We start from the raw sequence: 55,625 nt of genomic DNA on the forward strand, positions 1-55,625 counted from the left end.
CACGTCGCCTGAAGCACGAAGCACCTGGGCGGCCAGCCTGGCTGGCAGCAAAAAACCCCGGCACCGGAAGGTGGCGGGGTTTTTTTGTCGGGCGCGCGGCCTGGCCGGCGGATGCCGGCGCTCCTAGCGGCCCGTATGCAGTTCCAGCATGGCGCGTTCGCTCTCGCCCCTGGCCAGCAGCGACAGCGGCGCGATGCAGCGGTCGATGGCTTCGTCGATGGCCTGCTGCTCCTCGCGGCGCGGCGGCTTGAGCACATAGTTGATCACGTCCTCGCGCCCGCCCGCGCCGCCCGGCGCGTTGCGCGGATGCCCCACGCCCAGGCGCAGCCGCCAGTAATCCTGGGTGGTGAGGTGAGCGGCGATGTCCTTGAGGCCGTTGTGGCCGCCGGCGCCGCCGCCGCGCTTGAGCTTGACGGCGCCCGGCGGCAGGTCCATCTCGTCGTGGGCGACCAGGATCTCGTCGGGCAGGATCTTGTAGAAGCGCGCCAGCGACACCACCGACAGCCCCGAGCGGTTCATGAAGGTGGACGGCTTGAGCAGCCAGATCTCCTGGTCCCACAGGCGCGCGCGCGCGGCCAGGCCGTGGAAGCGGCCTTCCACGCGCAGCGTGGCGCCGCCCATGCGGGCGAGCTGGTCGACCAGCCAGAAGCCGGCGTTGTGGCGGGTGGCTTCGTATTCCGCCCCGGGGTTGCCGAGGCCGGCGATGAGTTTGATCATGCGTGCACTACGTGAGTGAGGGCGGCCAGAGGCCAAGCATACGCGAAACGATATATGGACCGGCAAGCGAAAAAAAGCCGCCGGACACGCCGGCGGCTTTTTCTTGCCATTCGCTGGTGCGCGGCCCGGGGGCCGCGCTCAGGCAACTCAGGCAGCGGGCGTTTCGCCGCCTTCGGCGGCTTCCGACACGCCACCGGCCGGCAGCGAGATGCTGGCGACGGCGGGGTTTTCGTCGCCGTGGGTGATGGCGCTCACGCCCTTCGGCAGCTTCAGGTCCGACAGGTGCAGGGTCTGGCCCAGTTCCGCGGCGCCCAGGTCCACTTCGATGAACTCAGGCAGGTCGGCCGGCAGGCACGACACTTCCAGTTCGTTCAGGATGTGGTTGACGATGCCATGGCCCAGCTTCACGCCGGGGGCGTTTTCCTGGTTCATGAAGTGCAGCGGCACCTTGACGTGGATCTTGTCCGAGGCCGACACGCGCTGGAAGTCGACGTGCAGCACCAGCGGCTTGAACGGGTGCATCTGGAACGCGCGCAGCAGGGCCTTTTCAGCCTTGCCTTCCACTTCGAGGTCGAGGATCGACGAGTGGAACGCTTCCTTCTTCAGGGCGTGGAACAGCGCGTTGTGATCGAGTTCGATCATCTTGGGTTCGGCGGCGCCGCCATAGATGATGCCCGGGGTTTTGCCGGCGTTGCGCAGGCGGCGGCTCGCACCCGTTCCCTGTACGCTACGCTCGAAAGCTACGACTTTCATGATGACTCCAAATGTAAGAGGGCTGTCCGCGACCAGACAGCCCGATGAAGCGGCACGCAGGGGCTTTGCCCGCACCTGCCGCAGTAAAGCCTTGAATTCTATCAGGAATCGGCAAACAGCGACATGATCGAGTCGCCCTTGACGATCCGGGTGAAGGTTTCGGCCAGCAGCGGAGCGGTCGAGAGCTGGCGGATCTTGCCGGACTGGACGGCGTCGTCGCGCAGCGGGATGGTGTCGCACACCACCACTTCGTCCAGCTCGGAATCCGCGATGCGGGCAGCCGCGCCGCCCGACAGCACCGGATGGGTGCAATAGGCGAAGACCTTCAGCGCGCCGCGCTCCTTGAGCACCTGGGCCGCCTTGCACAGCGTGCCGCCGGTGTCGATCATGTCGTCCATGATCACGCAATTGCGGCCGTCGACTTCACCGATGATGTTCATCACCTCGGCCACGTTGGCCTTAGGGCGGCGCTTGTCGATGATGGCCAGGTCGCAGTTCAGCTGCTTGGCCAGCGCGCGGGCGCGCACCACGCCGCCGACGTCCGGCGAGACCACCAGCAGGTCGCCGTAGTTCTTCTCGCGCAGGTCGCCCAGCAGGACCGGGGAAGCGTAGATGTTGTCGACGGGGATATCGAAGAAGCCCTGGATCTGGTCGGCGTGCAGGTCCATGGTCAGGATGCGGTCGACGCCGGCGACTTCCAGCATGTTGGCCACCACCTTGGCCGAGATCGCGACGCGCGCCGAGCGCGGGCGGCGGTCCTGGCGGGCATAGCCGAAGTAGGGCATGGCCGCGGTGATGCTGCGTGCCGAAGCGCGCTTGAGCGCGTCGACCATCACCATCAGTTCCATCAGGTTGTCGTTGGTCGGCGCGCAGGTGGACTGCAGCACGATGACGTGCTTGCCGCGAACGTTTTCCTGGATTTCGACTTGGACTTCGCCGTCGGAGAACCGGCCCACCTGTGCCTTCCCAAGGGGAATGCCGAGGTGCTGCACGACAGCCTCCGCGAGTTTGGGGTTGGCGTTGCCGGTAAAAACCATCAAGCCTTCGCTGCTCATTCGGTGCACCTGTCTTGCTGCTGGGGGGACGACCGTCACCGGCTAGTGCCGGTGACGTATTCTGCGGATCTGCGAGGAATGTAATGGCAGGGGAAGAAGGATTCGAACCTTCGAATGCCGGAATCAAAATCCGGTGCCTTGACCAACTTGGCGACTCCCCTACACAACCGGGTCCGTCCATCGTCACGTACAACCGGCGTGACGCCGAACGAAAAACTTTTCAAGCGAGCGCTGCGAGCGGGTGGCGGGACAAACTCCTCGCACACTTGCCATCCCATCCGGGTGGCAACCGGTCTAGTACCTGCTGCGCCGTCTGCTCGTCATCAAACCGTGCAAACACGCAGGCTCCGGAACCGGTCATCCTTGCATGGGGACTGTACTGTCTCAGCCATTCAAGGGCTCGGGCAACTTCGCCGAACTTCGCCGTTGCTATCGTTTCCAGATCGTTGCGACCGAAAGCGAATTTGTTTGTGCAAGCAGCGAAGACCGCAACTATAGAGATGGGCGTATCCCTTGTCAAGCGTTCGTCCGAAAAAATTTCTGGAGTAGGGACGTGCTGGCGCGGATGGACGATCACGAACCAGCTTTCGGGCAGCTCGACCGTGGTCAGCTCCTCGCCGATGCCCTGCGCGAAGGCGTTCTCGCCGTGCAGGAAGAACGGCACGTCGGCGCCCAGCGACAGGCCGATGCGCTTGAGTTCCTCGCGCGGCAGGCCGAGTCCCCACAGGTGGTTCAGCGCCATCAGCGTGGTGGCCGCGTCGGACGAGCCGCCGCCGATGCCGCCGCCCATCGGCAAGCGCTTGTCGATGGCGATGTCGGCGCCGAACGCGGTGCCGCCGGCCTGCTGCAGCGCGCGCGCCGCGCGCACGATCAGGTCGGAGGCAGCCGGCACGCCGGGTACCTCGGTCACGCGCTCGATGCGGCCGTCGTCGCGGCGGCGGAAGTCCAGCGTGTCGCTCCAGTCCACCAGCTGGAACACGGTCTGCAGCGTGTGGTAGCCGTCGGGGCGGCGCCCGGTCACGTGCAGGAAAAGGTTGAGCTTGGCGGGCGCGGGGCAGTTGCGCAGCTCGGGCGGGGGCAGGGGGAGGGCAGTATTCATTGGTCCTGTTCGGGGTCGATCACGAGGCGCACCGACAAGGGGTTGCTGTCGCCGTCGCGCGTGAGGTCGATGCGGCGCGGCCGTTGCGCGGCGGACTCCTGCCACGCGACGTAGCGCACGGTCCAGCCGTTCTGCGCCAGCGTGGCCAGGCGGCCGCTGTCGTCGCGCGTGGTGCGCGCCGGGCTGCCCGGCGCGGGCCTGGCGTACAGCCAGTCGCGCATGCCGGCCACCGGCAGCGAGAAGCCGAGGGCATCCTCGAGCAGCGTGTTCACTTCGGGGGCGTTGCGCGGCGGCTGGTTGGGCAGGTCCAGCGTGGCGCCCGACGGCGTCGAGGTCACCACGGCCAGGGTCTGGCCGAGCGGCGAGATCAGGTCGAGCCGCACGTTGCGGCCCTGTTCGTGCCACTGGAAGCTGCCCTGCACGCCTTCGTCGCGGCCGTAGCGCACGTAGTTGGCGGCAAAGCGGCCTTTGAGGTCGCGCACCTGCGCGGTCTCGCCGGCGTCGAACTGGCGCGTGGGCGTGATGCTGGCGCAGGCCGCGAGCCAGAGGGGCGCGGTCAGGCACAGCAGGGCTAGGCGTCGGGATGTGGGCATCGGCATCTTGCGCCCGCGGCGGGGCCGCGGGCGGCGGGCCCTCCTCCGGGCGCGGGCCGGGAGGAGGGGGGCGGATTATGGAAAGCTGGACAGAGCAGAGCGGGAAGGCGGGCGCGGCCTACTTGGAGAGCGCCGACAGCGGTACGTTGTAGCGGCGCAGGGTGTCGATCAGGATCACGTTGTCCGGCTCGATCTTGGCGGCTTCGGTCCAGGTCTTGCGCGCTTCGTCCTGCTGGCCGAGCTGCCAGAGGACTTCGCCCAGGTGGGCCCCGATCTCCGCCTCGGGCGCCCTGGCGTAGGCGTTGCGCAGCAGCTCGGCGGCCGGCTGGAGCTGGCCCAGGCGGAATTTGACCCAGGCCAGGCTATCCATGATGTAGGGATCGTCCGGGCCCAGCGCCGAAGCCTTTTCCAGCAGCTGCAGCGCCTCGGGCAGGCGCACGTTGCGGTCCGCCAGCGAGTAGCCCAGCGCGTTGTAGCCCTGCTTCTGCTCCGGCTGCATGGCGATCACCCGGCGCAGCAGCCGCTCCATGTTGTCGTAGCGCTTCTCGCGCTCGTCGAGCATGGCCAGCTCATAGACCCAGTCGGAGTTGTCGGGCTCGGCCGCGGTGCGCTCTTCCAGCACCTTGCGGGCGCGGTCGTAGGCCTTGGCGTCGATCAGCATGCCGATCTCGGCCTGGCGTATCGCGGTCATGCGCTGGGCGCGCTGGTCGGGCTCGGCGATGTCCTCGCTATCGGCCAGCATGTCGTTGAAGACGGCCTGGGCGTCGTCGAGCTTGCCCATGCGGCCCAGCAGCTGCGCGCGCTTCACGGCGGCGGCGGGCGCCAGGCGGCTGTCGTCGATGCGGTCGAGCCAGGCCACGGCGGCGGGGTAGTCCTTCTTTTCCTCGGCGATCTGGGCCAGGTACTGGTAGGCGATGTCGGGGCTCGCCGACGGCACCTGCTCGGCCAGCTGCAGGTATTCCTTCAGGTACTGCTCGGCCTCGTCGTAGCGCTTGGACTGCAGGCTGGTCAGGCCGAGCGCGAGCGGCACGCGCGGGTCCTTCGGCGCGATCTTGCGCAGGGTCTCGAACTCGGCGCGCGCGGCCTGCAGGTTGTTCTGCTGGAGGTACAGGCGGGCCAGCGTGATGTGCCCGTTGACCGAGGCCGGTGCCTTGTCGACGAAGGTCTTCAGCCCGGCGATGGCCTGGTCGGGCGCGCTGTCCGCGCGCAGTTCGGCGGCCATCAGCGCGGCGGCTTCGTAGTCGGGCCGGATGCGCTGCGCCTCGTCGAGCTCGGCCAGCGCGCCGGGGATGTCGTTGGCGGCTTCCTTGGCGCGCGCCAGCGCCAGGTGGGTCTCGGCCGCGCGCATGTCGTTGGCGACCAGGCGCTGCAGCAGGGCAGCGGCGCCGGCGGGGTCGCTGGTGCGCGAAAGCTGCTGCTGCATCTGCACGATCGCCTCGGGGCGGTGGCTCGGCGGCACGCCGTTGAGCTGCAGCACCAGCAGCGGCTCGGCCTCGTCCCACTTGGCGCTCAACACCAGCAGGGTGGACAGCACCTGGCGCGCGCCCGCCGAGGTGGGCGCGAGTTCGGTCCACAGGCGCGCGGCGTCCAGCGCCTGCGGGGCGCTGCGCGCGTTGAACGCGATCTCGGTGGCGCGCTGCGCGAAGCGCGGGTCGCGCGTATTGCGGGCCAGCTCCAGGTAGGTCTGGTAGGCCGGGCCGATCACCCCGCGCTGCACGGAAATCTCCGCGGCCAGCACCCGGTACAGGATGTCGCCGGTCAGCGGCACCGCCGGCAGGGGCATCCTCGGCGGCAGGGGCGTGGAACTGGCCGGCGCTGGCATGGCCTCCGCGGCCAGCTTGAGCGGCTGCCTGGCGTCGGCGGGCGCGGCACGGGCGGCGAGCGGGGCCAGGGCACAGACCGCCAGCGCGGCCGCGGCGGTGGCCGCGAGCCTGTGACGCAGGGGCCGCCGGGCCGGCCGGGTAAGGATGGAGTCAGCGGTGGTCATCGAGGTACGGTCCAGGCGGTCCGACATGTGGGTGGGTGCTCCAGCACGCAAAAGCGCAGATGCGATGGGATAGTTAAAGGCATTGTAGCCTGCCGCTACAATGCCTTGCTTGTCCGCGTGGCGCCAGCCGGCATTGGGCTTCTGGCGGTTTGAGTGGCTTGGAAGGGAGAGGTTCGATGCCTGAGTTGCCGGAGGTCGAAGTGACCCGGCGCGGCTTGCTGCCGCATGTGGTGGGACGGCGTATCGCCGGGGTGGTGGTGCGCCACCGCGGCTTGCGCTGGCCGGTGGAAAGCGGGCTCGAGGCGCAACTGGCCGGGCGGCTGGTCGCGCGCATCGAGCGGCGCGGCAAATACCTGCTGCTGGAGTGCGTGCGGGACACCGCCGAGGGCATTCCGGCGCAGGACGCGGCGGCGCCGCCACCCGGCGGCGAGCGCGGCTGGCTGCTGATCCACCTCGGCATGACCGGCACCCTGCGGGTGTTGCCGCAGGCGCCGCCGCCGGGCGCGCACGATCACCTCGACCTGGTCCTGGCCGGCCCGGCCGCGCCGCACGGCCATGACGCCGAGGCGCCCATCGTGCTGCGTTTTCGCGATCCGCGCCGTTTCGGCGCGGTGCTGTGGAGCCCGCTCGCCGAGGCCGAGCTGAATACCCATCCGCTGTTGCGCGGGCTCGGCATCGAGCCGTTCGACGAGCGCTTCGACGGCGCCTGGCTCCATCGCCACGGCCGCGGCCGCAGCGCGGCCATCAAGACGGTGCTGCTGGCCGGCGACATCGTGGTCGGGGTGGGCAACATCTACGCCTCCGAAAGCCTGTTCGCCGCCGGCATCCGCCCGACCACGCCGGCCGGCCGGCTCTCGCTGGCGCGCTGCGAGCGGCTGGCCGCCGCCGTGCGGGACACCCTGGCGCGCGCCATCGAGCGCGGCGGCAGCACCTTGCGCGATTTCGTCGGCAGCGACGGCAGCAGCGGCTATTTCCAGCTCGACTGCGCCGTGTACGACCGCGCCGGCCATCCGTGCCGGGTGTGCGGCACCCCCATCCGGCAGATCGTCCAGGGCCAGCGTTCCACCTTCTATTGCCCCACCTGCCAGCGCTGAGCGGCGCGCCGGGAAGTGCTGCCCGGGCGTCTTCGGAACCGGGCCGCGCCCACCCGATGGGCCGGCGCAACACCCCGCTCCGGAGGCGCTTCTAATTTCACAAAAGTGCGCCGGAAACCTGTATCTTCGACAACGTAAAAAAGTGTTACAGAATACACAGCCCCTGCGCCGGCGCGAGCCGGCGTAGATGCCTGCGCCAGGTCCGGGACGCCGCCGCGGGGGCTTATCGCCCAAGAGCCAAGTACCAATGACAACCCTCGCCCTTCAATTCGAACAATACGGCGCCTGGAGAACCGGGGTACTCGATTCCCTGGCCGAATTCCGTGGCTGGCTGCAGCAGCACGACCTCTACGACGCCCAGGCCGACGAGCGCGTGCAACGCATCCAGAGCGTGCTCAAGAGCGACCGGCTCAAGGTCGCGTTCATCGCCGAGTTCTCGCGCGGCAAGAGCGAGCTGATCAACGCGATCTTCTTTGCCGACTACGGCCGGCGCATCCTGCCCTCGTCGGCCGGGCGCACCACCATGTGCCCGACCGAGCTGCGCTACGACGAGAACGAAGCCCCCTGCATCCGCCTGCTGCCGATCGAGACGCGCCTGCAGGAAGCTTCCACCGCCGACTTCCTCGACGTCGATTCGCACTGGCACACCGTGCCGCTCGACCCGTCCTCGCCCGAGGGCATGCTCGACGCCTTCCGCCACGTGATCGAGACCAGCCGCGTCACGCGCGAGATGGCCGAGTCGCTGGGCCTGTACAACGACAAGGACCCGGACGCCGCCTACGCGCTCGACGCCGACGGCATGGTGGAGATCTCGCGCTGGCGCCATGCCGTGATCAACTTCCCGCATCCGCTGCTGCGCCAGGGCCTGGTGATCCTCGACACGCCGGGCCTCAACGCCATCGGCACCGAGCCGGAGCTGACGCTGCGCCTGATCCCCGATGCGCACGTGGTGGTGTTCATGCTGGCCGCCGATGCCGGCGTGACCAAGAGCGACCTCGATCTCTGGCGCAGCCACGTCAGCGCGGGGCACCGCAAGGGCTGCCTGGCCGTGCTCAACAAGATCGACGGCCTGTGGGACCCGCTCAAGTCGCCGGACGAAACCGCGGCGGAGATCGCGCGGCAGGTCACCTCCAGCGCGCAGGTGCTGGGCATCGACGAAGCGCGCGTGTACCCGGTATCGGCGCAGAAGGGCCTGGTCGCCAAGGTGACGCACGACCATGACCTGCTCGCGCGCAGCGGCCTGCCGCAGTTCGAGCACGTGCTGTCTGAGCAGTTGATTCCGCAGCGGCGCGAGATCGTCGCCGACCAGGTGCAGCGCTCGGTCGGGGAGATGGCGCGCGGCGCGCAGCAGTTGCTGCAAAGCCGCCGCCGCAGCATCGTCGAGCAGCTGTTCGAGCTGCGCGGCCTGCGCGGCAAGAACCACGCGATGGTCAAGCACATGCTCTCGCGCGTGCAGTCGGAGAAGGAAGAGTTCGAGCAGAGCATCGCCAAGTTCCAGGCCCTGCGGCTGGTATTCGGGCGCCATAGCGCCGACATCATCAAGAGCCTGCAGCTGCGCGACGTGCGCCGCACCATGCGCGAGCGCCGCGAGCAGATGAAGGAGCGCTTCTTCTCGCGCGGCCTGCGCGAGGACATGGACGGCCTGTTCGCGCGCCTGGTCGAGCTGGTCAGCGAGGCCGACCAGAAGATCGCCCAGCTCCACCAGCTCACCGACAGCATGTACCGCCGCTTCAACGCCGAGCACGGCTTCACGCTGCCGGCGCCGATCCAGTTCGTCACCGCGCGCTATGTCAGCGAATTGCAGGCCACGCTGGCGCTGGCCAACACGCATTTCGGCGCCATGAGCATGCTCACGCGCTCGCGTCCGCAACTGGTGCAGAGCGCGTTCTCGACCATCGCCAGCCGCGTGCTGGAGACCTTCCGCGATCTCAACCGCGATATCGAGATCTGGCTCAAGTCGGTGATGACGCCGCTCGAGGCGCAGGTGCGCGAGCACCAGAAGCAATTGCGCCGCCGCGTCGATTCGATCGAGCGCATCCACGAAGCCACCGACACGCTCGAGAGCCGCATCGCGCAGCTCGAGGAAGTGCTCAACGGGCTGGACGACCGCAGCGGACGCATCGAGTCGTTCGCGCGGCAGCTCCTGCAGCCCGAAGCCGGCGGCGCCGGAGCGCGGGCGGTGGCGGCCTGACGCCGGGCTCCGGCGGGAGCCGGCGGCGCGGGAGGCGGTATCATGGCGCGCCGCCGCTTCCGGCGCCGCCTTCCTCGCCACGTTCCCGATGCCCCGCAAGTCCGCCGCCCTTCCTGTCGATACTCTCGCTACCGTAGCCGTGCCGGAGGCCGGCGTGCCAGCCGACTTCGCCGCCCGCGTGGTGGCGTGGCAGCGCCTGCACGGGCGCCATGACCTGCCGTGGCAGAACACGCGCGATCCGTATCGCATCTGGCTGTCCGAGATCATGCTGCAGCAGACCCAGGTCAGCGCGGTGATCGAATATTTCCAGCGTTTCATCGGCCGCCTGCCCACCGTGGCGGCGCTGGCCGCCGCCAGCGCGGACGAGGTGATGGCGCTGTGGGCCGGGCTCGGCTACTACTCGCGCGCGCGCAACCTGCATCGCTGCGCCAAGGCCGTGATGAGCGAGCACGGCGGCATCTTCCCGACCGATCCCGAGGTACTGGTGACGCTGCCCGGCATCGGCCGCTCGACCGCGGCGGCGGTGGCGGCATTCAGCGCCGGCGTGCGTTCGCCGATTCTCGACGGCAACGTCAAGCGCGTGTTCGCCAGGTTCTTCGGCATCCATGGCCACCCCGGCGTCAAGGCGGTCGAGACCCGCATGTGGCAACTCGCCGGCGAGGTGCTGCCAGCCAAAGGCCCCGCGCAATCCGAGGACATGGTGTCCTACACCCAGGGCCTGATGGACCTCGGCGCCACCATCTGCTCGCGCGGCAAGCCCGCGTGCCTGGGCAACGCCGCGGCCTGTCCGCTGTCCGCCGACTGCGTGGCGCGCCGCGACGGCCTCACCGCCGTGCTGCCCACCCCCAAGCCGCGCGCCGCCATTCCCGAGCGCAGCACCGTGATGCTGCTGGTGCGGCGCGGGCGCGAAGTCCTGCTCGCGCTGCGCCCCGACAGCGGCATCTGGGGCGGCCTCTGGAGCCTGCCCGAAATGCCCGTCGACACCGTGCCCTTCGACGCCGAGCACGCCGAAGACGCCGCGCTCGAACGCGCGCGCGCCTTCGGCACCCCGGACCGCGCCGCGCTGGTCGGCGAACTCACCCACGTCTTCACCCACTTCCGCCTGCTGATCCGCGCCATCCGCGTGGACATGGCCGCGCTGGCCCTGCGCGACAGCGGCGACGGCCCTGCGCTGCGCTGGATCTCGCTGGACGACCTGGACGAAGTCGGCACTCCCGCCCCCGTGCGCAAGCTGCTGGAAACGCAAGCGCAAAGCGGGCTGTTCTGATGGTTTGATACAGCGCCCGGAAGGTGCGAAGAAATCGTGGTGAGCGGGCCGTGGCAGGTGCGAGAAGCACAGCCGTACACGCGTACGGCGCGCATCGCAGCGCCTGCCACGGCCCGCGCAGCAGATTTATGCGCGCCTTCGCTACAGGATGTGGTGTTGGTGCATGTACTTGTGGACGATCTCGATCCGCATCCCCGCGTCCGGCAGCGCCATCAGCATCTGCTTGGCCTTGAGCGGCACCGGCAGCAGTTCGCACAGGCGGTTCGCCACCCAGCTCGGGTCGTCCCACAGGAAGGGCTCGCAGAAAGGCAGCTTGCCCGGATGCTCGGCATGCAGGGAGCCGACGATGCGGCGTAGCACGGCCAGGCATTCGCCCAGCAGTTCGAGCTTGCAGTCGATGATGTCCGGCGGCAGCAGCCTGGCCTGGCCGACCAGCAGGCCGTTGTCGCGCACGGTGTAGCTGAGCAGCTCGAAGCGCTGCCGGCCGCGCGTGCTGATCAGCAGCACGCCGAGCTGCTCCATGTTGCAGTCGACGATATCGGCCAGGCAGCCGATGGTTTCCGGCACGGTGGGCTCGTCGGGGCGGGCCACCTCGCTGCCGCTGGCGATCAGGCACACGCCGAACGGCGCGCGGGCGCGCATGCAGGCGCGCACCATGTCCACGTAGCGCGCCTCGAACACGCGCAGCGGCAGCAGGCCGTCGGGGAACAGCACGGTGTTCAGCGGGAACAGCGGCAGGCTATCCAGCGTGGGCGGCGCCGGCGTGGCGGAGGGGGAAGGCGAGGCGGATGAGCCGGGTGCGGCAGGCGTGGCGCGTGAGGACATGCTGAGCCAGCAAAGGTTGCGGGCGGGCAGCGGTGCCGAACACCGGCTGCCGGGGCCGGGCCGCGAAGGCGGGCGCGGCGGCGTGCATCAGCCGCCCGGCGCGAGCTCGCGGTGTCTCACCAGCACATTACCATGGGCGCGGAAATAGTTGGCAAGTCTTTCGGCGATGTAGACCGAACGATGCTGGCCGCCGGTGCAGCCGATCGCCACGGTCAGGTAGCTGCGGTTGTCCGCGATGAAACTCGGCAGCCACTTTTCGACGTAGGCGCGGATGTCCTCGGCCATCGCCAGCACCATCGGCTGGCTCTGCAGGAAATCGATCACCGGCTCGTCGCGCCCGGTCAGCGGGCGCAGGGCCAGGTCGTAATACGGGTTGGGCAGCGAGCGCACGTCGAACACCATGTCCGCGTCGCTGGGCACGCCGTGCTTGAAGCCGAACGATTCGAACAGCAGCGTGAGCTGCAGGCCGTCGTCGCGCACGAATTCCTTGATCCAGGCGCGCAGCGTGTTGGTGCGCACGTTGCTGGTGTCGATGCGGTGGGCGGCCTCGGCCAGCGGGCTGAGCAGCTCGCGCTCCATCTCGATCGCCTCGATCAGCGAGGTGTCGTTGTACGGGGCGACGGGCGTGCCGGGCGCATTGTCCGCATTGTCCTCGCCGGCGGGCAGGCCGAGCTTGTCGGTGCGCATCGACAGCGGGTGGCGCCGCCGCGTCTCCGAGTAGCGCTGCACCAGCGCGTCGGTATTGGCGGTCAGGAAGACCACGCGGACCTGGTGCTCGGCCGCGAGGTCGCGCAGCGTGCCGGGCAGCTGGTCCAGCGATTCGCTGCTGCGGATGTCGGTGGCCACGCCGAGATGCGTATAGCCCTGGGATGCGAGGTATCGCGCCAGTTCCGGGATGAACTGGGCCGGCAGGTTGTCGACGCAGTAATAGCCTGCGTCTTCCAGTACGTTCAGGGCAACGGACTTGCCGGAGCCGGATATTCCGGTGATAAGTATGATGCGCATAACGTCACAAGCATAACATCAGGGAATGACGCCGTCATGACGGCGCGGCGCCATGAAAAATGGCGAACCGGGGTTCGCCATCCGCATGCGCGCCTCGCGGCAGGGGCGGCCGGCTTACTTGGACAGGCAATCCTTCATGAATGCCTTGCGCTCGTCGCCCTTCTTGCCGGTGGCGTCCTTGTTGCAGGCCTTCATCTTTTCCTGCTGGCTGTTGCCGGCCGCCGCCGCGGGCTTATTGGACAGGCAGTCCTTCATGAACGCCTTGCGGTCGTCGCCTTTCTTGCCGGAGGCCTGCGTGTTGCAGGCCTTCATCTTGTCCTGCTGGGTGTTGCCGGCCGCGGGCGCTGCGGGGGCCGGGGCGTTCTGGGCAAACGCCACGCTGGCGAACAGCGGGGCTACCAGCGCGCACATCGCGATCATCTTTTTCATGCTTGCTCTCCTGGCTGTGGAAAACTTCATGGCTGCCCGCCTGTCGGCGCGGCAACTCTCGGTGGGCTCGATGCCCATTACAGCACAAACGGCCCATGTTCCCAAGGCGTTGACGGCCCGGGCGTGCAAGCAATGTAAGCAAATGAAAAGCGGCGCCGGCGCGTGCCGTCAGAGCAGCCGGCCCTGCCCGCGCGAGGCGACGTCGGCCTGCATCGCGGCGCGCTGCCGGTCCATGAAGTCGCGCAGCGTGTCGATGCCGCGCAGGCGCAGGATGGTGTTGCGCACGGCGGCCTCGACCAGTACGGCGAGGTTGCGGCCGGCCGCCACCTGGATCTTGACCATGTGGATCGGCAGGCCGAGCACGTCGAGGTACTGGGAGTCGAGTGGCAGGCGCTCGAATTCGCCGTCGTTGCGGCGCACGAGCTGCACCACCAGCTTCATCTTCATTTTCCGGCGCACCGCGGTTTCGCCGAAGATGGTCTTGATGTCGAGCAGGCCAAGCCCGCGCACCTCGAGCAGGTTCTGCAGCAGCGGCGGGCAGCGGCCCTCGATGAAGTCCGGTCCCAGGCGCACGAAGTCCACCGCGTCGTCGGCCACCAGGCCATGGCCGCGCGAGATCAGCTCCAGGCCGAGCTCGCTCTTGCCCAGGCCGGACTCGCCCATGATCAGCACGCCCATGCCGAGGATGTCGAGGAACACGCCGTGCATGGTCACGCGCGGCGCGGAAATGCGCGAGAGATAGAGCCGCAGGTGGTCGATCACCGCGGCCGAGGACACCGGCGTGGTGAACAGCGGCGTGGACGAGCGGGTGCAGCGCAGTTCGAGATCGGGCGGCGGCTCCATGCCGTCGGCGATCACCAGGAACGGCGGCTCGAGCAGGATCAGCTCGCCCATCTGGCGTTTGCGCATCTCGTCGTCGAGGCGCTGGTAGTAGGTGATCTCGGGTTTGCCGAGTACCTGGATCCGGTTCGGGTGGATCAGGTTCAAGTGCCCGACGAGGTCGGCGGCGGAGGTGGCTTCGCGCGCGAAATCGACGTCGAAGGCCCGGTCTGCGCCTTCCAGCCCCGCAACCCAGGAGAGCTTGATATCGGCTGCGTTGTCGTCGAAGATCGACTGCGAGGTGACGCCAGTGAGTTCCATGCGGCTACTTTCGGGGGGACGGCTTTCAGGCCGGGGAGGCGGCCGCCCTGTGTGCCGGGCGGCGGCTCCCCCGGCGGGTCAGGGATGCCATTGCGTCAGCAACTGGTGCACGGCATCGGAAGTGGGCAGGGTGGAGAGTCCTTCGCGCATTTCGCGGTCGGACAGCAGCTGGGCGATTTCGGAGAGGATCTCCAGGTGTTGCTGGGTGGCCTGCTCGGGGACCAGCAGGAAGATCAGCAGCGAAACCGGCTTGCCGTCGGGCGACTCGAACGGGATCGGCTCGGCCAGGCGCATGAAGCCGGCCAGCGGCTGCTTCAGGCCCTTGATGCGGCCGTGCGGGATGGCCACGCCGGCACCGAGGCCGGTCGAGCCCAGCGATTCGCGGGCGAACAGGTTGTCGGTCACGATGGCGCGCGCTACGCCATGGTTGTTCTCGAAGAGGAGCCCGGCCTGTTCGAACACCCGCTTCTTGCTGGTGACGCTGACGTCGAGGGTGATGTTGCCGGGTGGCAGCAATTTAGCCAAACGATTCATGTGGAATGCGCAGGTTTTTCTAGTAAGCAGGCCCGGGGCCAGGAGAGGGCCGCACCAGGCAAAAGGGGATGGAAAGGCTTGTGCCGGCATGTATCGGCCGGTGCCCGCAATGTCACCGGTTGTCCCATGCCGGTGTCGGGCGTCTGGCCATTATAGAGCAGGCCTGCCCCCGCCTTGTGCATCGCAATAGCCCGTGCGCGGAAGCGGTGCCGCGCGCATGCCAAGAATAACCGCGCTGTCGTTCATGTATTGCACAGCATACACCGGCTGCAGGGCGTTGCGGAATCCCCCTGCATCATTCCGCCCGGGCCGCCGCGGCGCAAAAGCGGGCAGGAACGCGGACGCAAAAACGGGCGCAAAAAAGCCGCGCAACGGGCGCGGCTTGTTCCGGTTTCAAGGGACTGACTCCGGCGACCCCCTTGGCGGGCCGCCAGGCACGGTCATTGCTGCATCTGCGATGCCGCCATCTGGTACTTGACCGCCTCGCGGTCGTGGCTCTGCACGCGATCCTTGTGGCGAATCACCTGCCGGTCGAGCTTGTCGACCAGTGCGTCGATTGCGGCATACAGGTCTTCGTGATGCGCTTCGACAAAGATGTCCTTGCCCTTGAGATGTAGATTGATTTCCGCATACTGCCGCCGGTCCTTTTCTTTTGTATTGTCGACAGAGAGCAGCACACTTACGCCAATGACTTGATCGAAATGCCTGACGATACGCTCCAGTTTCGTTTCCACGTACTCACGCAGTGCAGGCGTGATGTCCAAGTGGTGTCCACTGATCTTGAAGTTCATAGCGTTTCTCCTTCTGAAAGAGCCACACCAGGCAGGCGGTGCGGCTCGGCTACAAAGTCTTGCGGAGATTGACGGCAGGGATTTTCAGCGCTTCGCGGTACTTGGCCACGGTTCGTCGGGCCACCACGAAGCCTTGCTCGCCGAGCAGTTCGGCGATCCTGCTGTCCGACAGGGGGTTCCTGGGGTCTTCGGCTCCTATGAGTTGCTTGATCAACGCCCTGATTGCCGTTGACGAGGCCGCGCCGCCGGTTTCCGTGGATACGTGACTGCCGAAGAAGTACTTCAGCTCGAAAGTCCCCATCGGCGTTGCCATGTATTTATTGGTTGTCACCCGGGAGATGGTGGACTCGTGTAAACCCAGTGTATCGGCAATCTCCCGCAAAACCAAGGGGCGCATCGCAATTTCCCCGTGGGTGAAGAAGTTCTTTTGACGTTCGACAATCGCTTGTGCGACGCGCAATATGGTGTCGAAGCGCTGCTGGATATTCTTGATCAGCCAGCGCGCTTCCTGCAGCTTTTGCTGCAGTCCGGCCGCGCCGGAGTCGCCTTTTGCGCCGCGCAAGATCTGCGCGTACATGTCGTTGATGCGTAGCCGCGGCATCACATCCGGGTTGAGCTGCGCGATCCAGCCGCCGCCTATTTTCCGCACGAATACATCGGGCACCACGAAGTCCGCTTCCGGGCGGCTGTAGGCGTGCCCGGGATAGGGCGCGAGCGAGCGGATCAGTTCGTGGGCGGCCTTGAGATCGGCCTCGTCCACCTGCAGTGCCTTCTTCAGGCGCGTGTAGTCGCGCACCGCCAGCAGTTCGAGGTGGCTGGTGACGATGGTCAGGGCCAGTTCGCGCTGGGGATGCTTGAGCCGGCGCAACTGCAGCGCGAGGCACTCGGCAGCGTTGCGCGCGCCCACGCCGGCGGGGTCGAAGCTCTGCAGCAGGGTGAGGATGGCCTGCACCTCGTCGATCTCGAACTCGAGTTCCTCGGGCAGTTCGCTGCAGATTTCCTCGAGCGATGCGCTCAGGTAGCCGTCGTCGTCCAGCGACTCGACCAGGAAGATCGCCAGGCCCTTGTCGCGCATGGAGATCTTCAGCGGGGCGAGCTGCTCCATCAGGTGCTCGCGCAGCGTGGGCTCGGCGTCGCGCAACTGCATCGGGGTCTTCTCGTCCTCGTCGCCCTGCGGGCGGCGCGCGAAGTCGTCCAGGCTCCAGTCGTTGCCGTAGTCCTCGCCGCTGTCGGAATAGCTGTCGTCGCCCTCCGGGGCGCCGTCGGCGCGGTTCTCGCTGGTGCCCTGGCCGTCGGCGGGCGCCGGTGCGGGCGCGCTCTGCAGGTTCACCGAGCCGTCGGCGGCCACGCGCAGCGGGCTTTCGATCCAGTCGTTCTCGCGTTCGAGCAGGGGATTCTCGGTCAGGGCCTGTTCCACTTCCTGCTGCAGTTCGAGCGTGGACAGTTGCAGCAGCCGGATCGACTGCTGGAGTTGCGGCGTAAGCGCGAGATGTTGCGAGAGGCGGAGCTGTAGCGACGGTTTCATGCGACCATTTTATGCCCAACTTCCGTGCCGGTGGAACGGAAATTGCTATCGCTGGCGCCGCCGTGATCGTCTGCAGGACGACAGGCGGCATAAAAGCCGCTCCGGGGGACGCCCCCGCACCGCTTACATGCGGAAGTTCTCGCCCAGGTAGACCTTGCGCACCGATTCGTTGGCGATGATGTCCTCCGGCTGGCCGGACGCCAGCACGGTGCCTTCGCTGATGATATACGCGTGGTCGCAGATGCCCAGTGTCTCGCGCACGTTGTGATCGGTGATCAGCACGCCGATGTTGCGCGCCTTGAGGAAGCTGACGATGCGCTGGATCTCGCCCACCGCGATCGGGTCCACGCCGGCGAACGGTTCGTCGAGCAGGATGAAGCGCGGCGCCGACGCCAGCGCGCGCGCGATTTCCACGCGGCGGCGCTCGCCGCCCGACAGCGACAGCGCCGGGTTGTCGCGCAGGTGGGCGATCTGCAGGTCGTCCAGCAAGGTGTCCAGGCGCCGCTCGATCTCGGCCTTGGCGAGCGGCTTGCCGTCGTGGATCTGCAGTTCGAGCACGGCGCGGATGTTCTCCTGCACGTTGAGCTTGCGGAACACCGACGCTTCCTGCGGCAGGTAGGACAGGCCCATGCGGGCGCGCTCGTGGATGGCCAGCCCGCTGATGTGCTTGTCGTCGAGCACGATGTCGCCCTCGTCCAGCGCCACCAGCCCGACGATCATGTAGAACGAAGTGGTCTTGCCCGCGCCGTTGGGGCCCAGCAGCCCCACCACCTCGCCGCTCTTCACGTCGAGCGACACGTCCTTGACCACCGTGCGCGAGCCGTAGCGTTTCTTCAGGTGGCGCACGACGAGCGTGCTGCTTTCGGTCAGGACGTTGGTCTGGGACGACGGTTCGGTCAGGGTAGCGGTCATGAAGGCGGGAGAATCCGTGGGTCGGGGGGCGCGGCGGCGGCCCGCGTCAGGGGGCGGCGGGGGCCGACGCCGGCTTGAGCGGCAGCGGGCTGGCGGCGGCGGCGCCGCTGGCGGGCTGCTCCTGGCGCGGCGACAGCACCGCGCGCACGCGTCCGGACGGGCTGCCCGCGGTGGCGTTGTCGGTGCCGCCGGTGGCCGTGTAGAACTCGTTGCGGCTGTCGTAGGTGATCACCGCGCCGCGGATCTCGTCGATCAGCTTGGCGCCGGCCAGGCGCGCCATGCGGGCGTGGCCGATCAGCTTGGACAGGTCCTGCTTGCCGTCGGACTCGATGCGGTCGCCCCAGCCGTCGATGTATTCGTCGACGTTGTCGCGCTTCTGGCGGATATAGGCCTGCTTGCCGCTCTTGGAGGTGGCCACCGCGTACTGGTAGCCCTCGGGGTCGGTGCGCACTTCCGCCGCATCCGACTTCAGCACCATGGTGCCCTTGGTCAGCACCACGTTGCCGGTCAGTACGTACACCTGCTTGACGTCGTCGTAGCTGGCATTGTCGGCCTCCAGCACCAGCGGCTTGTCGCGGTCGGCCTTCTCGGCGCTGGCCGGCGCGGCCAGCGCCAGGCCGAGGACGGCCGCGGCCGTCATCAGGGCAGCCGTGCTGCTGCGGCGACAGGACGATGTCGTCAGGAATGGATTCATATTGGCGTGGTGGCGGTTGGCGCGGACGGCTAGGGCCCGCGGGCGGCTTCGTTTCTCTGGCGGTTTCCGGATGGGGCCCACGTCAGGCTTCGTTCAGGGCTTCGCCGCGGGGCTGGCCGGCGGCGGTACCGTGATGATGGTGCCGTGTACGTTACCCAGCAATTGTACTTCGCGGGTGACGTTGTTGAAGACGAGGCCGTTGGCGGTCATCACGGAGGGGCCGCGCGTGAGCTTGACGGGCTTGTCGGTCTTGACGATATCGTCGTTGACCAGCACCTGGAAATATTCGGAGGCGGCCGTCATGGGCGGGTCCTTGGCCGGATCGGGTCCCTGCGCGCGCACGATCAGGGCGTGGCCGAACAGGTCCACCACCGAGCCTTCGGCGTTCATGGTGCCGCGGTCGGCGTGGCCGGTCACCGGCGGGCGGTCGATCTCATAGGCGCGCATGGCCGGCTTCGTCACTTCGTAGGTCTGGTCGTCCGCGAAGTGGATCATCTTGTCGCCGGTGAAGCGCATCTTGGTGTTTCCGTCCTCGGCGAGTTCCGTGGCGGAAAAGCGGATCATGTAGTAATCCGGCTCGTGCTTGGTGCCGACCGGCCCGGCGGGGGCTTCGTGCGGCGAATTGACCTGCACCAGCCAGAACGTGCTGCCCGCCACCAGCGCCATCAGCAGCAGGGGCAGCAGCCGCATTCCGAGCCGGCTAAGGGAGGACAGGAAATCCCGCATGTGTCGTGGCCGGCCTCAGATGACCTTGGCGCGGGTCAGGTCGTGGATGTGGAGCGCGCCCACCAGGCGGCGGTCGGCGTCGACCACCAGCATCTGGTTGATGCGGTTGGCTTCCATCACCTGCACCGCCTCGACGGCCAGCTGGTCCGGGCCCACGGCGTGCGGCGCGCGGTGCATGACCTCGCTGATCGGCACGGTCTTCCAGTCGCGCGGCGTCTCCAGCAGGCGGCGCAGGTCGCCGTCGGTGAACACGCCGATCAGGCGGTCATCCGGGTCCACCACGGCGGTCATGGCCATGCCCTTGCGGGTGATTTCCATCAGCGCCTGCGCCAGCGGGGTGCTTTCGCGCACCTTGGGCACGGCGTTGCCGCTGCGCATGACGTCGCGCACGTGGGTGAGCAGCTTGCGCCCGAGCGCGCCGCCCGGGTGCGAGCGGGCGAAGTCTTCCTCGCCGAAGCCGCGCGCGTCCAGCACCGCCACCGCCAGCGCGTCGCCCATCGCCAGCGCGGCGGTGGTGCTGGCGGTCGGCGCCAGGTTGAGCGGGCAGGCCTCTTTCTCGACGCCGGCATTGAGGTGGGCGTCGGCCAGCTTGGCCAGGGTCGACTCCGGATTGCCGGTGACCGAGATCAGCTTGGCGCCGATGCGCTTGACGATCGGGATGATCGACAGCAGCTCGGAGGTCTCGCCGGAATTGGAAAAGGCGATCAGCACATCGTCGCGCGTGACCATGCCGAGGTCGCCATGGCTGGCCTCGGCGGGGTGCACGAAGAACGAGGGAGTGCCGGTCGAGGCCAGCGTGGCCGCCACCTTGCGGCCGATGTGCCCGGACTTGCCGATGCCCGACACCACCACCCGGCCGGTGCACTCGAGCGTGAGCCGGACGGCGCGCGCAAACTCCCCGTCGAGGCGGCCCGCGAGGGCGGCCACGGCTTCCGCTTCGATCTGGAGGGTGTGTCGGGCGAGCCGAAGTGCTCGATCCGCATTGAAATTAGCTATCATGGCGACGAAGTATACCAACGAATGCGATGGCGCTTTGGCTGTTCCGGGGATCGGGCGGCTGTTGCGGCTGCCGCGCCTGCCGCGACCTGCCGGCAGGGCCGCCCGCGCCGGGCCTGGCCCTGCCGCGGACGCGGCGCACCCAGACCCCTTCCAATGCATTCTCCGCTGGACCTGACTCTCGTGCTGCTGGCCGCCGCCGTGTTCGGCGTGGTCGCCTTCCGCATGCTGCAACTGCCGCCGATGCTGGGCTACCTGGCGGTCGGCATATTGATCGGCCCGCACGCGCTCGGACTGGCCAGCGATACCGCGCAGACCAAGTACCTGGCCGAATTCGGCGTGGTCTTCCTGATGTTCTCGATCGGGCTGGAGTTCAGCCTGGGCAAGCTCAAGGCCATGAAGCGCCAGGTGTTCGGCCTGGGCGGCTCGCAGGTGGCGCTGTCGATGCTGGCGGTGGTGCCGGCCAGCTGGCTGTTCAACTGGGCGTTCCCGCTGTCCTGGCAGGCCTCGGTGGCGCTCGGCGGGGCGCTGGCGATGTCGTCCACGGCCATCGTCTCCAAGATGCTGTCCGAGCGCCTGGAGCTGGAGAGCGAGCACGGGCGCAACATCATCAGCATCCTGCTGTTCCAGGACCTGGCGGTGGTGCCGCTGCTGATCGTGATCCCGGCGCTGTCGCGCGACCCCGGCGACCTGGTCATGGCGCTGGTGCTCGCCACGCTGAAGATCGCGGTGGCCCTGAGCGTGATCTTCTTCCTCGGGCAGAAGGTGATGAGCCGGTGGTTCCACGTGGTGGCCGCGCGCCGCTCGCAGGAGCTGTTCATGCTCAACCTGCTGCTGGTCACGCTCGGCATGGCGGCGCTGACCGAGCGGCTCGGCCTGTCGATGGCGCTGGGCGCGTTCATGGCCGGCATGCTGATCTCCGAGACACCCTACCGCCACCAGGTGGAGGAAGACATCAAGCCGTTCCGCGACGTGCTGCTGGGGCTGTTCTTCGTCACCATCGGCATGCTGCTCAACATCCACGTGGTGCTGGACCACCTGTGGCTGGTGCTGGCGCTGCTGGTGGTGCCGATCCTCTTCAAGCTGGTGCTGATCGCCGGGCTGGCGCGCGCGTTCGGCTCGCGCCAGGGGGTGGCGATCCGCACCGGGCTGGGGCTGGCGCAGGCCGGCGAGTTCGGCTTCGTGCTGCTCAACCAGATCGACGGGCTGAACCTGGTCGACCCGGTGCTGATCCAGGTCATCCTGGCCTCGATGCTGCTGTCCATGCTGGCCGCGCCGTTCCTGATCCAGTACAGCGACGCCATCGTGCTGCGCTTCGCCGCCAACGAATGGCTGATGCAGTCCCTGAACATGACGCGCATCGCCGCGCAGAGCCTGCAGACGGAAAAGCACGCCATCATCTGCGGCTTCGGCCGCAGCGGACAGAACCTCGCGCACATGCTGGAGCGCGAAGGCATCACCTACGTGGCGCTCGACCTCGATCCCGACCGCGTGCGCGAGGCCGCCGGCGCCGGCGACACCGTGGTGTACGGCGACGCCGGCCGGCGCGAGGCGCTGATCGCCGCCGGCCTGCACCGCGCGGCCGCCGTCATCATCACCTACGCCAACACGCCGTCCGCGCTCAAGGTGCTGCACCACGTGCAGGAGCTCGCCCCGGCGCTGCCGGTGATCGTGCGCACCGTGGACGACTCGGAACTCGACGTGCTGCAGAAGGCCGGCGCCACCGAGGTGGTGCCGGAGATCATCGAAGGCAGCCTGATGCTGGCCTCGCACGCGCTGGTGCTGCTGGGCGTGCCGATGCGGCGCGTGGTGCGCGGCGTGCAGGAGGCGCGCGACGCGCGCTACGCGCTGCTGCGCGGCTATTTCCACGGCCGCGACGACGAGGAAGACATGGTCGAGCGGGATTCGGTGCGGCTGCATTCGGTGTCGCTCGGGCCGGAGGCCACGGCGCTCGGGCGCAACCTCGGCACGCTGGGGCTGGAGCGCATCGGCGTGGAGGTGACGGCCGTGCGCCGGCGCGGCATCCGCGCCTTCGACCCGCAGCCGGAAACCGTGCTGGAGCCCGGCGACGTCGTCGTCCTGCGCGGCCAGCCCGAAGCGCTGGAAGCGGCGGAAAAGCGCATGCTGACCGGCTGAGGCCGGCAAGCGCCCGATACGGCACGCGGATACGGTACGCGGTGCGGAGGGCGCGGCCCGGGCCTAGGCTGCGGCGCGGCGGGCGGTCTTCGCGTCCGCGCCGCTGTCGGCCCACGAAGGCGGCAGGCCGTCGAGGACCGAGCGCGCGTCGAGCGAGCGGATCGGCACCAGCGGATCGGCCGGGATGCGGCCTTCGCCCTGCAGCATCAGGTAACGCAGGCAGCACACGCGCAGGAAGGAGGTGAAGTTCGCCGCCTCGCCCCGGTAGGCCACCAGCTCGTCATGCAGGCGCGTGATCAGCTGGCCCACGCTCATGGCATCGCGCCGGGCCAGCGTTTCCAGCACTTCCCAGAACAGGCTTTCCAGGCGGATGCTGGTGGCCACGCCGTGCAGCCGCAACGAGCGCGACTGGCACAGGTAGGACTCCGGATTCGCCCGGATGAAGATTTCGCACATGGGAGACTCCCGTTCGGCGCGGCCCGGCGGGCAGCGCAAGCACGCGGGGCCGCCTTCGGAAGCCTCTAATGTACGATCCGGGTGCCCAGCACCGCAAGGAACTGCGCCAGCCAGGCCGGATGCGCCGGCCATGCCGGGGCCGTCACCAGGTTGCCGTCGGTATGGGCCTGGTCCACCGGGATGTCGGCGTACTTGCCGCCGGCCAGGCGCACTTCCGGCGCGCAGGCGGGATAGGCCGAGCAGGTGCGGCCTTCCAGCACGCCCGCGGCGGCCAGCAGCTGCGCGCCGTGGCAGACCGCGGCGATCGGCTTGCTGGCGCCGGCGAAGTGACGCACGATCTCCAGCACGCGCTCGTTCAGGCGCAGGTATTCGGGGGCGCGCCCGCCCGGGATCACCAGCGCATCGTAGGCGGCGGGATCGACCTCGGCGAAGGTCGCGTTGAGCGCGAAGTTGTGGCCGCGCTTCTCGCTGTAGGTCTGGTCGCCCTCGAAATCATGGATGGCGGTCGGGCAGCTGGCGCCGGCCTTCTTGTCCGGGCACACCGCGTGGACCGTGTGGCCCACCATCTGGAGCGCCTGGAAAGGCACCATGGTTTCGTAGTCCTCGGCGTAGTCGCCGACCAGCATCAAGATCTTTTTTGCCATCGCGGTCTCCTGTATGGTTACGGGTGCCCGGCGGGAGGGGCGCGCATGCCTGCGCGCCCGGGCCGCCCGGCGCCAGCCCATTGTGTTGCCGTTCGCGGCTGCCCGGGTAGTAACCCATTACCGCATCCCCATTACCGCATCCGGCCTGCCGGGCCGGCAGGCCGCATCGAACGAGTCCCCATGCCCAATACCACCATCCAGTCGTCCGCCCTCGGCCACGTCACCGAGTACCTGCGTGAGCGGATCCGCACGGTGCCCGACTGGCCGCAGCCCGGCGTGATGTTCCGCGACATCACGCCGCTGCTGCAGGATCCCAAGACCCTGCGCGTGCTGATCGACGTCTTCGTCCACCGCTACATGGACGCCCGCCTGGACCTGGTCGCCGGCATCGACGCGCGCGGCTTCATCCTCGGCGCCATCGTGGCCTACGAGCTCAACCTCGGCTTCGTGCCGATCCGCAAGAAGGGCAAGCTGCCGTTCCAGACGGTGTCCGAGGAGTACGAGCTGGAATACGGCAGCGCCACCGTCGAGATCCACGCCGACGCCTGCAAGCCCGGCGACCGCGTGCTGCTGATCGACGACCTGATCGCCACCGGCGGCACCATGATGGCCGGGCGCAAGCTGCTCGAGCGCCTGGGCGCCACGGTGGTGGAGGGCGCGGCCATCGTCGACCTGCCGGAGCTGGGCGGCTCGCGCCACCTGCTCGACAGCGGGCTGCCGCTGTTCACCGTGTGCCGCTTCGACGGGCACTGAAGCGCGGCGCGCGCCTGGACCTGTCACCGGAGCCTCCATGCCCGATATCCTGCTGTTCCTCGTCACCTCGGTAGCCATCACCCTGGCGCCCGGGCCCGACAATCTCCAGGTGCTGGCGCGCGGCATGGCGCAGGGGCGCCGCGCCGGCGTGGTGGCGGCGCTGGGCTTTGCCTCGGGCTGCCTGTTCCACACCGTGGTGGCCGCGGTCGGGCTGGCGGCCGTGCTGCGTTCCTCGCCGCTGGCGTTCCAGTGCATCAAGCTGGCCGGCGCCGCCTACCTGATCTGGATCGGCATCCAGGCGCTGCGCTCGCGCGGCGCGCTCGGCCAGGCCGCCGATGCGCCGGCGGTGCCGCTGGCGCGGGTGTTCCGCCAGAGCGTGCTGGCCAACCTGATGAATCCCAAGGTGACGCTGTTTTTCCTGGTGTTCCTGCCCCAGTTCGTGCACGCCGACGCCGCCCGTGCGGGCTGGCAGATGCTGCTGCTGGGCGTGGTCTTCATGCTGCAGACGGCGGTGGTGTTCTCGCTGTTCGGGCTGTTCGCCGGCGTGCTGGGCGACTGGCTGCGGCACCGGCCGCGCGCGGGCCGCTGGCTGGACCGCATGGCCGGCGCCATCTTCGTGGCGCTCGGCATCAAGGTCGCGCTGCCGGGCTGAACGCGGCGCCCGTGCCGCTGCGGCGGCGCCGCGTCGTTGCCGCGCGGCCCGCCAGCCATGCCCATGGCGTTGCCCGCACAGGGATGGCGGCGCATAATGCCCCCTTGACAACGATACGATGGCCGGGCGGCACCTTGCGCCGGCATTTGCATCAGCTTCGCGGCCGACTTCGCGGCCGGCTTCGGGACCGGCTTCGCGCTCTCCCGGCTCCTGCATCTGCTTTCGCAACGGCGGCACTGGTCACAGAAGGGCAGACCATGGGCGTTCTACTTCATTTGCTTTCCGGCGTCGCGCTACTGGTGTGGGGCACCAATATCGTCAAGGTGGGCATTCTGCGCGTGTACGGCGCCAACCTGCGCCACGTGCTCTCCTCCAGCATCTCCAACCGCTTCACGGCCTTTGCCGCCGGACTCGGCGTGACCGGGCTGGTGCAGAGCAGCAACGCCACCGCGGTGATCGTCAGTTCCTTCGTCGGCCAGGGCCTGATCGCCGTGGCGCCGGCACTGGCCATCATGCTGGGCGCCAACGTGGGCACCGCGGTGATGGTGCAGGTGTTCTCGCTGGACCTGTCGTGGCTGTCGCCGCTGCTGATCTTCGTCGGCGTGATCCTGCACCTGAGCTGGAAAGGCAGCAAGCCCGGGCACGTCGGCCGCGTGCTGATCGGCCTCGGGCTCATCACGCTGGCCCTCGAGCTGATTTCCATCGCCACCCGGCCGGTGGTGCAGGCCTCCGGCGTCAAGGTACTGTTCGGCACGCTCACCGGCGATCCCACGCTGGACATGCTGGTGGGCGCCTTCCTCACCATCCTGTGCTATTCCAGCCTCGCCGTGGTGCTGTTCTGCGGCGCGCTGGCCTCGGCCGGCGTGGTCTCGCTGCACGTGGCGATGGCGCTGGTGCTGGGCGCCAACCTCGGCTCCGGCATCTCTGCCTTGCTCACCACTTCGGGCAACAACCAGCCCGGCAAGCGCGTCACGCTGGGCAACCTGCTGTCGCGCCTGCTCGGCTGCGTGATCGCGCTGCCGCTGCTGGGGCAGGCCGAGCGCCTGCTAGCGCTGGTCGACGCCGATCCGCAGCGGCTGGTGGTCAACTTCCACCTGCTCTTCAACGTGGCGCTGGCGGTACTGCTGCTGGGCGCCACCGCTCCGCTGGCGCGCCTGTGCGAAGCGGTGCTGCCGGGCCGAAACACCGGCGACAGCCAGGTCACGCCGCGCCATCTCGACGCGGCCGCGCTGTCCACGCCCACGCTGGCGCTGTCCAATGCCGCGCGCGAAGTGCTGCGCATCGGCGACCGCGTCGAGCAGATGCTCGACAACATGCTGCGCGTGCTGCGCACCAACGACGCCAAGCTGGCCGCCGCCACCTGCCGCATCGACGACGAGGTCGACGACCTCTATACCGCGATCAAGCTCTACCTCACCCAGATCAGCCTGGAGGCGCTCGACGAGCGCGACGGCCGGCGCTGGACCGAGATCATCTCGCTCACCATCAACCTCGAGCACGCCGGCGACATCATCGAGCGCATCCTGCTCGACGCGCGCGAGAAGAAGATCGCCCACAACCTGGCGTTCTCGGAAGCGGGCATGCAGGAGATCGCGCAGATGCACGCGCGCGTGGTGGCAAACCTGCGCCTGGGGCTGTCGGTCTTCCTGTCCGGCGACCTGAAGAGCGCCCAGCAGCTCATGGGCGAGAAAGCGACGTTCCGCGACCTGGAGCGCCAGTACGCGCGCAACCATCTGCAGCGCATCGCCGTGCAGACCGCCGAGAGCATCGAGACCAGTTCGCTGCACCTCGACATCATCAGCGATCTCAAGCGCCTCAACTCGCTGTTTTGCGCTACTGCCTATCCGGTGCTGGAGGAGGCGGGGGTGCTTAATCGGAGCCGGATGAAGGAGGGGGATGGGAGCGAGCCGCCGGTTAGGGTTGTGCCTTCGGCGCAGGTGTAGGGTTTGGGGGGTGGTGTTTTAAAATCGGCTGCTTAACTTCAAAGTCAAAGGCTTTAAAATCAAAGGCTTTAAATTCAACGTCAAAGTCAAAGGCTTTCGCTCCCCCGGAGCGACCTACTTTCTTTTTTCCGAAAAGAAAGTAGGCAAAGAAAGCGGACTGCCTGGCCGGCAGGGGCAGAAACATTGGGATTATTAATGTTAATGGTTTCGTCGTGGGGTTTGTAGTTCTGCTGGTATCCTGCCGTTACCGGGTTTAATGGCCACTATTCTGCGAGCGGTGCTGGATTCGTGGTGGCGCTGCATGATGGCGTAGGCCCAGGTAGTTCAGGCTGCTGCCGCGACCGGGGCGGATGCCACGTCATAGGCACGGCCCTGGTTTCGTGGTGGGCGCGGTGGCTCCAGTTTGAACGTAGCCCCATACACCCGCGCCCCGGTCCACCACGCCCACCACGAAACCATGAGGGTGCTACGTCGTGGCCGCCAAAACCGGTAACGGCAGATGGCAGAACAAGCAGTGCGCCCGCCATCATAGGTCTCACCCCGAAACCAATATCGCGAGCAAGATCGTGGTGGGTCGAACCGGTACCGGCAGGATGCGAGCAGAACCACAGTCCCCACCACGAAACCACCAACAATCAGCAATTCCAACGTTTCTGCCCCTGCCGGCCAGGCAGTCCGCTTTCTTTGCCTACTTTCTTTTCGGAAAAAAGAAAGTAGGTCGCTCCGGGGGAGCGAAAGCCTTTGACTTTGACGTTGAATTTAAAGCCTTTGATTTTAAAGCCTTTGACTTTAAAAAACCTTCAAGCCTTGAAGCCAGTTTCAATCAAGAAAAACCCACCCCCTTACCCCTTCGCCAGCAACGGCGCCAAATACTTCCCGGTAAAACTAGCCCGACTCTTGGCCACCGTCTCCGGCGTCCCCTTGGCAATCACCTGCCCGCCGCCGGCGCCACCTTCTGGCCCCATGTCGAGCAGCCAGTCGGCGGTCTTGATCACGTCGAGGTTGTGTTCGATGATGACCACCGTATTGCCCTGGTCGCGCAGTTTGTGGATGACCTTGAGCAGCAGTTCGATATCGTGGAAATGCAGGCCGGTGGTGGGCTCGTCCAGGATGTAGAGCGTGCGGCCGGTGTCGCGCTTGGACAGTTCCAGCGACAGTTTCACGCGCTGTGCCTCGCCGCCGGACAGCGTGGTGGCGGATTGCCCCAGGCGGATGTAGCCCAGGCCCACGTCGAGCAGTGTCTTGAGCTTGCGCCGCACCACCGGCACCGCGCTGAAGAACTCGTGTGCCTGCTCCACGGTCATGTCCAGCGTTTCGTGGATGTTCTTGCCCTTGTAGAGCACCTCCAGCGTCTCGCGGTTGTAGCGCTTGCCGTGGCACACGTCGCACGGCACGTACACGTCCGGCAGGAAGTGCATCTCCACCTTGAGCACGCCGTCGCCCTGGCAGGCCTCGCAGCGGCCGCCCTTGACGTTGAACGAGAAGCGGCCCGGGTCGTAGCCGCGTTCCTTGGCCGCGGGCACGCCGGCGAACAGTTCGCGGATCGGCGTGAACAGGCCGGTGTAGGTGGCGGGGTTGGAGCGCGGGGTGCGGCCGATCGGGCTCTGGTCGACGTTGATGACCTTGTCGAAATGCTCGAGGCCGTCGATGCGGTCGTGCGCCGCCGGCTCCGCCGTGGAGCCGTACAGGTGGCGCGCCACCGCGTGGTAGAGCGTGTCGTTGATCAGCGTGGACTTGCCCGAGCCGGACACGCCGGTCACGCAGGTCAGCAGGCCCACCGGGATTTCCGCGCTGACGTTGCGCAGGTTGTTGCCGGTGGCATTGACGATGCGCAGCAGCTTGTCCTCGTCCGGCGCGGCACGCCTGGACGGCACTTCGATGCGGCGCGCGCCGGACATGTACTGCCCGGTCAGCGAGTTGGGCGACTGCTCGATCTGCGCGGGCGTGCCCTCGGCCACGATCATGCCGCCGTGCACGCCCGCGCCGGGGCCGATGTCGACCACGTAGTCGCTGGCGCGGATCATGTCTTCGTCGTGCTCCACCACCAGCACCGAGTTGCCGATGTCGCGCAGGTGCTTGAGCGTGCCGATCAGGCGGTCGTTGTCGCGCTGGTGCAGGCCGATCGACGGCTCGTCCAGCACGTACATCACGCCGGTCAGGCCCGAGCCGATCTGCGAGGCCAGCCGGATGCGCTGCGCCTCGCCGCCCGAGAGCGTGTCCGCGCTGCGTTCGAGCGAGAGATAGTCCAGCCCCACGTTGTTGAGGAAGTTCAGCCGCGCGGTGATTTCCTTGACGATCTTGTCGGCGATCTCGCGCTTGGCGCCGTGCATGTCCAGCGTGAGGAAATAGGTCAGCGCGTCGCGCAGCGGCCAGCCGTTGATCTCGAAGATGGCGCGCGCCTGGTCGTTCTCGCCGAGCTTGACGTGGCGCGCCTCGGTGCGCAGCCGCGTGCCGTGGCAGGCCGGGCAGGCCTGGTTGTTCTGGTACTTGGCCAGTTCCTCGCGCACCGCGACCGAGTCGGTCTCGCGGTAGCGCCGCTCCAGGTTGGGGATGATGCCTTCGAAGGCATGCTCGCGCACCGTGGTGCGGCCGCGCTCGTTCATGTAGGTGAACGGGATCTCCACCTCGCCGGAGCCGTGCAGCACCACCTCCTGCACCTCGGCGGGCAGGTCCTCGAAGGCCGTTTCCAGCTCGAAGTCATAGTAGGCCGCCAGGCTTTGCAGCATCTGGAAATAGAACTGGTTGCGGCGGTCCCAGCCCTTGATCGCGCCCGAGGCCAGCGACAGGTTGGGGAAGGCCACCACCCGCTTGGGATCGAAGAACGTGATCTGGCCCAGCCCGTCGCAGCTCGGGCAGGCGCCCATCGGGTTGTTGAACGAGAACAGGCGCGGCTCCAGCTCCTGCAGCGAGTACGAGCAGATCGGGCAGGCGAACTTGGAGCTGAACACATGCTCGTGGCCGCTGTCGATCTCCAGCGCCACGGCGCGGCCGTCGGCCAGGCGCAGCGCGGTCTCGAACGATTCCGCCAGGCGCTGCTTGATGTCGGCGCGCACCTTGACGCGGTCGACCACCACGTCGATCGAATGTTTCTCGGTCTTCTTCAGCTTGGGCAGCGTGTCCACCTCGTAGACCACCGCCGGCGCCTCGTGCGTGGTGCCGCCGCCCGAGCGGACGCGGAAACGCACGAAGCCCTGCGCCTGCATGGTGTCGAACAGGTCCAGGTGCTCGCCCTTGCGGTTGGCCACCACCGGCGCCAGGATCATCAGCTTGGTGTCTTCCGGCAGCGCCAGCGCGGCGTCGACCATCTGCGACACGCTCTGCGCCTGCAGCGGCAGGTTGTGGTCGGGGCAGTAGGGCGTGCCGGCGCGCGCGAACAGCAGGCGCAGGTAGTCGTGGATCTCGGTGACGGTGCCGACCGTGGAGCGGGGATTGTGGCTGGTTGCCTTCTGTTCGATGGAGATCGCGGGCGACAGGCCCTCGATCAGGTCCACGTCGGGTTTCTCCATCAGTTGCAGGAACTGGCGCGCGTAGGCCGACAGCGACTCCACGTAGCGCCGCTGGCCTTCCGCGTACAGGGTGTCGAAGGCCAGCGACGACTTGCCCGAACCGGACAGCCCGGTGATCACGATCAGCTTGTTGCGCGGCAGGTCGAGATTGATGTTCTTCAGGTTGTGGGTACGGGCACCACGGATTCTGATTTCTTCCATATACCGATTGTCTACGCCAGGCGGGCCGCCAGTCAGGTCGACAGGCCGGTCTCACGGAATTCCAAGAAAAAAGCATGCCAGGCGCCGCTCAGGAGGCCCGCCCAGGGCCGCGCAGCGCCCGTTGCGGCGCCCAAAGCGCGGCGAAGCAAACCTGTTAATATACCGAACTTCGGTTTCCGGGGTTGCCCGCCCCTGTCCGGCAGTGCCTTCGGGAGGCCCTTTCCGGGGTCCGCATGAGGGCCGCATGAGGCCTGCATGGGATCCGCGGCGATGCTCCGGACGGTGCCCCGGCGGTGTCGCGCGGTATCCTTGCGCGCGGCGCCCGCATCCGGCACGCCGCACGGGCCGGTCCGGCAACCAGTCTCGGAAATTCCCCACGATCGCAATGTCGTCGATCCATAGCTCCTCCCAAGATGCGGCCAAGGCCGACGATTCCAAGGCCGGCGGCGCCAGCCCGCCGGCGGCCGGGCGCGACCGCATGACCCGCATGGAACTGCGGGCCAGCATCTCGCTGGCCAGCATCTTCGCGCTGCGCATGCTCGGCCTGTTCCTGATCCTGCCGGTGTTCGCCGAATACGCGGCCGGGCTGCCCGACGGGCACGACGCCCAGCGCGTGGGCCTGGCCATGGGCATCTACGGCCTGATGCAGGCCTTCCTCCATATCCCGCTGGGCTGGCTGTCCGACCGCGTCGGCCGCAAGCCGGTTATGGTGGCGGGGCTGCTGCTGTTCGTCGCCGGCGGCCTGGTGGCGGCGAATTCGGACACGCTCACGGGCATCATCGTCGGCCGCTCGCTGCAGGGCATGGGCGCCATCTCCGCTGCCATCACCGCCTGCATCGCCGACCTGACCCGCGAGCAGCACCGCACCAAGGCCATGGCCATGGTCGGCGGCAGCATCGGCCTGACCTTCGCGCTGTCGCTGGTGATCGCCTCGCCGCTGCTGCACGGCATCGGCATGCCCGGCATCTTCACGCTGATGTCGGTGCTGGGCGTGCTCGCCATCTTCGTCACGCTGTTCCTGGTGCCGGCGCCGCCGCCGCCGCATCCCGTGCGCATGCCGTTCCGCGCCGTGCTGGTCAACCCGGACCTGCTGCGGCTCAACGTGGGCGTGCTCGCGCTGCACGCCTCGCAGGTCGCCATGTTCATGGTGGTGCCGGCCATGCTCAGCGACGCCGGCATGCCGCTGGACCAGCACTGGAAGGTCTACCTGCCGGTGGTGCTGGTTTCCTTCGTGCTGATGCTCGGGCCGATGATGGCCGCCGAGCGTTATGGCAAGGTCCGCCCCGTGCTGCTGTGCTCGGTCGGCCTGATGACCGCCGTGCAGTTGCTGTTCGCCGCGGTGCACGGCCTGTGGGGCATCGTCGCGGTGCTGCTGCTGTTTTTCGTCGCCTTCAACGTGCTCGAAGCCATGCAGCCCTCGCTGGTGTCGCGCTATGCCGCGGCCGCGCGCGGGGCCGCGCTCGGCGTGTACAACACCACCCAGGCGATGGGCCTGTTCCTCGGCGGCGCGGTGGGCGGCTGGCTGCTCAAGCACGAAGGCCGCAGCGCCGTATTCCTCGGCTGTGCGGTAGTGTTGCTGCTCTGGCTTATAATCGCCTGGAACATGAAGTCGCCCCCGGCGCGGAAAAGCAATGCGCCGGCTGTCGCCACCTGAAGCCGGCGGCGGCGGGAGGCGGGCCCGCAAGGGTTTTCCGCATCACTTCGTAAAGCTTTTCGCCGCAATTTGGCACTAGCATGACCGCGCGCCCGACTCCATGGCCGGGGGCGCGTTATTCGTTTACGCGCATTTGTTTGCGCATCAGTCAAGGCATCGCCACGCCGCTTGCAGCAGAGGGCGTGGCCCTGGGAGAACACTCACATGGCATCGATCAATAAAGTCATCCTCGTCGGCAACCTGGGCGCGGACCCCGAAACCCGCTACATGCCCAGCGGCGACGCCGTGACCAACATCCGCCTGGCGACCACCGACCGCTACAAGGACAAGCAGAGCGGCGAGTTCAAGGAAGCCACCGAGTGGCACCGCATCGCCTTCTTCGGCAAGCTGGCCGAGATCGCCGGCCAGTACCTGAAGAAGGGCTCGCAGGTCTATATCGAAGGCCGCATCCGCACCCGCAAGTGGACCGACCAGTCCGGCGCGGAAAAATACAGCACCGAAATCGTTGCCGAACAGATGCAGATGCTGGGCTCGCGCCAGGGCATGGGCGGCGGTGGCGGCGGCGACGACATGGGCGGCGGCTACGGCGGCGGCCGTGAATCGGGCGGCGGCGGTGGCTACGGCGCCCGCGGCGGCCAGGCAGCCGGCGCCCAGCAGGGCGGCCAGCCGGCCGGCGGCGCGCGCCGTCCGCAGCCGGCGCCGTCGAACGGCTTCGAGGACATGGACGACGATATTCCGTTCTGACCATTCCGCGATCCATCTCCGCGAAAGCGGAAGATCCAGATGACGCAAGGCCCTCTCCGGAGGGCCTTTTTCTTTTGCGCGTTTCGCCGGGAGGCGGCGTGCGGCCGCTGCCGGGTGAGTTCCCTTGCAGCGGGCCGGGACCGGACAAGTTCCTTTTCCCATGGCAAGAAAAGTGCGGATATGGGCATATATAGGTGATTTAGAGTACAGCCCTCCATATTCCAGGCCTAGACTCAAACTGTGCTCTTTTCCGGCACATCCATGTGTGCTTCTTGTGAATACAACTTCGCCCCTACTCTTCCTTTCAACCAGATAACGCGCAGCCGGCGATGGTCACCCGGACCCGGCAATGCGCATTCACCGGAGCTACCGTCGTGACAGACGAAGCAGGGAAGACAAGCGAAATTCACCCCCACCCTGGCGCCGCATTGCATCTCGGGCAAGGCGGCCCCACCGGGCCTGATTCAGGCGGCCCGGCCGGAGGGCGCGGCCGATGAAGCTCTACGAGAAGTTCGCCGACGATATCGAGCGGCTGATCCAGCAGGGTGTCTACCGCCATGGCGAACGATTGCCTTCCGTGCGGCAGGCCAGCCAGCAGCACCGCATCAGCATCACCACGGTGCTTCATGCCTACCTGCTGCTGGAAAGCCGCGGCCTGCTGCTGAGCCGGCCGCAGTCCGGCTATTTCGTCGACCTGCAGCGCGGCGCGGACGAGCAGCAAATGCAGGAGCTGCGGGCGTCCAGGCCGATCGCCGTGTCTTCCTCGGTGGACGTCAGCCGGCTGGTGCTTTCGACGTTGCGCTCGATCGGCGCCAGCGATGCCGTGCCGCTCGGTTCGCCGTACCCGGACCCCGCCATGTTCCCGTTCGAGAAGCTGAACCGGTATGCCTATATGTCGGGCCGCGAAAAGACGCTCTGGAGCGTGACGAACGCGCTGCCGCCAGGCAATCCGCGCCTGCTGCGGCAGATCGCGCGCCGCTACCTCGAGAACGGCATGCCGGTCGACCCGAACGAGGTCATCGTCACCGTCGGCGCGACCGAGGCGATCAATATCTGCCTTCAGGCCGTCGCAAAGCCGGGGGACGTGATCGCGGTCGAGTCGCCGACGTTCTACGCCATGCTGCACGCGATCGAACGCATGGGCATGAAGGCGATCGAGGTATCGACGCATCCCGAATACGGCATCGATATCGCCGCGCTGGCCGCGATCGTGAAGTCGCAGCCGGTCGCGGCGTGCATGGTCATGCCCAACTTCCAGAATCCGCTTGGCTTCCAGATGCCGGACGAGCGCAAGCGGGAGCTCGTCGAGTTCCTGACGAGGTCGGACATTCCCGTCATCGAGAATGCCGTGTACAACGAACTGTATTTCGGCGACACGCATCCCAGCACGTTGAAGACCTACGACCGCAAGGGCATCGTCCTGCATTGCTCGTCGTTCTCGAAGAGCCTGACGGCAGCCTATCGCATCGGCTGGGCGCTGCCGGGCCGTTATCGCGATCAGGTCGAGAAGCTCAAGTTCCTGAACACGCTGGCAACGCCGACGGTTCCGCAGCTTGCCATCGCGGAGTATCTCGAGCGCGGCGGCTACGAGCATCATCTGCGCAGGATCCGCAAGGCCTACGCGCAGCAGGCCAACCTGATGCGAGCCATGGTTTCCCGCTTCTTCCCGGAGGGAACCCGCATGTCCAGCCCGGCCGGCGGCTACGTGCTGTGGGTCGAGCTGCCCGCCAGGGTCGATGCCATGCAGCTCTACCAGCTCGCGCTCGACCGCGGCATCACCATCGGCCCCGGCTATATGTTCTCGAACTCCGGCGCTTACCGGAACTTCATCCGGCTCAACTACAGCAGCCCGTGGTCGAGCCAGATCGAGGAGGCCGTGATCGAGGTCGGCAAGCTCGTGGCGATGTGTGCCCGCTGACGGCAACGAGGTGGCGAGGCCGGGAAGGCGGCGTGGTCCGCCCGCCGCTCAGCCACCCGTGACAGGCGGAAAGAACGCGATCTCGCTGTCCTCCCGCACCACGTACGCGCCGTCGACCAGTTCTAGGTTGACGGCGGCCCGGACCGGCCGGTGCGCCTGCAACGCATCGGCCGAGCGCGCGTCCCGCGAGGCGAGGGTCTTCCTGAGTCCGTCCACGGTCGTCTCGGGCGCGTCGATATCGACGGTCTCCTCGGCGAGGCCGAGCTGTTCACGAATGCCAGCGAAGTACTTGATGGTGAGTTTCATGCGCGCCGTTCTGCTTTCGGTTTCAGGCTGGAAGGGAAGGGATCAGCCCCAGCGGTTCGCCGCCCGTTCGTCGCGCGCCTTGGACTCGACCCATTCCGATGTGCCGTCGTGCCGGATTTCTTTTTTCCAGAACGGCCCATAGGTCTTGAGGAAATCCATCAGGAATTCGCAGGCATCGAACGCCGCCTGCCGATGTGGCGACGCGACGACGACGAGGACGACCGGATTGCCGAGCGCGACACGTCCGATCCGGTGCACGATCTTCACCGCGCCCAAGCGCCATCGCGCGTTCGCTTCTTCGACGATGCTCCATAACGCCTGTTCGGTCATGCCCGGATAGTGCTCGATATCGAGCGCCACCACATCGTCGGTGTCGCCGGACCGGCGCACCACTCCCAGGAAGTTGACGATGGCGCCCACATTGGGATTGCGCATGATCGGATCGACCTCGCCCGCGAAGTCGATCGGCTGGTGCTGCACGCGCACCTCGAAGCCGGCGGCGATGGCATGCCGCGCCAGGCCGCCGCCGTCGGCCACGTCTTCGCCTTGCACCGTACTTCCCGTGCCAGTGGTCTGGGGAAGGAAGGTTGATGTCATTGCTGCTCTCCAGGCATGGGCTCGCCCTCTTGCGCACCCGGCGCGATGACGCCCGCGATCCGCCCGGCGGCACGCGGGGCAGGGCCGCGCAGGCGCCGCTCTTCGGCGCCTGTCTCCACGGCCGCGGGCGAAAGCGGCCGGCCCGCCGATGCGGCGGCTGCACTGAGCATAGGCCGCCCGCGGCCCGGGCCGGGCATACAGTTCGCGCCGGTTCCCGGGAGTACAGTTGCCGCTGGCAGAGCGCGGCCGTCCGCTGCATGTCCGTTCACGCACGGTCCTGTCCCGCGCGTGCCATGCCGGCCGGCAGAGCACAGTTCGGATGCCTTCGTCGCGCGCGCCCGCTTTACAGGTACAACTCGGCAGGAGGCGGCGAAACACAGTTCCCGCGCGGCGACATTCGTTTGCATGCGGCCTCCGAACTGCACTATCGTCGTATCCAGATCTGGCGTCTTCGCGCCCCGGTGCGGCCGCGCCCGGCAGGTCGGCGGGCCTTTGTCCGCGCGCGCTCCGCCGGGCAAGGTCCGCTTTCGGGTCGCGGCGCAGCGACCGGGGCAGCGGACCTTTCATTCCAAGCGCAGGCGAAAATCATGGAAATCTTCGATGCCCTACACCTCGCCCGGCTGCAGTTCGCCTTCACCGTTTCCTTCCACATCGTCTTTCCGGCGATCAGCATCGGCATGGCGAGCTTCCTGGCCGTACTGGAATGGCGCTGGCTGGCGACGGGCGATAGCCATTACAAGGACATGTTCCTGTTCTGGTCGAAGATATTCGCCGTCAGCTTCGGCATGGGGGTGGTGTCCGGCGTCGTGATGGCTTACGAGTTCGGCACCAACTGGAGCGGGTTCTCGCAGGTTGCCGGCAACATCACGGGACCGTTGCTGACCTACGAAGTCCTGACGGCCTTCTTCCTCGAGGCAGGCTTTCTGGGCGTGATGCTGTTCGGCTGGCAGCGCGTCAGCGCGCGGGCGCACTTCTTCGCGACGCTGATGGTTGCGCTGGGCACGCTGATTTCCACGTTCTGGATCCTGGCGTCGAACAGCTTCATGCATACCCCGCAGGGATTCGCCGTCGAGAACGGCCGCATCGTTCCGGTCGACTGGCTGAAGGTGGTGTTCAATCCGTCCTTTCCCTATCGCCTCGCGCACATGACGATCGCGGCGTTCATCGTGGCGGGATTCATGGTCGCCGCCTGCGGCGCCTGGCACTTGCTGCAGGGGCGGCGCGACGTGCCGGTCAAGCGCAGCTTCTCGATGGCGCTGTGGATCCTGCTGCTGGTGACGCCGGTCCAGATCGTCGTGGGCGATGCGCATGGCCTCAACACGCGCGAGTACCAGCCGGCCAAGATCGCGGCGATCGAAGGCCTCTGGGAAACGGAAAAGGGCGGCACGGCGCTCAATCTGTTCGGGCTTCCCGACATGGAAGCGGAAGTGACACGCTATGCGCTGAAGGTTCCCCATCTCGGCAGCCTGATCCTGACGCACAGCTGGGACGGAGAGATCCGCGGCCTGAAGGAGTTTCCGCGCAGGGACCGGCCCTACTCGCCGGTCGTGTTCTGGACGTTCCGGATCATGGCGGGACTCGGCATGCTGATGCTGTTGACGGTGCTGCTCGGCCTGCTGCTGAGAACGCGCGGCCGGCTTTACGAAACGCGCTGGTTCCAGTGGCTGGTGCTGGGCATGGGCCCGTCCGGGCTGGTCGCGCTGCTGGCCGGATGGATCACGACCGAGGTTGGCCGGCAGCCCTGGACCGTGTATGGCGTGCTGCGCACGGAGGATTCGGTCTCGCCGGTGAGCGCCCAGCTTGCCGGGGTGTCCCTGCTGATCTTCGTCATCGTGTATTTCCTGGTGTTCGGGATGGGCGTCTACTACATGTTGAAACTGATGAAGCGCGGGCCGGTGCTGAACTCGCACGCCGCCGCCTCGCTCAGGCACCCGGGACTGCGCAACCGCGCGCTGGCCGCGCCGTCGGACGCGCTGGAAGGAGAGTGATTCCATGTCAATCGACCTGCCCGTGATATGGGCCGCCATCATCGGCCTCGGCGTTTTCATCTACGTGGTGCTGGACGGATTCGATCTTGGCATCGGCCTGCTGTTTCCCTTTTTCGAAGCCAGGGAAGACCGGCAGGTGATGCTCAATACCGTCGCGCCGGTCTGGGACGGCAACGAGACCTTCCTGGTGCTCGGGGGGGCCGGGCTGTACGGTGCCTTCCCGGTCGTCTACGCCACGCTGCTGCCGGCGAACTATCTGCCGCTGATCCTGATGGTGGTCGGGCTGATCTTCCGGGGCGCCGCATTCGAGCTGCGGGCGAAGGCAACCCGGACCCGGCACCTGTGGGATCTCGCCTTCATTGCCGGCTCCGCGCTCGCGTCCTTCTGCCAGGGCATCGTGCTCGGTTCGCTGCTGCAGGGAATCCGGATCGTCGACGCGCGCTTTGCCGGCGGCCCGTTCGACTGGCTCTCGCCGTTCAGCGTGTTCTGCGGCATCGGCGTGCTCGTCACCTACGCCACGCTCGGCTGCGGATGGCTCATCCTGAAGACGGACGGCGAACTGCAGCGCAAGATGCGGCTGCTGATGCGTCCGCTGGCGGGCGTGCTGCTGGCGGCCATGGCGGTCGTCAGCCTGTGGACGGTGGCGGGGTTGCCCGCGGTCGCCCATCGCTGGTTCGGCAGCGGCAACCTCGGCTGGTTCCTGCCGGTGCCTGTCCTGGTGCTGGCCTGTGTCTGGGGCATCTTCCGCGCGGTCCGGCTGCGGCACGAAACGGCGCCCTTCCTGCTGACGCTGGCGCTGTGCTTTCTCGGCTACAGCGGCCTGGTCATCAGCATCTGGCCGAACATCGTGCCGCCGTCGCTGACGATCTGGGAGGCCTCTTCCAGCCCCTCCAGCCAGCTCTTCGCGCTGGTCGGCACCGTGATTGTGCTGCCGGTCATCCTGGTCTACAACGCGATGCAGTACCGCGTATTCCGCGGCAAGGTGCGCGAGGGCGACGCCGGCTACCACTGACCCGGCCGGGTCCGGGCGCCGCCGCGGCGACCTGGCGCATTTCCCCAGCCGTTCCCATGCCAGAGAAGAAGACACCATGATCGTGAGGCCGCGGCAAAACTGGTTCCTGATGCTGTTCGTCTGGAACGGTTCGGTATTGCAGACCATCATTCCGCAACTGGTCTTCATGGGGGCCGTCAGCAGCCTGGCGGTGTTCACGCACGGGCGGGTCTTTGGCGAGAAGATCCCGCTCAATACGGCGCCGTTCACGCTGTTCGGCCTGGCGCTGGCCATCTTCCTCGCGTTCCGGAACAACGCCAGCTACGACCGCTTCAACGAGGCCCGCCACCTGTGGGGCAACCTGCTGATCGCATCGCGCACGCTCACGTCGCAGATGCTCTGCTACCTGCCGGAGAGCCCCGCCGGCGGGGATCGCGCCCGGCACGCCGGCATGCTGATCGCGTTCGTCTATGCGCTCAAGCACCGGCTGCGCATGACCGACCCGGCCGAGGACCTGCGCCGCCTGCTCGGCCCCGATCAGGCGGCAGCGCTGCACGGGAAATGCTACAAGCCCATGGCCGTGCTGAACGACATCCGCCGCAGCCTCGCCGGCTGCGGCGGACAGGCCGCCACGGCCGCCACCACGCGCTGGATGTTCGATGCCCAGATCGACGAACTGGGGAAGGTGCTCGGCGGCTGCGAGCGGATCGTCTCCACGCCGATCCCGTTTGCCTACAACGTGCTGCTGCATCGCACCGTCTACGCCTACTGCGTGCTGCTGCCGTTCGGCCTGGTCGACTCGACCGAGTTCTTCACGCCGCTGCTGTGCGTCTTCATCTCCTACACGCTGATCGCGCTGGAAGCGATCGCCGCCGAGGTCGCCGAGCCATTCGGGCTCGCACCGAACGCGCTGGCGCTCGATGCCATGACGCGCAATATCGAGCGGTCCATTCTCGAGCTTTGCGACTGCGAACTGCCGGCGGAAACGGTGCCGGTGCGGCCGTACCAGTTCACATAGCCGGCCGTCCCGCAGGGCGGGAGCCGCCCGGCGCCGGCATGCCAGGCCAGGTCAGTCGGCTGCCGCGGCGGCCTTGAGCGAGCCGATCTTCAGCGATCCGTCCGGGCGTTGCGTCTCGGGCGGCAAGGAGGAATCATGAGCGCCATCATCGGCCTGGACGGAATCCGGGCGACGGTCGGCGAGCGCTTCGAGCAGCGTGGCCGACGGAATGAAGAACAGCCCGCCGGTCACGGCCTTGCTGAAGTCGAGCAGCCGGTCATAGTTGCCGGGCGGCCGCCCCACGAACATGTTCTCGAGCATCTGCTCGATCGGCCTGGGGGAGCGGGCATAGCCGATGAAGAAGGTACCGAACTCGCCTTTGCCGGGCTGGCCGAACGGCATGTTGTCGCGCAGGATCTTCACCTCCTCGCCGTTTTCCTCGAGCGTGGTGAGCGAGCTGTGCGACGACGATGGCTTGACCGCCGCATCGAGCTCGATGTCCGACAGCTTGGTGCGGCCGATGATGCGCTCCTGCGTCTCGACGGGCAGGCTGTTCCAGCCGGCCATGTCGTGCAGATACTTCTGCACCATCACGTAGCTGCCGCCGGCGAACGGCAGGTCTTCGTCGCCGATGATGGTGAAATCGACGGCCTCGGCGCCGGTCGGGTTCTCGGTGCCATCGACAAAGCCCACCATGCTGCGCATGTCGAAGTAGCGGAAGCCATGCACTTCATCCACCACCGAAACCGCCTCCCCGAGCCGGCCCATCAGCTGGGTCGCGAGTTCGAAGCACAGATCCATCTGGTCGGCGCGGATGTGCAGGAGCAGGTCGCCCGGCGTCGCCGGCGCGCGGCGATCGCCGGAGCCGAACTCGCGGAAGGCGTGCAGGCCGGCGGGACGGGGGTCTCCGAACAGCCTGTCCCAGGCATCCGAGGCAAATCCGCACACGCACGACAGGTTGCCGGCGGGAACCCGCTTTCCGACGGAACGGACCAGCGCGGCGATATCCGCGCACAGCGCGCGCACGGTCTCGGCGTGGTCGTCGCCCGCCGCGACGACCGCAACGATGAAGATTGCGCTACGGGTGATCGGGCTGCAGACAGCTTGCTGTTCGGGGATGTTGTTAGGCATGGTGGGGAATGTTTTCCATATCGAAGTCGAACAATAGCGGAACGACAGGCTCCGATCAATTATCCGTCAGCGTTACCTATACTTCGTGCAGCCGCCGCCGGCCTGCGCGCAGTTCGGGGCCGGCGGCCCCCAGGACCGGAGAGATGAACAAGATGCCGGATCCGGCTTCAGGGCGCCGCCGCCGCTGGAAAGAACGGCTTTGGCTGGCCGGGCTCTGGCTGGCCGGGGTCGCCTCGGTCGCCCTCGTCGCGCAGGTCATCCGGCTTGCGATGGAGGCGATCGGGCTCCGGTCTCACTGAGGGCCGGGGCGGGCGCTTCGTTTGCGTCGGCGGCGTCGAGCGGCGAGTCGGGCAGGGCCCGGGCGGCACCGTGGTTTTCAGGAAGGAGTCCGAACATGCAGGAATTCGATTTCTACATCAACCTGGCAAAGCCGACCCTGGGCCTCTACGTGAACAAGGGAGCCGGCCTGCCCGACCTCGGGGATGCGGGCCAGTGGCAGTTCGAGGGGCAGGTCTCGCAGAGCGAGCTGCCGCCCGGGCTCCTGCGGGAACTGCAGGCCAATGGCCATGCCTTCCAGGAGCTGGGGGGGTGATCGCGCTCCCGGTTTCCGCCCGGGCGGCAGCATCCCGGGCGGCAGCGTCCATTACGCCGGGCGTCCAAGCACCACGGCCGCCTCGGAGGTCAGCATGAGAAAGGTGAGGGTTTCCTGGAAATAGAGGCGGACGGTGGCTTCGGTATGGCTGAGGTAGCCGATGGATACGTCCTGGCCAATATGCAGTTCGAAATCGCCACCGCGCTCGGTGAGCACCATGCCGCCTTCCATCGCCGGCGCCCAGATGATGTCGCCGTCCACGAGCTGGCGAATGTCGCGCAGGACGGGATAGCCGTTGTCGGTGGCCCCGCCGAGGGCCGTGAACGGCCGGTCGCCCAGCAGCAGCCGGTAGGGCCCCTCGACGCCGGCGCGGCGCAGCTCGTCCACCGCCTGCGCCACCACGGCCGGATAGCCGCCGATGTCGGGCGGCAGGCTCAGCGCGGCGTTGCTGGCGCCCTCGGCGATGCCCTGGATGCCCGCCGCCGCATAGCCTTCGAAGACCACGCGGTCCTCGGCGTTGGCGAGCTTGCGGGCCGCATCCTTCAGCGGCTGGAGGTCGGGATTGTTCGACCCGCGCTCGACGCTGTCCATCTCCAGGCGCGACAGCTCGAACGGGACGCGCAGTTCCACCAGCGCCCGCACGTCGCGCTGGACGGCTTCGATACCCTCGCCCGGCGACGCGATCTGCCGCAGCTGGCCGGTGCCGACCGCGGAGAGTTCGAGCCCCTTCGGTCCGATCAGGTCCACGACGCGCCGCGCCGCGAAGTAGCGCTTGAGCGTGCGGGAGGCTTCCTGCTCGATCTGCCCCCACGCGCCTTCGGAGAGTGGCGCGAGTTCCCGATGAAGATTGTTCATGTTGAAGGCTTCCTTTTGACTGGTCGCTGCGAATCGCATCGTCCTGCATCGTCATGCCGTCTTCGCCGCGTGTTTTGTGTTCCCTTCCTTGCGCCACGACCGCCGGCGTGCCGGCCGGGCGTGGCATCGCGTCGCTGCCCGGTCATTCTCGATGAACGTTCCGGGCCGGGCAAGAGCACAGCAAGGCTTCTTGCCCGTCGTCTCGCTGGAGACGGCCTCACTGTGCCCTAAGCGGCGCCCGGTGCCAAGGGGAAGCAAGCACAGTCGATTCGCACCGGCCGCTTCCAACTGTATCTTTGCGCCGGCGTGGCCATCGGCTATGTTAGCCAAAGGCTGATCTTTGCATTGCCGGCGTTCCGGCGAAGCGCGATCTTCGGCGCCCGCGCGCGCTGCTGCAACAGGGATCCTCACGCCATGCCAGTCCTCTGCGACATCTGCAACGCACGCCCCGCGGTCGCCCGCGTCACCGTGACGGAGAACGGGGAGCGCCGCACGCTCTCGATCTGCGACTATCACTACCGGCAGATGCTGCGGCACCAGGACATGCTCAATCCGTTCGACTCGCTGCTGGGCGGCGGCGGCGGGCTGTCGCACCTGTTCGGCGGCATGGGCGGCGAGGCCGGCCACGCGGGTTCGTTCTCCGCCGAGGTGCCGCGCGAGTCGGTCGACGCCGCGGACGCCTTCAGCGAGCAGACGATCGAGCTGTTGCAGCGCGCCGCGGAAAAGGCGCACGAGCTGCGCCGCACCGAACTCGACACCGAGCATCTGCTGTACGTGCTGGCCGACAACGACATCGCCGGCGCACTGCTCAAGGAACTCAAGATCTCGGCGCAGGACATCAAGTCCTATATCGACGAGCACGCGCGCACCGGGGAAGCGGATGCCGACGCGCCGCTCGACCGGATGACGATCTCGCCGCGCCTGAAGAAGGCCTTCCAGTTCGCCTTCCAGGCGTCGCACGAACTGGGCCACTCGTACGTCGGGCCCGAGCACCTGCTGATCGGCCTGGCCTCGGTGCCCGAGAGCATCGCGGGCGCGCTGCTCAAGAAATATGGCGTGACGCCGGAGGCCTTGCGCCAGAAGGTCGTCAAGGTGGTGGGCAAGGGCGCCGAGGATGGCCGCATCGAAGGCGGCACCGGCACGCCCACCCTCGACAAGTTCGGCCGCGATCTCACCGCGATGGCGCGCCAGGGCAAGCTCGACCCGGTGCTGGGCCGCGCCCAGGAAATCGAGAGCACGATCGAGGTGCTGGCCCGGCGCAAGAAGAACAATCCCGTGCTGATCGGCGAGCCGGGCGTCGGCAAGACGGCGATCGTCGAAGGACTCGCGCAGCGCATCGTCAACGGCGACGTGCCGGAAGTCCTGCGCGACAAGCGGCTCGTCGAAGTGAACATCAATGCCATGGTGGCGGGCGCGAAGTACCGCGGCGAATTCGAGGAGCGCGCCCAGAAGCTGATCGAGGAGGTCACGGCCAGGCAGGACTCGCTGATCCTGTTCGTGGACGAGCTGCACACCATCGTCGGGGCCGGGCAGGGCGGCGGCGAGGGCGGCCTGGACATCGCCAATGTGCTCAAGCCTGCGCTGGCGCGCGGCGAGCTCAGCCTGATCGGCGCCACCACGCTGAACGAATACCAGAAGTACATCGAGAAGGACGCCGCGCTCGAGCGGCGCTTCCAGCCGGTCCTGGTGCCGGAGCCGAGCGTCGAGCAGACCATCGTGATCCTGCGCGGCTTGCGGGACAAGCTGGAGGCGCACCACCAGGTGACCTTCTCCGACGACGCCTTCGTCGCCGCGGCCGAGTTCGCGGATCGCTACATCACGTCGCGCTTCCTGCCCGACAAGGCGATCGACCTGATCGACCAGGCCGCGGCGCGCGTGCGCATCGGCGCCACCTCCCGGCCGGCCGCGATCCAGGAACTGGAAGCGGAAGCCGCGCAGCTCAAGCGCGAGCAGGACTACGCCGCGTCGCGCAAGCGCTTCGACGAGGCCAAGCGCTTCGAGGAACGCATCGGCGAGAAGCAGAAGCAGCTCGACGAAGCCATGGAGGCATGGCAGCGCAAGACCGGCTCCGAGACGCTCGAGGTGACGGTGGCGACGGTGGCCGAGGTCGTGTCGCGCCTGACCGGCATTCCGGTCGCCGAACTCACGCAGGAAGAGCGCCAGAAGCTGCTCGGCATGGAGGCCCGGCTGCGCGAGCGGGTGATTGGCCAGGAGGATGCGGTGGTGGCGGTGAGCGACGCGGTGCGCCTGTCGCGCGCCGGGCTCGGCCAGTCGCACCGGCCGATCGCCACCCTGCTGTTCCTGGGGCCGACCGGCGTCGGCAAGACGGAGCTCGCCAAGGCCCTGGCCGAGACCGTGTTCGGCGACGAGCAGGCCATCATCCGCATCGACATGTCCGAGTACATGGAGCGCCACGCGGTGGCGCGCCTGATCGGCGCGCCGCCGGGCTACGTGGGTTACGACGAAGGCGGCCAGCTGACCGAACGCGTGCGGCGGCGGCCCTACAGCGTGATCCTGCTCGACGAGATCGAGAAGGCGCACCCCGACGTCTACAACGTGCTGCTGCAAGTGTTCGACGACGGCCGGCTCACCGACGGCAAAGGCCGCGTGGTCGATTTCAGCAACACCATCATGATCGCGACCAGCAACCTCGGGTCCGCCATCATCATGGACAACCTGGCCCAGCCCGAGGCCAGGCGCAAGTCCGACAAGGACCTCCGCGAGGCGCTGATGGGCGTCCTCAAGGGGCACTTCCGCCCGGAATTCCTCAACCGGATCGACGAGATCATCGTATTCAACGCGCTCGCCAGGGAGAACATCCGGGCGATCGTGCAGATCCAGCTCGACCGCATCGCGCGCACCGCGGCGGCGCAGGACATCACGCTCGGCTTTGGCGACGCGCTCGTCGAGCACCTGGTCGAGGTCGGCTACCAGCCGGAGTTCGGCGCGCGCGAGCTCAAGCGCCAGATCCGGCAGATCATCGAGACGCGCCTGGCCAGGGAGATCCTCGGCGACGCGCTCAAGTCCGGCGACAGCGCCAGGATCGACTACGACAAGGACAGCGGCGAGGTACGGTTCGACAAGCTCCCGGCCGGGCCCGGGGCCGGGGCAAAGGCAACGGACAGCGCGCCGGCCTCGCCGGCCGACGGGGCCCCGGCCCGGGAGAAGGCGCCGGAGCGCCGCGCCGGGCCGAAGCCGAAGAAGACAGCCGCATAGGGGCCGGCGCGGCGCGTCGCGCCGGCCCGATCGCATGGCGCCACAGTGTTCATCCATGGAGTGCATCAAAATGACCAATCGACGCGAAGTGCCCGGCATCAGGCAATACGACGGCCCCGCCGGCGGCTGGGGGGCGCTGCGGGCGACGGCCCAGGCCATCCGGCAGCAGATGGAAACCATCAAGGCCCCGATCACGCTGCTGCGGACCAACCAGCCCGACGGCTTCGATTGCCCGGGCTGCGCGTGGCCCGACAAGGAGCACCGCTCCAACTTCCAGTTCTGCGAGAACGGCGCGAAGGCCGTTACCTGGGAGGCGACCACCAAGCGCGTGCGCCCGGAGTTCTTCGCGGACAACACCGTGTCGTCGTTGCTGCAGCGATCGGATTTCGAGCTGGAGGACATGGGCCGCCTGACGCATCCGATGGTGTACGACCGCGCCACCGACAAGTTCCGGGCGGTCGAGTGGGACGAGGCCCTGGGCCGCATCGGGCAGATCCTGCGCGGCTTGCCGCCGGACCAGGTGGAGTTCTACACCTCCGGCCGGGCGTCGAACGAGGCCGCCTACCTCTACCAGCTCTTCGTGCGGGAGTACGGCACCAACAATTTCCCCGACTGCTCGAACATGTGCCACGAGCCGACCAGCGTCGGGCTGCCGCAATCGATCGGCATCGGCAAGGGCACCGTATCGCTCGAGGACTTCGATGCCTGCGATCTCATCATCTCGATCGGCCACAATCCCGGCACCAATCATCCGCGCATGATGGGCACGCTCCACGAAGCCTCGCGGCGCGACGTGCCGATCATCGTGTTCAATCCGCTGCGCGAGCGCGCGCTGGAGCGCTTCGCCGACCCGCAGAACTGGCTGGAGATGGCCACCTACGGCTCGACGCGGATCGCCTCGACCTATTTCCAGGTCAACGCCGGCGGCGACGCGGCCGCGCTCAAGGGCGTGATGAAGGCGCTGCTGGCGCTGGAGGCGGAACAGGGCAACGTGCTCGACCGCGAATTCATCGCCACGCACACGGCCGGCTTCGACGCCTTCGCGGCCGACCTTGCCGCCACGACGTGGGCGGACATCGAAAAGGCGAGCGGACTGCTGCAAGCCGATCTCGAACAGGTGGCCATCGCCTACGCGAAGGCCAACGCCGTGATCGTCACCTACGGCATGGGCGTCACCCAGCATAGCAAGGGCACCGCCAATGTCCGCCTGATCGCCGACCTGCTGCTGCTGCGCGGCAACTTCGGCAAGCCGGGCGCCGGCATCTGCCCGCTGCGCGGCCACTCCAACGTGCAGGGAAACCGCACGGTCGGCATCACGGAGAAGCCGTCGGAGGACTTCCTCGCGCGGCTCGAAGGCATCTTCGGCTTCGCGCTTCCGCGCGGGCACGGGCACGATGCCGTCAACGCCATGGAAGCGATGATCGACGGATCCGCGAAAGCGCTGATCTGCCTGGGCGGCAACTTCGCCGTCGCGCTGCCGGACCCCGGGCAGGCCTTTCCCGCCATGGCGAAGCTCGACCTGAGCGTGCACATCGGCACCAAGCTCAACCGCACGCACCTGCTGGTGGCGAAGGAAACCTACCTCTTTCCCTGCCTCGGGCGCACCGAGCTCGACGTGCAGCAGGGCGGCCCGCAATCGGTCACGGTCGAAGACTCGATGTCGATGGTCCACGCATCGGCCGGCAAGCTCGCCCCCGCTTCCGAGCACCTGCGCTCCGAGCCGGCCATCGTCGCCGGCATCGCGCACGCGACCCTGCCGGACAGCAAGGTCCCCTGGCTGGAACTGGTCGCCGACTACGACAAGATCCGCGACCTGATCGACAAGACCATCCCCGGCTTCGAAGCCTTCAACGAGCGCATCCGGACGCCGGGCGGATTCCGCCTGCCGTTGCCGCCGACCGAGCGCAAGTGGCACACGCCGTCGGGAAAGGCCGAGTTCTCCGTGTACGGCGGCGTGCACGAGGACGCCGAGGTCCTGGGCGGCGAGAACGTGCTGCGCCTGATCACGATCCGCAGCCATGACCAGTACAACACCACGATCTACGCGCTGGACGACCGCTATCGGGGCGTGTTCGGCCGCCGCGACGTGCTGTTCATGAACGAGGCCGACCTGGCCGCGCTCGGACTGGAACACGGGGACCTGGTCGACATCGAGACGCTGGTCTCGGACCGGCACTTGCGGCTCGGGAACATCACGGCGATCGCCTACGGCATCGCGCGCGGCTCCGTGGCCGCCTATTATCCGGAAGCGAACGTCCTGGTGCCGCTCGACTACATCGACAAGGAAAGCGGCACGCCGTCCTACAAATCCATTCCCGTGCGCGTGACGCGCGCGGCCGGCAGCTGAATCGATTTGCGCGGCGCATCGGGATACCCGCCGAACTAGTCGAACTAGTCGAACCATTCACCGAACGAACCGGAGAATCGCCATGGAAACGCAAAACGCCGTCACCGCGCTCTACGACACCCATGTCCTGGCCGAGGACGCCGTCCGCCGGCTGGCCAGCGCGGGCGTCGACATGAAGGCCATTTCGATCGTCGGCAAGGACTACCACACCGAAGAGCACGTGGTCGGCTACTTCAACACCGGCGACCGGGCGCGGTTCTTCGGCAAGCTCGGGGCATTCTGGGGCGGGCTGGCCGGCATCCTGTTCGGCTCGGCGCTGATGTTCATCCCGGTATTCGGCCACATCGTGGTGCTGGGCCCGCTTGCCGCGATGGTCGCCAGCGGCGTGGAGGGCGCGGTGCTGGGCGGCGGCGCCAGCGCCCTGGTCGGCGCGCTGACGGCGATCGGCGTGCCCAAGGATTCCGTGCTGCGCTATGAAACGGCGCTGAAGGCGGACAAGTTCCTCGTCGTCGTGCATGGCGACGCCGAAGCCGTCAGCCGCGCCCGCAGCGTGCTCGGGGACGGCGCCGCGAGCCCCGCCTGAGCGCTGGCGCGCGGGTGCCGCCCGCGCCACCGCGCCGACTTCGTGCTGTCACTATGCTCCGGCACAATTCGCTGCGAATCCGGATGGCGCGGACAAGCAGTGAATAGCCGTCGCCGTGCCGGGTGCCGCCTTGCCGATCGCGCCGGACGTGCGTCCCCAGAGACGCCGCAGGCTGGCGGGGCGGTCATTGATCGCGGGGAACCACTGGAGCCGTCTGCTTGACGGCTCTTTTTATTGCGGCGCACCGGGCGCCTAGTGGTCGTTGCTCTTGAGATGGGTCCAGCGGTCCGGCCCGTCCTCCGTCGTGGCGGACAGCAGGATGGTCTGCCCGCAGACTTCGCAACGGTAGACAAAGGCGTTGCCGCCCGCGCCGGCGTGGAACGTGCTGGCCTTGACCAGCCGCGGATGTGGCGGCAAATGGCCGGGGCGGTCGACTTGCGCCATGCATAGCTCGCAGAGTGACATGCCTGCCTCCTGGAAATAAGCTGCACGGACCACGAAATGCTGTGGTGCAGCATGAATCCAGTATAGAGGCCTTTCCCCGCCAGGGCAGCACTGCTTTGGTGTTAGTCACAGTCGTTTGCTTTTGGCGCGTGGGGCGTATCGGGCACGCGCGGCGCGCGTTCGCGCGACGGCGGCGGCTCAATTGACGGGCGGCGGCGGCGCCACCGCCAGCAGGTGGCGCACCTGCGGCGCGCCGGGGCCGCTGTGGAAGCGGCTGACGTCGCGCTGCAGGTCGGCATCCGCGTTCGGCACGCGCTCATGCTGGCGCAGGTGCTCGGCCCACGACTCCACCAGGAACCATTCGGTGAACGCGCCCGGGTCGGCGGCGTCTTCCATCACGCCCCAGTTGAACGCGCCGTCGCGCAGGCGCTCCTCGGACAGCGCGTGGACCGCGCGCAGGAAGCCGTCGCGGTTCTCGCTGCTGACGCGGTAGGCGATCTGGATCATCACCGGGCCGCGGTCGTGCGCCACCGCTTCGGCCAGCGCGGGCTCGGGCCAGTGCCGCGCCGGCACGAGGTCGTCCTCGCCGCGCGGCAGCTTGACCCGGTGCAGCGCCAGGCCGGCCACCGCCAGCCCGGCCGCCGCCACCATCAGCCCCCGGGCGATGCCCAGCTCCTGCGCGACCAAGCCCCACAGCAGGCTGCCGCCCGCCATCGCGCCGTTGAAGACCATCTGGTACACCGCCAGCGCGCGGCCGCGCACCCAGTTCGGCAGGATCGCCTGCGCGGTGCCGCCGAGCGTGGTCAGCGCCATGATCCACGCCGCCCCCAGCAGGAGCAGCAGCGGCAGCGCCAGCCACACCGGCGGCGCCGCCGCCAGCGCCGCCATCACCGCCGCGGTGGCGAGCGCGGACAGCAGCACCAGGCCATCCGCATCGAGTCGGCGCTGCAGGCGCGGCATGGCCAGCGCGCCGAGGATGGCGCCCGCGCCCACCGCGCCGAGCAAGACGCCGTAGAGGCTGGCGCCGCCGTGCAGCAATTGCTTGGCCACCAGCGGCAACAGCGCCCACACGCTGCTGCCGAACGCGAAGTGGCAGGCCGAGCGCGCCAGCACCACGTGCAGCCTGCGGTGCGCGCGCGTGAAGCGCAGCCCGGCGCGGAAGGCGCCGAAGAACTGCTCGCGCAGCGGATCGTCGGCGCGGGCGGGGCGCTTCCACCACAGCAGCGCCGCCACCACGAAGACGTAGCTGGCGAGGTCGAAGCCATAGGTCACGGCCGCGCCGAAGGCCGCCAGCAGCAGCCCCCCGGCGGCCGGGCCGATGGCGCGCGCGATATTGACGCCGAGCGCGTTGAGCGCCACCGCGTTCTTGAGCTCGCGCTGCGGCACCAGCTCCGGCACGATCGATTGCCAGGTCGGTCCCATCATGGCCGCGCCGATGCCGCCGGCGAAGGCCATCGCCACCAGGATCTCGATGGTCAGCGCGCCGCGCCAGGCCAGCGTCATCAGCGTGCCGCTCACCAGCGCCAGCCCGGCCTGGATCACGATCAGGAAGCGGCGCCGGTCGAGGATGTCGGACAGCACGCCGGCGGGAATCGCCAGCAGGAACACCGGCAAGGTGGCCGCGGCCTGGATCATGGCCACGGCCGCGGGCGAGCCTGACAAGTCGGTGGCCAGCCAGGCGCTGGCCACGTCGCGCATGAAGCTGCCCACGTTGCCCAGCACCGTGGCCGCCCACAGCACGGCGAAGGTGGTCTGCGCCAGCGGCGCGAAGCTGCCCGCCGGCTTGGCGCCGGTCGTGCCGTCGGCCGCCGTCACGGCGCCGCCCGGTGGCCGGCCACGCGGGCGCCGGGCCGGCAAGCGGATACACGTCGGGTCATTGCGCTACCTCCGTGGGCTGGATGCCCGGCGCCTGCCAGCGTCGCGCGGGACGTGAGTGCATGGTAGGCAAGAGTGCGAGGAAGCACAACGGGCGCGCGCCGCCCGCGCGCCGGCCATGGCCGGCGGCGCCGGCGGCACCCGCGCTGCCACGGCGCGGCGGCGGCGGGGTTCGTCGTTATATTCGGCGATATACTACGAGCCGGTTTCGCGGCCGCGCGCGGGAACCGATGACACGGAGGCACGACGCCATGTTGACCGATACCTCACCGCCCACGCATCCGCCGCAGACGCAGGCAGCCAGGCATTTCTCCGACAGCATCGCCGTGGCCGGCGTGCTGCCCGGCAGCCGCAGCTTCGGCCGCGACGACCTGCTCGCCATGGCCGACGTGCGCAGCGGCCCGGCCACCATCCAGTGCTATTCGGGACGGCATGTGCGCGACCTGGGCGGCATGCGCGGCGTGCGGCTGACGGCGCTGCTGGACGCGGCCGGCATGCAATCGCTGCCGCGCGCCGCATGCAAGCGGCTGGTCATCGCCGCGCTGGCCGGCGACGGCTATGCCTGCCTGTTCACCTGGCACGAGCTCTACAACACGCCGGTGGGCGAGGGCGCCATCGTGATGGTGGAGCAGGACGGCGTGGCATTGCCGCCGTCCGCCGGCGGCCTGCAGCTGGTGTCGCTGGCCGACCTGCGCCTCGGCCCCAGGCAGGCCAGCGCCGTGAACCGCATCGAGGTGCACGGCTGGCAGGCCGCGTGCCGGCAGGCCAGCTAGCAGGTCAGGGCGCCGTCGCCACCCCGCGCCCGCCCGCCGCGGCCCGGGCCGGCAGCGGCGGCAGCGGTTCGATCTTGCCGACCACGAACAGGTAGGACAGCGCGCCCACCACGCACAGCGCGCCGGCCACCGACAGCGGAATCACGAACGAGCCCTTGGTGATGGTCAGCATCACGCCCGTGAAGGTGGTGATGAAGATGCCCGCGAGGTTGCCGGCGAAGTTCTGGATGCCGCCGATCGAGGCGACGTGCGAGCGCGACGGCGCGACCTCGCCGACCAGCGTCCACACGTTGGCGCCGGCGAACGACAGGCTCGCGTAGGCCAGCGCGAACAGCGCCAGGCACGCGGCGGTGCTCTCCACCACCGCCGAGAACGCGATCGACGACGACATCAGCATGCCGAACACCAGGCAGGTCTTGCGGGCCCTGGTGGCGCTCCAGCCGCGCCTGAACAGCGCATCGGACACGTAGCCGCCGAGCCAGCCGCCCGGGATCGCCAGCAGCGCGGGCAGCATGCCCAGCGTGCCGAGCGACGCCAGCGAAAAGCCGCGCGACTGCAGCAGGTAGCTGGGGAACCACGTGATGAAGAAGTAGATGGCGAAGTTCAGGCAGAACATGCCGATCATCATTCCCCAGATGGTGCGGTAGCGGAACAGGTCCAGCCACGCCACCCGCGCCGCGCCCTCGGCCTCCACCGGGCCGCCGCGCTGCGCCAGCAGCGCATCCACGGCCCGCGGCGCGACCGCGCGGTAGCGTTCCGGGTCGCGGTAGATGAACCACCACGCCAGCGCCCACACCAGGCCGAGCGCGCCGGTGACCACGAACGAGCCGCGCCAGCCCACCACCGAGATCAGCCACGCCACCAGCGGCAGCGACAGCGCCGAGCCCACGCGCGAGCCGCTGTCGAAGATGCTGCTGGCCAGCCCCCGCTCGCTGCGCGGGAACCAGTTGTAGGCCACCTTGGCGAACGACGGGATCGCCGCCGCCTCGCCCACGCCCAGCATCAGCCGCACGCCGACGAGCTGGCCGATGCCGCGCGCCGCGCCGGTCGCCACCGTGAACAGCGACCACCAGCCCACCGCCAGCGCCAGGCTCACGCGCACGCCCACCTTGTCGATGAACCAGCCCGCCGGCAGCTGCAGGAACGCGTAGGTCCAGAAGAACGCGCTCAGCACCAGCCCCATGCCGGCCGCGTCGAGCCCGAGGTCGGCGCGGATGCCTGGCGCGGCGATGGCGAGGTTGGCGCGGTCGATGAAGTTGATCACGTTGGCAAGAAAACACATGAAGATCATGGCCCAGCGGATTCTCGGCATGACTGTCTCACTCCCTTGTTTTATGTAGAAGACCGGGTCCCCGCCCATGCCGTGCCGCGACGGCACGCCGGCGCGGGTACCCGCTGCGGCGCGCGTCAGGACAGCTTTGCCATCGCTTCCCACAGCCCGTTGATGTACACCGCGCCGAGCGCGCGGTCATAGAGCCCGTAGCCGGGCTTGCCGGTCTCGCCCCAGATCATGCGGCCGTGGTCGGGGCGGAAATGGCCGGTGAAGCCGACGTCGTGATAAGCCTTGACGATGGCGGCGAGGTCGAGCGAGCCGCAGCTCGACAGATGGGCCGTTTCCTCGAAGTCGCCCTCGGGCGTGATCTTGACGTTGCGCAGGTGGGCGAAGTGGATGCGCCCCATGCCGCCGAACTCGCGCACCAGCGCCTCCACGTCGTTCTGCGGCCCCGTGCCGAGCGAGCCGGAGCACAAGGTCAGCCCGTTCTCGGGCGCGTCGACCATGGCCAGGATGCGGGCCAGGTCGTCGCGGTCCTTGACGATGCGCGGCAGGCCGAAGATCGGGCGCGGCGGGTCGTCCGGGTGGAGCGCCATCTTGATGCCGGCCTCCCTGGCCACCGGGACGATGGCTTCGAGGAAATACGCCAGGTGCGCGCGCAGCTTGTCCTCGTCCACGTCCGCGTATTCGGCCAGCAGCGCCTTGAGCTCCTCTGGCTTGTAGCTCGAATCCCAGCCCGGCAGCGCGATGCCCTTGCCGAGGTCGAGCGCTTCGACTTCCTTCGTGCTGAAGGCGAGCGCGGTCGAGCCGTCCTCCAGCACCTTGGACAAGGTGGTGCGGGTCCAGTCGAACACCGGCATGAAGTTGTAGCAGATCACCTTGACGCCGCACCGGCCGAGGTTGCGGATGGTCTGCTGGTAGTTGGCGATGTAGCGCTCGCGGCTCGGCTTGCCGAGCTTGATGTCCTCGTGCACGGGCACCGACTCGACGACTTCGAAGCGCAGCCCGGCCGCATCGATCCTGGCCTTGAGCGCTTCGATCTTGTCGACGGGCCAGGCTTCGCCGACGGGCACGTCGTAGATCGCCGACACGATGTCGGTCATGCCGGGAATCTGGCGGATGTACTGGAGCGAAACCGGATCGGAATCGCCGTACCAGCGGAAAGACATCTTCATCAGGGAACTCCTTGGTCGGGCGGGGCGGGCCATCGTGGCGGCCCGCCGCCGGTGTGTTGGCGCGGCGCCGGGCCGCGCGAATCCGGGTGTGTCCGCGCGCGTGGCGCGGCGTATGCGTCAATACGTCAATGCGTCAATGCGGCAGTTCGCTGCGCCGCGGCAGGCCGTCCATGTCGCCGATGCTCTGCAGCGCGCGCGCGCCGATCCAGTTGCCGCGCGCCAGCGCCGCGGGCCAGCCGAGCCCTTCGAGCCGCGCGCTCAGCACGCCCGCCGCGAAGCCGTCGCCGGCGCCGACCGTGTCGACGATCCTGGCCACCGGCACGCCGGGCACCGTGCCCTGCTCGCCGGCCGTGCGGTAGTACGCGCCATCGGCGCCGAGCTTGACGATGACGGCCTGCGCGCCGCGTTCGAGATAGAACGCGGCGATGTCGGCGGGGTCGTCGCGGCCCGTCAGCAGGCGGCCTTCGGCTAGCCCGGGCATGACCCAGTCGGCCAGCGCGGCGAGGCGGTTGATGTGCCCGGCCATCGCGGCGCGGCCGGGCCACAGGCCGGGCCGCAGGTTGGGGTCGAACGAGATGCCGCGGCCGGCCTCGCGCATGAAGCGCATGCTGTGCTCGACCAGTTCGGCCGCGCTGCCGGAGAGCGCGGGCGAGATGCCGGTGACGTGGAGATGGCGCGCCGCGGCGAAGCGCGCGGCGTCGAAATCGCGCAGCGACAGCGCGCTGGCCGCCGAGCCGCGGCGGAAATACTCGACCGCGGGATCGGCGCCGGCGGCCGCGCGCGACTTCAGCATGAAGCCGGTCGGGCGCGTGGCGTCGCGCGTGACCTGCGCGCAGTCGACGCCTTCGCGCGCCACGCTGTCGAGCACGAAGTCGCCGAACGAATCGGTGCCCAGGCGGCTGACCCAGGCGACCTTGAGCCCGAGCCGGGCCAGCCCGATCGCCACGTTGGTCTCGGCGCCCGCCAGGCGCCGCGTGAAGTGCTCCACGTCGCGCAGCGCGCCGGCTTCGCCGGCCACGAACAGCGCCATGCTCTCGCCGAGCGTCACCACGTCGATGGCCGCGGCGCTCATGCGCGGGCTCCGGCGCGGGCGGGCACCGGCGTTGCGATGGGGCGGGGCGGACGGGGTTGCGCGGCGGCAACGGAGGACAAGCGCATGGAACGGGGCAACGGCACGGCCAGCCGGGGCAGGCGAGCGGCGCACGAAGTTGGCAAAATTGGTTAGACCAGATAATGATTGGTGTACCAAAATACGCCAACGATGGTTTACCACTAGAAAGACCGGATGGCTGGCGCCGTGCCGCCCCATTTGAGACTGATGGCCGACATTGGCGGGGCGGCTGCCGCCGCAAGCGCGGCACAGGCGCGCTTCGCGTTTATCATTGCGGCATGCCAGCCGCCGCTGGCCGGTTCACCAGTTGGCCGGCAATGGCCGGATGGCCGCCCGGTTCGCCGCGCAGGCGCCCCTCATTCCATTTCATCGAGGCAGTCAATGACCGAGCTCACGCTCGCCCAGGGCAATATCGCGGATGCGGCCGATCC

At 68.0% G+C, this 55,625-nt stretch carries 51 protein-coding genes and 1 tRNA gene (2 of these 52 only partly in view); 21 read left to right on the top strand and 31 right to left on the bottom strand.

All coding sequences use genetic code 11. The annotated features are described in order from the left end of the window. On the top strand, positions 1–12 hold the end of the coding sequence (locus tag ACKI2N_RS03210; RefSeq protein WP_420994575.1) for a YfhL family 4Fe-4S dicluster ferredoxin. The gene continues 249 nt to the left of window position 1, outside the view; 12 of the gene's 261 nt are visible here — the last part of the coding sequence; its start codon lies off the left edge, out of view; the stop codon is at positions 10–12. Between the two features lie 111 nt (positions 13–123). On the opposite strand, the gene pth is transcribed toward ACKI2N_RS03210, so the two are convergent. From pth to ACKI2N_RS03245, 7 genes are all read right to left on the bottom strand, one after another. Further along, positions 124–717 (bottom strand): aminoacyl-tRNA hydrolase, encoded by a 594-nt coding sequence (gene pth / locus ACKI2N_RS03215; protein ID WP_420994576.1) that lies wholly within the window; start codon positions 715–717, stop codon positions 124–126. A 147-nt stretch (positions 718–864) separates the two neighbouring features. Continuing rightward, entirely contained in the window at positions 865–1,470 is a 606-nt protein-coding gene (locus ACKI2N_RS03220; RefSeq protein ID WP_420994577.1) for a 50S ribosomal protein L25/general stress protein Ctc, read from the bottom strand. A gap of 101 nt (positions 1,471–1,571) precedes the next feature. Beyond that, complete coding sequence (locus tag ACKI2N_RS03225) at positions 1,572–2,525, bottom strand: ribose-phosphate pyrophosphokinase (protein ID WP_420994578.1); 954 nt, start codon at positions 2,523–2,525, stop codon at positions 1,572–1,574. An 84-nt stretch (positions 2,526–2,609) separates the two neighbouring features. Next, positions 2,610–2,686 (bottom strand) — tRNA-Gln (locus ACKI2N_RS03230). A 59-nt stretch (positions 2,687–2,745) separates the two neighbouring features. Next, positions 2,746–3,624, bottom strand: a complete 879-nt coding sequence (gene ispE, locus ACKI2N_RS03235) for a 4-(cytidine 5'-diphospho)-2-C-methyl-D-erythritol kinase (RefSeq protein WP_420994579.1) — start codon at positions 3,622–3,624, stop codon at positions 2,746–2,748. Continuing rightward, positions 3,621–4,217: a lipoprotein insertase outer membrane protein LolB gene (gene lolB / locus ACKI2N_RS03240; protein ID WP_420994580.1), complete on the bottom strand. Its 597-nt coding sequence runs from the start codon at positions 4,215–4,217 to the stop codon at positions 3,621–3,623. The genes ispE and lolB overlap by 4 nt, the downstream gene beginning before the upstream one ends. A 118-nt stretch (positions 4,218–4,335) precedes the next feature. Continuing rightward, positions 4,336–6,231, bottom strand: a complete 1,896-nt coding sequence (locus ACKI2N_RS03245; RefSeq protein WP_420994581.1) for a tetratricopeptide repeat protein — start codon at positions 6,229–6,231, stop codon at positions 4,336–4,338. 149 nt (positions 6,232–6,380) lie between these two features. Between ACKI2N_RS03245 and mutM the strand changes: the two genes are divergently transcribed. The 3 genes from mutM to mutY all read left to right on the top strand — a co-directional run bounded on the left by mutM (position 6,381) and on the right by mutY (position 10,756). Further along, a complete protein-coding gene (gene mutM / locus ACKI2N_RS03250; RefSeq protein WP_420994583.1) occupies positions 6,381–7,298 on the top strand; it encodes a bifunctional DNA-formamidopyrimidine glycosylase/DNA-(apurinic or apyrimidinic site) lyase in 918 nt (305 codons plus the stop codon). A 247-nt stretch (positions 7,299–7,545) separates the two neighbouring features. Further along, positions 7,546–9,489: a dynamin family protein gene (locus ACKI2N_RS03255; protein WP_420994584.1), complete on the top strand. Its 1,944-nt coding sequence runs from the start codon at positions 7,546–7,548 to the stop codon at positions 9,487–9,489. Between the two features lie 88 nt (positions 9,490–9,577). Then, positions 9,578–10,756, top strand: a complete 1,179-nt coding sequence (mutY, locus tag ACKI2N_RS03260) for an A/G-specific adenine glycosylase (RefSeq protein WP_420994586.1) — start codon at positions 9,578–9,580, stop codon at positions 10,754–10,756. 141 nt (positions 10,757–10,897) lie between these two features. Here mutY and ACKI2N_RS03265 read toward each other — a convergent pair whose 3' ends face one another. The 11 genes from ACKI2N_RS03265 to ACKI2N_RS03315 all read right to left on the bottom strand — a co-directional run bounded on the left by ACKI2N_RS03265 (position 10,898) and on the right by ACKI2N_RS03315 (position 20,336). Then, the gene (locus ACKI2N_RS03265) at positions 10,898–11,581 is read right to left on the bottom strand and encodes an LON peptidase substrate-binding domain-containing protein (RefSeq protein WP_420994587.1); all 684 of its coding nucleotides are present in this window, start codon (positions 11,579–11,581) and stop codon (positions 10,898–10,900) included. Between the two features lie 87 nt (positions 11,582–11,668). Further along, positions 11,669–12,586, bottom strand: a complete 918-nt coding sequence (gene rapZ / locus ACKI2N_RS03270) for an RNase adapter RapZ (RefSeq protein ID WP_420994588.1) — start codon at positions 12,584–12,586, stop codon at positions 11,669–11,671. Positions 12,587–12,700: 114 nt separating this feature from the next. Beyond that, the gene (locus ACKI2N_RS03275; RefSeq protein WP_420994589.1) at positions 12,701–13,015 is read right to left on the bottom strand and encodes a PsiF family protein; all 315 of its coding nucleotides are present in this window, start codon (positions 13,013–13,015) and stop codon (positions 12,701–12,703) included. 168 nt (positions 13,016–13,183) lie between these two features. Next, positions 13,184–14,155, bottom strand: a complete 972-nt coding sequence (hprK, locus tag ACKI2N_RS03280; RefSeq protein WP_420994590.1) for an HPr(Ser) kinase/phosphatase — start codon at positions 14,153–14,155, stop codon at positions 13,184–13,186. Positions 14,156–14,233: 78 nt separating this feature from the next. Next, positions 14,234–14,689 (bottom strand): PTS sugar transporter subunit IIA, encoded by a 456-nt coding sequence (locus ACKI2N_RS03285; RefSeq protein WP_420994591.1) that lies wholly within the window; start codon positions 14,687–14,689, stop codon positions 14,234–14,236. A 440-nt stretch (positions 14,690–15,129) separates the two neighbouring features. After that, positions 15,130–15,480 carry a ribosome hibernation-promoting factor, HPF/YfiA family gene (gene hpf / locus ACKI2N_RS03290; protein ID WP_420994592.1) on the bottom strand — a complete coding sequence of 117 codons (351 nt, stop codon included), beginning with the start codon at positions 15,478–15,480 and terminating at the stop codon, positions 15,130–15,132. Between the two features lie 49 nt (positions 15,481–15,529). Continuing rightward, entirely contained in the window at positions 15,530–17,005 is a 1,476-nt protein-coding gene (locus ACKI2N_RS03295) for an RNA polymerase factor sigma-54 (protein ID WP_420994593.1), read from the bottom strand. A 123-nt stretch (positions 17,006–17,128) separates the two neighbouring features. Next, complete coding sequence (gene lptB / locus ACKI2N_RS03300) at positions 17,129–17,917, bottom strand: LPS export ABC transporter ATP-binding protein (protein ID WP_420994594.1); 789 nt, start codon at positions 17,915–17,917, stop codon at positions 17,129–17,131. Between the two features lie 46 nt (positions 17,918–17,963). Continuing rightward, on the bottom strand, positions 17,964–18,611 hold the full coding sequence (lptA, locus tag ACKI2N_RS03305; RefSeq protein WP_420994595.1) for a lipopolysaccharide transport periplasmic protein LptA: 648 nt from the start codon (positions 18,609–18,611) through the stop codon (positions 17,964–17,966). 93 nt (positions 18,612–18,704) lie between these two features. Next, positions 18,705–19,337, bottom strand: a complete 633-nt coding sequence (gene lptC, locus ACKI2N_RS03310; protein ID WP_420994596.1) for an LPS export ABC transporter periplasmic protein LptC — start codon at positions 19,335–19,337, stop codon at positions 18,705–18,707. Between the two features lie 15 nt (positions 19,338–19,352). Beyond that, entirely contained in the window at positions 19,353–20,336 is a 984-nt protein-coding gene (locus ACKI2N_RS03315) for a KpsF/GutQ family sugar-phosphate isomerase (RefSeq protein WP_420994597.1), read from the bottom strand. A 153-nt stretch (positions 20,337–20,489) separates the two neighbouring features. On the opposite strand from ACKI2N_RS03315, the gene ACKI2N_RS03320 reads away from it, so the two are divergent. Further along, the gene (locus tag ACKI2N_RS03320; protein ID WP_420994598.1) at positions 20,490–22,469 is read left to right on the top strand and encodes a monovalent cation:proton antiporter-2 (CPA2) family protein; all 1,980 of its coding nucleotides are present in this window, start codon (positions 20,490–20,492) and stop codon (positions 22,467–22,469) included. 63 nt (positions 22,470–22,532) lie between these two features. Here ACKI2N_RS03320 and ACKI2N_RS03325 read toward each other — a convergent pair whose 3' ends face one another. Together ACKI2N_RS03325 and ACKI2N_RS03330 are read right to left on the bottom strand one after the other, a co-directional pair. Beyond that, positions 22,533–22,925, bottom strand: coding sequence for a ribbon-helix-helix domain-containing protein (locus ACKI2N_RS03325; protein ID WP_420994599.1), 393 nt, complete (start codon positions 22,923–22,925; stop codon positions 22,533–22,535). 65 nt (positions 22,926–22,990) lie between these two features. Further along, positions 22,991–23,569 (bottom strand): DJ-1/PfpI family protein, encoded by a 579-nt coding sequence (locus tag ACKI2N_RS03330; protein WP_420994600.1) that lies wholly within the window; start codon positions 23,567–23,569, stop codon positions 22,991–22,993. Between the two features lie 180 nt (positions 23,570–23,749). On the opposite strand from ACKI2N_RS03330, the gene ACKI2N_RS03335 reads away from it, so the two are divergent. From ACKI2N_RS03335 to ACKI2N_RS03345, 3 genes are all read left to right on the top strand, one after another. Continuing rightward, positions 23,750–24,322 carry an adenine phosphoribosyltransferase gene (locus ACKI2N_RS03335; protein ID WP_020202679.1) on the top strand — a complete coding sequence of 191 codons (573 nt, stop codon included), beginning with the start codon at positions 23,750–23,752 and terminating at the stop codon, positions 24,320–24,322. Positions 24,323–24,359: 37 nt separating this feature from the next. Further along, a complete protein-coding gene (locus ACKI2N_RS03340; protein ID WP_420994601.1) occupies positions 24,360–24,974 on the top strand; it encodes a LysE family translocator in 615 nt (204 codons plus the stop codon). Positions 24,975–25,231: 257 nt separating this feature from the next. Then, complete coding sequence (locus tag ACKI2N_RS03345) at positions 25,232–26,917, top strand: Na/Pi cotransporter family protein (RefSeq protein ID WP_420994602.1); 1,686 nt, start codon at positions 25,232–25,234, stop codon at positions 26,915–26,917. On the opposite strand, the gene ACKI2N_RS03350 is transcribed toward ACKI2N_RS03345, so the two are convergent. Beyond that, positions 26,889–27,101 (bottom strand): hypothetical protein, encoded by a 213-nt coding sequence (locus tag ACKI2N_RS03350; protein ID WP_420994603.1) that lies wholly within the window; start codon positions 27,099–27,101, stop codon positions 26,889–26,891. The two genes, ACKI2N_RS03345 and ACKI2N_RS03350, sit on opposite strands and share 29 nt — an antisense overlap. 658 nt (positions 27,102–27,759) lie before the next feature. Then, a complete protein-coding gene (gene uvrA, locus ACKI2N_RS03355) occupies positions 27,760–30,624 on the bottom strand; it encodes an excinuclease ABC subunit UvrA (RefSeq protein ID WP_420994604.1) in 2,865 nt (954 codons plus the stop codon). A 385-nt stretch (positions 30,625–31,009) separates the two neighbouring features. Between uvrA and ACKI2N_RS03360 the strand changes: the two genes are divergently transcribed. The 3 genes from ACKI2N_RS03360 (at position 31,010) to ACKI2N_RS03370 (ending at position 34,940) form a co-directional block, all read left to right on the top strand. Further along, positions 31,010–32,278, top strand: a complete 1,269-nt coding sequence (locus ACKI2N_RS03360; protein WP_420994605.1) for an MFS transporter — start codon at positions 31,010–31,012, stop codon at positions 32,276–32,278. A gap of 204 nt (positions 32,279–32,482) precedes the next feature. Next, positions 32,483–33,022, top strand: a complete 540-nt coding sequence (locus ACKI2N_RS03365) for a single-stranded DNA-binding protein (protein WP_420994606.1) — start codon at positions 32,483–32,485, stop codon at positions 33,020–33,022. Between the two features lie 493 nt (positions 33,023–33,515). Further along, a complete protein-coding gene (locus ACKI2N_RS03370; RefSeq protein ID WP_420994607.1) occupies positions 33,516–34,940 on the top strand; it encodes a PLP-dependent aminotransferase family protein in 1,425 nt (474 codons plus the stop codon). Between the two features lie 48 nt (positions 34,941–34,988). On the opposite strand, the gene moaD is transcribed toward ACKI2N_RS03370, so the two are convergent. Both moaD and ACKI2N_RS03380 read right to left on the bottom strand, forming a co-directional pair. Continuing rightward, positions 34,989–35,246 (bottom strand): molybdopterin converting factor subunit 1, encoded by a 258-nt coding sequence (gene moaD, locus ACKI2N_RS03375; protein WP_420994608.1) that lies wholly within the window; start codon positions 35,244–35,246, stop codon positions 34,989–34,991. A 42-nt stretch (positions 35,247–35,288) separates the two neighbouring features. After that, positions 35,289–35,843 (bottom strand): molybdenum cofactor biosynthesis protein MoaE, encoded by a 555-nt coding sequence (locus ACKI2N_RS03380; RefSeq protein WP_420994609.1) that lies wholly within the window; start codon positions 35,841–35,843, stop codon positions 35,289–35,291. Positions 35,844–36,430: 587 nt separating this feature from the next. On the opposite strand from ACKI2N_RS03380, the gene ACKI2N_RS03385 reads away from it, so the two are divergent. The 3 genes from ACKI2N_RS03385 (at position 36,431) to ACKI2N_RS03395 (ending at position 39,840) form a co-directional block, all read left to right on the top strand. Next, positions 36,431–37,831 carry a cytochrome ubiquinol oxidase subunit I gene (locus ACKI2N_RS03385; RefSeq protein ID WP_420994696.1) on the top strand — a complete coding sequence of 467 codons (1,401 nt, stop codon included), beginning with the start codon at positions 36,431–36,433 and terminating at the stop codon, positions 37,829–37,831. A 4-nt stretch (positions 37,832–37,835) separates the two neighbouring features. Continuing rightward, on the top strand, positions 37,836–38,843 hold the full coding sequence (cydB, locus tag ACKI2N_RS03390) for a cytochrome d ubiquinol oxidase subunit II (protein WP_420994610.1): 1,008 nt from the start codon (positions 37,836–37,838) through the stop codon (positions 38,841–38,843). A 76-nt stretch (positions 38,844–38,919) separates the two neighbouring features. Next, positions 38,920–39,840 (top strand): bestrophin family protein, encoded by a 921-nt coding sequence (locus tag ACKI2N_RS03395; RefSeq protein ID WP_420994612.1) that lies wholly within the window; start codon positions 38,920–38,922, stop codon positions 39,838–39,840. A gap of 51 nt (positions 39,841–39,891) precedes the next feature. Here ACKI2N_RS03395 and ACKI2N_RS03400 read toward each other — a convergent pair whose 3' ends face one another. Then, the gene (locus ACKI2N_RS03400; protein WP_420994613.1) at positions 39,892–40,950 is read right to left on the bottom strand and encodes a Dyp-type peroxidase; all 1,059 of its coding nucleotides are present in this window, start codon (positions 40,948–40,950) and stop codon (positions 39,892–39,894) included. A gap of 143 nt (positions 40,951–41,093) precedes the next feature. On the opposite strand from ACKI2N_RS03400, the gene ACKI2N_RS03405 reads away from it, so the two are divergent. Continuing rightward, complete coding sequence (locus ACKI2N_RS03405; protein ID WP_420994614.1) at positions 41,094–41,249, top strand: DUF2474 family protein; 156 nt, start codon at positions 41,094–41,096, stop codon at positions 41,247–41,249. Between the two features lie 95 nt (positions 41,250–41,344). Next, on the top strand, positions 41,345–41,542 hold the full coding sequence (locus ACKI2N_RS03410; RefSeq protein WP_420994615.1) for a hypothetical protein: 198 nt from the start codon (positions 41,345–41,347) through the stop codon (positions 41,540–41,542). Between the two features lie 51 nt (positions 41,543–41,593). Here ACKI2N_RS03410 and ACKI2N_RS03415 read toward each other — a convergent pair whose 3' ends face one another. Then, entirely contained in the window at positions 41,594–42,397 is an 804-nt protein-coding gene (locus tag ACKI2N_RS03415; protein WP_420994617.1) for a family 1 encapsulin nanocompartment shell protein, read from the bottom strand. Positions 42,398–42,811: 414 nt separating this feature from the next. Between ACKI2N_RS03415 and ACKI2N_RS03420 the strand changes: the two genes are divergently transcribed. From ACKI2N_RS03420 to ACKI2N_RS03430, 3 genes are all read left to right on the top strand, one after another. Continuing rightward, positions 42,812–45,613, top strand: coding sequence for an AAA family ATPase (locus ACKI2N_RS03420; RefSeq protein WP_420994618.1), 2,802 nt, complete (start codon positions 42,812–42,814; stop codon positions 45,611–45,613). 70 nt (positions 45,614–45,683) lie between these two features. After that, the gene (locus tag ACKI2N_RS03425; RefSeq protein WP_420994619.1) at positions 45,684–47,960 is read left to right on the top strand and encodes an FdhF/YdeP family oxidoreductase; all 2,277 of its coding nucleotides are present in this window, start codon (positions 45,684–45,686) and stop codon (positions 47,958–47,960) included. An 82-nt stretch (positions 47,961–48,042) separates the two neighbouring features. After that, the gene (locus ACKI2N_RS03430) at positions 48,043–48,543 is read left to right on the top strand and encodes a general stress protein (RefSeq protein ID WP_420994620.1); all 501 of its coding nucleotides are present in this window, start codon (positions 48,043–48,045) and stop codon (positions 48,541–48,543) included. A 252-nt stretch (positions 48,544–48,795) separates the two neighbouring features. Here the strand turns inward: ACKI2N_RS03430 and ACKI2N_RS03435 are convergent, their stop codons facing one another. Together ACKI2N_RS03435 and ACKI2N_RS03440 are read right to left on the bottom strand one after the other, a co-directional pair. Next, entirely contained in the window at positions 48,796–48,987 is a 192-nt protein-coding gene (locus ACKI2N_RS03435; protein ID WP_420994621.1) for a hypothetical protein, read from the bottom strand. A gap of 198 nt (positions 48,988–49,185) precedes the next feature. Beyond that, positions 49,186–50,802 carry an MFS transporter gene (locus tag ACKI2N_RS03440; protein ID WP_420994622.1) on the bottom strand — a complete coding sequence of 539 codons (1,617 nt, stop codon included), beginning with the start codon at positions 50,800–50,802 and terminating at the stop codon, positions 49,186–49,188. A gap of 311 nt (positions 50,803–51,113) precedes the next feature. Between ACKI2N_RS03440 and ACKI2N_RS03445 the strand changes: the two genes are divergently transcribed. Beyond that, positions 51,114–51,635 (top strand): molybdopterin-binding protein, encoded by a 522-nt coding sequence (locus ACKI2N_RS03445; protein WP_420994623.1) that lies wholly within the window; start codon positions 51,114–51,116, stop codon positions 51,633–51,635. 4 nt (positions 51,636–51,639) lie between these two features. On the opposite strand, the gene ACKI2N_RS03450 is transcribed toward ACKI2N_RS03445, so the two are convergent. From ACKI2N_RS03450 to ACKI2N_RS03460, 3 genes are all read right to left on the bottom strand, one after another. Then, positions 51,640–52,947 carry an MFS transporter gene (locus tag ACKI2N_RS03450; RefSeq protein WP_420994624.1) on the bottom strand — a complete coding sequence of 436 codons (1,308 nt, stop codon included), beginning with the start codon at positions 52,945–52,947 and terminating at the stop codon, positions 51,640–51,642. Positions 52,948–53,042: 95 nt separating this feature from the next. Further along, the gene (gene uxuA, locus ACKI2N_RS03455; protein ID WP_420994626.1) at positions 53,043–54,083 is read right to left on the bottom strand and encodes a mannonate dehydratase; all 1,041 of its coding nucleotides are present in this window, start codon (positions 54,081–54,083) and stop codon (positions 53,043–53,045) included. Between the two features lie 133 nt (positions 54,084–54,216). After that, the gene (locus tag ACKI2N_RS03460; protein WP_420994628.1) at positions 54,217–55,155 is read right to left on the bottom strand and encodes a sugar kinase; all 939 of its coding nucleotides are present in this window, start codon (positions 55,153–55,155) and stop codon (positions 54,217–54,219) included. A gap of 420 nt (positions 55,156–55,575) precedes the next feature. On the opposite strand from ACKI2N_RS03460, the gene ACKI2N_RS03465 reads away from it, so the two are divergent. Continuing rightward, positions 55,576–55,625, top strand: the start of a protein-coding gene (locus ACKI2N_RS03465; protein WP_420994630.1) for a FadR/GntR family transcriptional regulator. Its footprint extends 703 nt past the window's final position; only the first 50 of its 753 coding nucleotides appear in the window; its start codon is at positions 55,576–55,578; its stop codon lies beyond the right edge, outside the window.

The organism is Cupriavidus sp. 30B13, from assembly GCF_049059565.2.
Lineage (GTDB): Bacteria > Pseudomonadota > Gammaproteobacteria > Burkholderiales > Burkholderiaceae > Cupriavidus.

Bases quoted from the DNA above. Each gene is read 5' to 3' on its own strand.
- uvrA (WP_420994604.1), bottom strand. From the start codon at position 30,624: ATGGAAGAAATCAGAATCCGTGGTGCCCGTACCCACAACCTGAAGAAC.
- lptA (WP_420994595.1), bottom strand. From the start codon at position 18,611: ATGAATCCATTCCTGACGACATCGTCCTGTCGCCGCAGCAGCACGGCT.
- ACKI2N_RS03405 (WP_420994614.1), top strand. From the start codon at position 41,094: ATGAACAAGATGCCGGATCCGGCTTCAGGGCGCCGCCGCCGCTGGAAA.
- ACKI2N_RS03245 (WP_420994581.1), bottom strand. From the start codon at position 6,231: ATGTCGGACCGCCTGGACCGTACCTCGATGACCACCGCTGACTCCATC.
- ACKI2N_RS03460 (WP_420994628.1), bottom strand. From the start codon at position 55,155: ATGAGCGCCGCGGCCATCGACGTGGTGACGCTCGGCGAGAGCATGGCG.
- ACKI2N_RS03450 (WP_420994624.1), bottom strand. From the start codon at position 52,947: ATGCCGAGAATCCGCTGGGCCATGATCTTCATGTGTTTTCTTGCCAAC.
- ACKI2N_RS03320 (WP_420994598.1), top strand. From the start codon at position 20,490: ATGCATTCTCCGCTGGACCTGACTCTCGTGCTGCTGGCCGCCGCCGTG.
- ACKI2N_RS03315 (WP_420994597.1), bottom strand. From the start codon at position 20,336: ATGATAGCTAATTTCAATGCGGATCGAGCACTTCGGCTCGCCCGACAC.
- ACKI2N_RS03345 (WP_420994602.1), top strand. From the start codon at position 25,232: ATGGGCGTTCTACTTCATTTGCTTTCCGGCGTCGCGCTACTGGTGTGG.
- ACKI2N_RS03430 (WP_420994620.1), top strand. From the start codon at position 48,043: ATGGAAACGCAAAACGCCGTCACCGCGCTCTACGACACCCATGTCCTG.
- ACKI2N_RS03415 (WP_420994617.1), bottom strand. From the start codon at position 42,397: ATGAACAATCTTCATCGGGAACTCGCGCCACTCTCCGAAGGCGCGTGG.
- lptB (WP_420994594.1), bottom strand. From the start codon at position 17,917: ATGACCGCTACCCTGACCGAACCGTCGTCCCAGACCAACGTCCTGACC.
- ACKI2N_RS03255 (WP_420994584.1), top strand. From the start codon at position 7,546: ATGACAACCCTCGCCCTTCAATTCGAACAATACGGCGCCTGGAGAACC.
- hpf (WP_420994592.1), bottom strand. From the start codon at position 15,480: ATGAACTTCAAGATCAGTGGACACCACTTGGACATCACGCCTGCACTG.
- pth (WP_420994576.1), bottom strand. From the start codon at position 717: ATGATCAAACTCATCGCCGGCCTCGGCAACCCCGGGGCGGAATACGAA.
- ACKI2N_RS03400 (WP_420994613.1), bottom strand. From the start codon at position 40,950: ATGCCTAACAACATCCCCGAACAGCAAGCTGTCTGCAGCCCGATCACC.
- moaD (WP_420994608.1), bottom strand. From the start codon at position 35,246: ATGAAACTCACCATCAAGTACTTCGCTGGCATTCGTGAACAGCTCGGC.
- ACKI2N_RS03340 (WP_420994601.1), top strand. From the start codon at position 24,360: ATGCCCGATATCCTGCTGTTCCTCGTCACCTCGGTAGCCATCACCCTG.
- ACKI2N_RS03360 (WP_420994605.1), top strand. From the start codon at position 31,010: ATGTCGTCGATCCATAGCTCCTCCCAAGATGCGGCCAAGGCCGACGAT.
- ACKI2N_RS03395 (WP_420994612.1), top strand. From the start codon at position 38,920: ATGATCGTGAGGCCGCGGCAAAACTGGTTCCTGATGCTGTTCGTCTGG.
- hprK (WP_420994590.1), bottom strand. From the start codon at position 14,155: ATGGAACTCACTGGCGTCACCTCGCAGTCGATCTTCGACGACAACGCA.
- mutY (WP_420994586.1), top strand. From the start codon at position 9,578: ATGCCCCGCAAGTCCGCCGCCCTTCCTGTCGATACTCTCGCTACCGTA.
- ACKI2N_RS03410 (WP_420994615.1), top strand. From the start codon at position 41,345: ATGCAGGAATTCGATTTCTACATCAACCTGGCAAAGCCGACCCTGGGC.
- lptC (WP_420994596.1), bottom strand. From the start codon at position 19,337: ATGCGGGATTTCCTGTCCTCCCTTAGCCGGCTCGGAATGCGGCTGCTG.
- ACKI2N_RS03265 (WP_420994587.1), bottom strand. From the start codon at position 11,581: ATGTCCTCACGCGCCACGCCTGCCGCACCCGGCTCATCCGCCTCGCCT.
- ACKI2N_RS03275 (WP_420994589.1), bottom strand. From the start codon at position 13,015: ATGAAAAAGATGATCGCGATGTGCGCGCTGGTAGCCCCGCTGTTCGCC.
- mutM (WP_420994583.1), top strand. From the start codon at position 6,381: ATGCCTGAGTTGCCGGAGGTCGAAGTGACCCGGCGCGGCTTGCTGCCG.
- ACKI2N_RS03385 (WP_420994696.1), top strand. From the start codon at position 36,431: ATGGAAATCTTCGATGCCCTACACCTCGCCCGGCTGCAGTTCGCCTTC.
- ACKI2N_RS03335 (WP_020202679.1), top strand. From the start codon at position 23,750: ATGCCCAATACCACCATCCAGTCGTCCGCCCTCGGCCACGTCACCGAG.
- ACKI2N_RS03445 (WP_420994623.1), top strand. From the start codon at position 51,114: ATGTTGACCGATACCTCACCGCCCACGCATCCGCCGCAGACGCAGGCA.
- ACKI2N_RS03325 (WP_420994599.1), bottom strand. From the start codon at position 22,925: ATGTGCGAAATCTTCATCCGGGCGAATCCGGAGTCCTACCTGTGCCAG.
- ACKI2N_RS03435 (WP_420994621.1), bottom strand. From the start codon at position 48,987: ATGGCGCAAGTCGACCGCCCCGGCCATTTGCCGCCACATCCGCGGCTG.
- uxuA (WP_420994626.1), bottom strand. From the start codon at position 54,083: ATGAAGATGTCTTTCCGCTGGTACGGCGATTCCGATCCGGTTTCGCTC.
- rapZ (WP_420994588.1), bottom strand. From the start codon at position 12,586: ATGCGCATCATACTTATCACCGGAATATCCGGCTCCGGCAAGTCCGTT.
- ACKI2N_RS03350 (WP_420994603.1), bottom strand. From the start codon at position 27,101: ATGTTTCTGCCCCTGCCGGCCAGGCAGTCCGCTTTCTTTGCCTACTTT.
- ispE (WP_420994579.1), bottom strand. From the start codon at position 3,624: ATGAATACTGCCCTCCCCCTGCCCCCGCCCGAGCTGCGCAACTGCCCC.
- ACKI2N_RS03370 (WP_420994607.1), top strand. From the start codon at position 33,516: ATGAAGCTCTACGAGAAGTTCGCCGACGATATCGAGCGGCTGATCCAG.
- ACKI2N_RS03285 (WP_420994591.1), bottom strand. From the start codon at position 14,689: ATGAATCGTTTGGCTAAATTGCTGCCACCCGGCAACATCACCCTCGAC.
- ACKI2N_RS03380 (WP_420994609.1), bottom strand. From the start codon at position 35,843: ATGACATCAACCTTCCTTCCCCAGACCACTGGCACGGGAAGTACGGTG.
- ACKI2N_RS03365 (WP_420994606.1), top strand. From the start codon at position 32,483: ATGGCATCGATCAATAAAGTCATCCTCGTCGGCAACCTGGGCGCGGAC.
- ACKI2N_RS03425 (WP_420994619.1), top strand. From the start codon at position 45,684: ATGACCAATCGACGCGAAGTGCCCGGCATCAGGCAATACGACGGCCCC.
- ACKI2N_RS03220 (WP_420994577.1), bottom strand. From the start codon at position 1,470: ATGAAAGTCGTAGCTTTCGAGCGTAGCGTACAGGGAACGGGTGCGAGC.
- ACKI2N_RS03330 (WP_420994600.1), bottom strand. From the start codon at position 23,569: ATGGCAAAAAAGATCTTGATGCTGGTCGGCGACTACGCCGAGGACTAC.
- ACKI2N_RS03295 (WP_420994593.1), bottom strand. From the start codon at position 17,005: ATGAAACCGTCGCTACAGCTCCGCCTCTCGCAACATCTCGCGCTTACG.
- ACKI2N_RS03420 (WP_420994618.1), top strand. From the start codon at position 42,812: ATGCCAGTCCTCTGCGACATCTGCAACGCACGCCCCGCGGTCGCCCGC.
- ACKI2N_RS03225 (WP_420994578.1), bottom strand. From the start codon at position 2,525: ATGAGCAGCGAAGGCTTGATGGTTTTTACCGGCAACGCCAACCCCAAA.
- cydB (WP_420994610.1), top strand. From the start codon at position 37,836: ATGTCAATCGACCTGCCCGTGATATGGGCCGCCATCATCGGCCTCGGC.
- lolB (WP_420994580.1), bottom strand. From the start codon at position 4,217: ATGCCCACATCCCGACGCCTAGCCCTGCTGTGCCTGACCGCGCCCCTC.